51 protein-coding genes, 1 riboswitch and 1 other annotated feature (1 of these 53 running past the window's edge) are annotated in these 57671 nt (G+C 42.3%); of the genes, 33 read left to right on the top strand and 18 right to left on the bottom strand.

Annotated features, from left to right (window positions below; genetic code table 11):
• A protein-coding gene (locus CVD28_RS25440) for an aminopeptidase (protein WP_101597470.1) crosses the window boundary here: on the bottom strand, nucleotides 1-564 show its 5' portion. It extends 552 nt beyond the left edge of the window; only the first 564 of its 1116 coding nucleotides appear in the window; the start codon lies at nucleotides 562-564; the stop codon falls past the left edge of the window.
• A 249-nt stretch (nucleotides 565-813) separates the two neighbouring features.
• Between CVD28_RS25440 and CVD28_RS25435 the strand changes: the two genes are divergently transcribed.
• The 3 genes from CVD28_RS25435 (at nucleotide 814) to ytxJ (ending at nucleotide 2620) form a co-directional block, all read left to right on the top strand.
• Entirely contained in the window at nucleotides 814-1332 is a 519-nt protein-coding gene (locus tag CVD28_RS25435; protein WP_101597469.1) for a DUF948 domain-containing protein, read from the top strand.
• A 20-nt stretch (nucleotides 1333-1352) separates the two neighbouring features.
• Entirely contained in the window at nucleotides 1353-2054 is a 702-nt protein-coding gene (locus CVD28_RS25430) for a YtxH domain-containing protein (protein ID WP_101597468.1), read from the top strand.
• Nucleotides 2055-2293: 239 nt separating this feature from the next.
• Entirely contained in the window at nucleotides 2294-2620 is a 327-nt protein-coding gene (gene ytxJ / locus CVD28_RS25425) for a bacillithiol system redox-active protein YtxJ (RefSeq protein ID WP_257985980.1), read from the top strand.
• 109 nt (nucleotides 2621-2729) lie between these two features.
• On the opposite strand, the gene CVD28_RS25420 is transcribed toward ytxJ, so the two are convergent.
• Entirely contained in the window at nucleotides 2730-4889 is a 2160-nt protein-coding gene (locus CVD28_RS25420; protein WP_101597466.1) for a cell division FtsA domain-containing protein, read from the bottom strand.
• A gap of 256 nt (nucleotides 4890-5145) precedes the next feature.
• Here CVD28_RS25420 and CVD28_RS25415 point away from each other — a divergent pair, with 256 nt between their 5' ends.
• Together CVD28_RS25415 and ccpA are read left to right on the top strand one after the other, a co-directional pair.
• The gene (locus tag CVD28_RS25415) at nucleotides 5146-6222 is read left to right on the top strand and encodes a bifunctional 3-deoxy-7-phosphoheptulonate synthase/chorismate mutase (protein WP_101597568.1); all 1077 of its coding nucleotides are present in this window, start codon (nucleotides 5146-5148) and stop codon (nucleotides 6220-6222) included.
• A gap of 420 nt (nucleotides 6223-6642) precedes the next feature.
• Nucleotides 6643-7644: a catabolite control protein A gene (gene ccpA / locus CVD28_RS25410; protein ID WP_101597465.1), complete on the top strand. Its 1002-nt coding sequence runs from the start codon at nucleotides 6643-6645 to the stop codon at nucleotides 7642-7644.
• A 194-nt stretch (nucleotides 7645-7838) separates the two neighbouring features.
• Here the strand turns inward: ccpA and CVD28_RS25405 are convergent, their stop codons facing one another.
• The 3 genes from CVD28_RS25405 to CVD28_RS25395 are packed head-to-tail and all read right to left on the bottom strand — an operon-like array spanning nucleotide 7839 to nucleotide 10309.
• Nucleotides 7839-9014 (bottom strand): acetoin utilization protein AcuC, encoded by a 1176-nt coding sequence (locus CVD28_RS25405; protein WP_101597464.1) that lies wholly within the window; start codon nucleotides 9012-9014, stop codon nucleotides 7839-7841.
• Nucleotides 9011-9658, bottom strand: a complete 648-nt coding sequence (locus tag CVD28_RS25400) for an acetoin utilization AcuB family protein (protein ID WP_101597463.1) — start codon at nucleotides 9656-9658, stop codon at nucleotides 9011-9013. The genes CVD28_RS25405 and CVD28_RS25400 overlap by 4 nt, the downstream gene beginning before the upstream one ends.
• Before the next feature lie 18 nt (nucleotides 9659-9676).
• Complete coding sequence (locus CVD28_RS25395; RefSeq protein WP_101597462.1) at nucleotides 9677-10309, bottom strand: GNAT family N-acetyltransferase; 633 nt, start codon at nucleotides 10307-10309, stop codon at nucleotides 9677-9679.
• Between the two features lie 176 nt (nucleotides 10310-10485).
• On the opposite strand from CVD28_RS25395, the gene acsA reads away from it, so the two are divergent.
• Nucleotides 10486-12204 (top strand): acetate--CoA ligase, encoded by a 1719-nt coding sequence (gene acsA, locus CVD28_RS25390; RefSeq protein WP_101597461.1) that lies wholly within the window; start codon nucleotides 10486-10488, stop codon nucleotides 12202-12204.
• Nucleotides 12205-12335: 131 nt separating this feature from the next.
• Here acsA and CVD28_RS25385 read toward each other — a convergent pair whose 3' ends face one another.
• The gene (locus CVD28_RS25385; RefSeq protein ID WP_219621211.1) at nucleotides 12336-15266 is read right to left on the bottom strand and encodes a transglycosylase domain-containing protein; all 2931 of its coding nucleotides are present in this window, start codon (nucleotides 15264-15266) and stop codon (nucleotides 12336-12338) included.
• 138 nt (nucleotides 15267-15404) lie between these two features.
• Nucleotides 15405-15660: a binding site (T-box leader), on the top strand.
• A 47-nt stretch (nucleotides 15661-15707) separates the two neighbouring features.
• Here CVD28_RS25385 and tyrS point away from each other — a divergent pair.
• Nucleotides 15708-16964, top strand: a complete 1257-nt coding sequence (tyrS, locus tag CVD28_RS25380; protein WP_101597459.1) for a tyrosine--tRNA ligase — start codon at nucleotides 15708-15710, stop codon at nucleotides 16962-16964.
• A gap of 205 nt (nucleotides 16965-17169) precedes the next feature.
• Here tyrS and rpsD read toward each other — a convergent pair whose 3' ends face one another.
• Entirely contained in the window at nucleotides 17170-17772 is a 603-nt protein-coding gene (gene rpsD, locus CVD28_RS25375; RefSeq protein WP_101597458.1) for a 30S ribosomal protein S4, read from the bottom strand.
• Nucleotides 17773-18343: 571 nt separating this feature from the next.
• Between rpsD and CVD28_RS25370 the strand changes: the two genes are divergently transcribed.
• Complete coding sequence (locus tag CVD28_RS25370; RefSeq protein WP_257985979.1) at nucleotides 18344-20203, top strand: sensor domain-containing diguanylate cyclase; 1860 nt, start codon at nucleotides 18344-18346, stop codon at nucleotides 20201-20203.
• Between the two features lie 382 nt (nucleotides 20204-20585).
• Here the strand turns inward: CVD28_RS25370 and CVD28_RS25365 are convergent, their stop codons facing one another.
• On the bottom strand, nucleotides 20586-21065 hold the full coding sequence (locus CVD28_RS25365; RefSeq protein ID WP_101597457.1) for a GAF domain-containing protein: 480 nt from the start codon (nucleotides 21063-21065) through the stop codon (nucleotides 20586-20588).
• Nucleotides 21066-21198: 133 nt separating this feature from the next.
• On the opposite strand from CVD28_RS25365, the gene refZ reads away from it, so the two are divergent.
• Entirely contained in the window at nucleotides 21199-21852 is a 654-nt protein-coding gene (gene refZ, locus CVD28_RS25360; protein ID WP_101597456.1) for a forespore capture DNA-binding protein RefZ, read from the top strand.
• A gap of 51 nt (nucleotides 21853-21903) precedes the next feature.
• Here the strand turns inward: refZ and hisJ are convergent, their stop codons facing one another.
• Complete coding sequence (gene hisJ, locus CVD28_RS25355) at nucleotides 21904-22725, bottom strand: histidinol-phosphatase HisJ (protein WP_101597455.1); 822 nt, start codon at nucleotides 22723-22725, stop codon at nucleotides 21904-21906.
• Between the two features lie 164 nt (nucleotides 22726-22889).
• Between hisJ and ezrA the strand changes: the two genes are divergently transcribed.
• The 7 genes from ezrA (at nucleotide 22890) to rarD (ending at nucleotide 32202) form a co-directional block, all read left to right on the top strand.
• Nucleotides 22890-24584 (top strand): septation ring formation regulator EzrA, encoded by a 1695-nt coding sequence (gene ezrA, locus CVD28_RS25350; protein WP_101597454.1) that lies wholly within the window; start codon nucleotides 22890-22892, stop codon nucleotides 24582-24584.
• A 191-nt stretch (nucleotides 24585-24775) separates the two neighbouring features.
• Entirely contained in the window at nucleotides 24776-25915 is a 1140-nt protein-coding gene (locus tag CVD28_RS25345; protein WP_101597453.1) for a cysteine desulfurase family protein, read from the top strand.
• A gap of 7 nt (nucleotides 25916-25922) precedes the next feature.
• Nucleotides 25923-27125 (top strand): tRNA uracil 4-sulfurtransferase ThiI, encoded by a 1203-nt coding sequence (gene thiI, locus CVD28_RS25340; RefSeq protein WP_101597452.1) that lies wholly within the window; start codon nucleotides 25923-25925, stop codon nucleotides 27123-27125.
• Between the two features lie 209 nt (nucleotides 27126-27334).
• Nucleotides 27335-27538, top strand: coding sequence for an alpha/beta-type small acid-soluble spore protein (locus CVD28_RS25335; RefSeq protein ID WP_101597451.1), 204 nt, complete (start codon nucleotides 27335-27337; stop codon nucleotides 27536-27538).
• Between the two features lie 190 nt (nucleotides 27539-27728).
• Nucleotides 27729-29312, top strand: a complete 1584-nt coding sequence (gene mbcS, locus CVD28_RS25330; RefSeq protein ID WP_101597450.1) for an acyl-CoA synthetase MbcS — start codon at nucleotides 27729-27731, stop codon at nucleotides 29310-29312.
• Between the two features lie 195 nt (nucleotides 29313-29507).
• On the top strand, nucleotides 29508-31139 hold the full coding sequence (locus CVD28_RS25325) for an amidohydrolase (RefSeq protein ID WP_101597449.1): 1632 nt from the start codon (nucleotides 29508-29510) through the stop codon (nucleotides 31137-31139).
• 133 nt (nucleotides 31140-31272) lie between these two features.
• Complete coding sequence (gene rarD / locus CVD28_RS25320; RefSeq protein WP_101597448.1) at nucleotides 31273-32202, top strand: EamA family transporter RarD; 930 nt, start codon at nucleotides 31273-31275, stop codon at nucleotides 32200-32202.
• Nucleotides 32203-32301: 99 nt separating this feature from the next.
• Here rarD and CVD28_RS25315 read toward each other — a convergent pair whose 3' ends face one another.
• A complete protein-coding gene (locus CVD28_RS25315) occupies nucleotides 32302-33102 on the bottom strand; it encodes an NAD kinase (RefSeq protein ID WP_101597447.1) in 801 nt (266 codons plus the stop codon).
• A gap of 153 nt (nucleotides 33103-33255) precedes the next feature.
• Between CVD28_RS25315 and sppA the strand changes: the two genes are divergently transcribed.
• From sppA to CVD28_RS28375, 8 genes are all read left to right on the top strand, one after another.
• A complete protein-coding gene (gene sppA, locus CVD28_RS25310) occupies nucleotides 33256-34263 on the top strand; it encodes a signal peptide peptidase SppA (RefSeq protein WP_101597446.1) in 1008 nt (335 codons plus the stop codon).
• Nucleotides 34264-34367: 104 nt separating this feature from the next.
• Entirely contained in the window at nucleotides 34368-34856 is a 489-nt protein-coding gene (locus CVD28_RS25305) for an RDD family protein (RefSeq protein WP_101597566.1), read from the top strand.
• Nucleotides 34857-35189: 333 nt separating this feature from the next.
• Entirely contained in the window at nucleotides 35190-35846 is a 657-nt protein-coding gene (locus CVD28_RS25300) for a DUF2953 domain-containing protein (RefSeq protein WP_101597445.1), read from the top strand.
• 26 nt (nucleotides 35847-35872) lie between these two features.
• Nucleotides 35873-36421 carry a GerW family sporulation protein gene (gene ytfJ / locus CVD28_RS25295; protein WP_101597444.1) on the top strand — a complete coding sequence of 183 codons (549 nt, stop codon included), beginning with the start codon at nucleotides 35873-35875 and terminating at the stop codon, nucleotides 36419-36421.
• A gap of 259 nt (nucleotides 36422-36680) precedes the next feature.
• The gene (tpx, locus tag CVD28_RS25290) at nucleotides 36681-37181 is read left to right on the top strand and encodes a thiol peroxidase (RefSeq protein ID WP_101597443.1); all 501 of its coding nucleotides are present in this window, start codon (nucleotides 36681-36683) and stop codon (nucleotides 37179-37181) included.
• Between the two features lie 315 nt (nucleotides 37182-37496).
• Nucleotides 37497-38483 carry a class I SAM-dependent methyltransferase gene (locus tag CVD28_RS25285; RefSeq protein ID WP_101597565.1) on the top strand — a complete coding sequence of 329 codons (987 nt, stop codon included), beginning with the start codon at nucleotides 37497-37499 and terminating at the stop codon, nucleotides 38481-38483.
• Nucleotides 38484-38676: 193 nt separating this feature from the next.
• Nucleotides 38677-39867: an acetate kinase gene (locus tag CVD28_RS25280; RefSeq protein WP_101597442.1), complete on the top strand. Its 1191-nt coding sequence runs from the start codon at nucleotides 38677-38679 to the stop codon at nucleotides 39865-39867.
• A 184-nt stretch (nucleotides 39868-40051) separates the two neighbouring features.
• Complete coding sequence (locus CVD28_RS28375) at nucleotides 40052-40198, top strand: hypothetical protein (protein WP_180954312.1); 147 nt, start codon at nucleotides 40052-40054, stop codon at nucleotides 40196-40198.
• A 152-nt stretch (nucleotides 40199-40350) separates the two neighbouring features.
• Here CVD28_RS28375 and CVD28_RS25275 read toward each other — a convergent pair whose 3' ends face one another.
• Nucleotides 40351-40560 (bottom strand): hypothetical protein, encoded by a 210-nt coding sequence (locus CVD28_RS25275; RefSeq protein ID WP_101597441.1) that lies wholly within the window; start codon nucleotides 40558-40560, stop codon nucleotides 40351-40353.
• 159 nt (nucleotides 40561-40719) lie between these two features.
• Between CVD28_RS25275 and CVD28_RS25270 the strand changes: the two genes are divergently transcribed.
• Nucleotides 40720-41559 carry an EcsC family protein gene (locus CVD28_RS25270; protein WP_101597440.1) on the top strand — a complete coding sequence of 280 codons (840 nt, stop codon included), beginning with the start codon at nucleotides 40720-40722 and terminating at the stop codon, nucleotides 41557-41559.
• A complete protein-coding gene (locus CVD28_RS25265; RefSeq protein WP_101597439.1) occupies nucleotides 41559-42074 on the top strand; it encodes a MogA/MoaB family molybdenum cofactor biosynthesis protein in 516 nt (171 codons plus the stop codon). The genes CVD28_RS25270 and CVD28_RS25265 overlap by 1 nt, the downstream gene beginning before the upstream one ends.
• A gap of 280 nt (nucleotides 42075-42354) precedes the next feature.
• On the opposite strand, the gene metC is transcribed toward CVD28_RS25265, so the two are convergent.
• The 3 genes from metC to CVD28_RS25250 all read right to left on the bottom strand — a co-directional run bounded on the left by metC (nucleotide 42355) and on the right by CVD28_RS25250 (nucleotide 45237).
• Nucleotides 42355-43530, bottom strand: a complete 1176-nt coding sequence (gene metC, locus CVD28_RS25260; RefSeq protein ID WP_101597438.1) for a cystathionine beta-lyase — start codon at nucleotides 43528-43530, stop codon at nucleotides 42355-42357.
• Nucleotides 43520-44638, bottom strand: a complete 1119-nt coding sequence (locus tag CVD28_RS25255) for a methionine biosynthesis PLP-dependent protein (RefSeq protein WP_101597437.1) — start codon at nucleotides 44636-44638, stop codon at nucleotides 43520-43522. The genes metC and CVD28_RS25255 overlap by 11 nt, the downstream gene beginning before the upstream one ends.
• A gap of 78 nt (nucleotides 44639-44716) precedes the next feature.
• Nucleotides 44717-44834: riboswitch (SAM riboswitch) on the bottom strand.
• An 88-nt stretch (nucleotides 44835-44922) separates the two neighbouring features.
• Nucleotides 44923-45237: a hypothetical protein gene (locus CVD28_RS25250; RefSeq protein ID WP_101597436.1), complete on the bottom strand. Its 315-nt coding sequence runs from the start codon at nucleotides 45235-45237 to the stop codon at nucleotides 44923-44925.
• Nucleotides 45238-45524: 287 nt separating this feature from the next.
• On the opposite strand from CVD28_RS25250, the gene CVD28_RS25245 reads away from it, so the two are divergent.
• Nucleotides 45525-46730 carry an argininosuccinate synthase gene (locus tag CVD28_RS25245; protein ID WP_101597435.1) on the top strand — a complete coding sequence of 402 codons (1206 nt, stop codon included), beginning with the start codon at nucleotides 45525-45527 and terminating at the stop codon, nucleotides 46728-46730.
• Nucleotides 46727-48118, top strand: coding sequence for an argininosuccinate lyase (gene argH / locus CVD28_RS25240; RefSeq protein ID WP_101597434.1), 1392 nt, complete (start codon nucleotides 46727-46729; stop codon nucleotides 48116-48118). The genes CVD28_RS25245 and argH overlap by 4 nt, the downstream gene beginning before the upstream one ends.
• A 311-nt stretch (nucleotides 48119-48429) precedes the next feature.
• Here the strand turns inward: argH and CVD28_RS25235 are convergent, their stop codons facing one another.
• The 3 genes from CVD28_RS25235 to CVD28_RS25225 all read right to left on the bottom strand — a co-directional run bounded on the left by CVD28_RS25235 (nucleotide 48430) and on the right by CVD28_RS25225 (nucleotide 51348).
• Nucleotides 48430-48879: a universal stress protein gene (locus CVD28_RS25235; protein ID WP_101597433.1), complete on the bottom strand. Its 450-nt coding sequence runs from the start codon at nucleotides 48877-48879 to the stop codon at nucleotides 48430-48432.
• A gap of 197 nt (nucleotides 48880-49076) precedes the next feature.
• Entirely contained in the window at nucleotides 49077-49280 is a 204-nt protein-coding gene (locus tag CVD28_RS25230; RefSeq protein WP_101597432.1) for a YbdD/YjiX family protein, read from the bottom strand.
• A complete protein-coding gene (locus tag CVD28_RS25225) occupies nucleotides 49273-51348 on the bottom strand; it encodes a carbon starvation CstA family protein (RefSeq protein WP_101597431.1) in 2076 nt (691 codons plus the stop codon). The genes CVD28_RS25230 and CVD28_RS25225 overlap by 8 nt, the downstream gene beginning before the upstream one ends.
• 151 nt (nucleotides 51349-51499) lie before the next feature.
• On the opposite strand from CVD28_RS25225, the gene CVD28_RS28370 reads away from it, so the two are divergent.
• From CVD28_RS28370 to ald, 3 genes are all read left to right on the top strand, one after another.
• On the top strand, nucleotides 51500-51658 hold the full coding sequence (locus tag CVD28_RS28370; RefSeq protein WP_180954311.1) for a hypothetical protein: 159 nt from the start codon (nucleotides 51500-51502) through the stop codon (nucleotides 51656-51658).
• 238 nt (nucleotides 51659-51896) lie between these two features.
• Nucleotides 51897-53621, top strand: coding sequence for a WG repeat-containing protein (locus CVD28_RS25220; protein WP_101597430.1), 1725 nt, complete (start codon nucleotides 51897-51899; stop codon nucleotides 53619-53621).
• A 293-nt stretch (nucleotides 53622-53914) separates the two neighbouring features.
• Complete coding sequence (gene ald, locus CVD28_RS25215; RefSeq protein WP_101597429.1) at nucleotides 53915-55036, top strand: alanine dehydrogenase; 1122 nt, start codon at nucleotides 53915-53917, stop codon at nucleotides 55034-55036.
• 203 nt (nucleotides 55037-55239) lie between these two features.
• Here ald and CVD28_RS25210 read toward each other — a convergent pair whose 3' ends face one another.
• Nucleotides 55240-56337, bottom strand: coding sequence for a M24 family metallopeptidase (locus CVD28_RS25210; RefSeq protein WP_101597428.1), 1098 nt, complete (start codon nucleotides 56335-56337; stop codon nucleotides 55240-55242).
• Nucleotides 56338-56488: 151 nt separating this feature from the next.
• On the opposite strand from CVD28_RS25210, the gene CVD28_RS25205 reads away from it, so the two are divergent.
• Together CVD28_RS25205 and CVD28_RS25200 are read left to right on the top strand one after the other, a co-directional pair.
• Nucleotides 56489-57169: a metal-dependent hydrolase gene (locus CVD28_RS25205; protein WP_101597427.1), complete on the top strand. Its 681-nt coding sequence runs from the start codon at nucleotides 56489-56491 to the stop codon at nucleotides 57167-57169.
• A gap of 98 nt (nucleotides 57170-57267) precedes the next feature.
• Nucleotides 57268-57606, top strand: coding sequence for a hypothetical protein (locus CVD28_RS25200; RefSeq protein ID WP_101597426.1), 339 nt, complete (start codon nucleotides 57268-57270; stop codon nucleotides 57604-57606).
• Nucleotides 57607-57671: the final 65 nt, after the last annotated feature.

Genomic DNA, 57671 nt, shown 5'->3' with positions numbered 1-57671 from the left:
GATGCGAACCTTATCTGTCCGGTCCATCAGTTCGACAAGACTGTCCATAGCTTCGCTCATTTTGCCGTAATCCAGGTTGCAGACGTCAAAGTAAAAATCTTCAAAAGCCTCTGTGCTCATTTTAGCCAATTGCGCCATTGAAGAAGTCGGATAACGAAGCACAACCCATTTCGTTTTTGGAACCCTGATTTCTCTATGTACTTTTCTCATAATCGTATTGCCGTGTATGGCCATTTTATCTGCAGGGACATCCGCCTGTTCATTAATATTATCACCTGACCGCAATCCGATATAAGCATCCATTTTGCTCATTACTTGAGCTTCAAAGTCTGCTATCATATTGAATTGCTCTTCCTGGGCACCAAGGAGTAAAGAACGATCCACCTGGGCATCCTTCAAGGAAACAAAAGGATAGCCTCCTGCTGCGTATGCTTCTTTAACGAGGGCATTTACAAGCTCCCTTTGCAGGCCAAAGTTTTCAATTAAAACCTTTTCACCCTTTTGAAGTTTAACGGAATAGTTAATCAAATTTTTTGCAAGCTGAGAAATTCTTGAATCTTTCATGTTTCTTTCCTCCGTATCTTAAAATTCATACCCCTTTATTGTAACCGAATTCAGTAAAAGTGGTTACTTTTTTATTTCGAGAACAGAAATAGTTATTTGAAAAAAAACGTTACTTTTGTAAAAATAAAAGAAGGAATTTATAAAGATTATATTGAAAAAATTAAATACGTTTATAATAGAAGATGACGGGTATTTAAAAATTAAAGCATAAAGGTACAATTAGTACTGGAAATCATACGGAGGTGTCAAATGGAGATCATTTTATATTTGAGTGCTGCGGTTGCGGCCGTTGCGTTCCTCATTTTGGTGATTTATTTATCAAAAACATTGAAATCTCTACAAACTACACTGGACAGTGTGGCCCATACCCTTACTGGCCTTGAAAAGCAAATGCAGGGAGTGTCGCTAGAAACAACGCAGCTGCTTCATAAAACCAATTCACTTGCTGAAGACCTGCAAAAGAAGTCTGAAAACCTCAATACAGTAGTATATGCAGTTAAGGATGTTGGTACATCCATCCAGAAATTCAACAGCTCAATCCAGAAGGTATCTAACAGGGTGTTGACTGAGGTTGACAACAATAAAGAAAAGATTTCTCAGGTTGTTCAATGGAGCAATGTGCTCATGGAATTGCGTGACAAGTGGAAAACAAGAAAATCAGTAAACAATGCACCGGTGTTTCCCCCCCAAACGACACCGGGAGCAGGACTAGCAGTAGACGAAACAGATAACCTGCCCAAGAAACGATTTTTACGTTCCCGCAGTTAAAAATTGAGAGGAGATAAATTATGACTACAAATTCAAAGGATCGTGGAAGAGACTATCAAAGCCCAAATACGACTGATTTTTCAAGGGAATATCAAAGCACGAATACAAATGATTTTGCAAGAGAATATCAAACTCCACCTCAAAGAGATTATGCAAGAGAGTACCAAAGAGAGTATCAGAATGCCTATCAGGACGAACAGGAAAATATCAATTCAAAGGATTTTCTCATTGGGGCATTAATCGGTGGAATTGTCGGTGCAGCAGCAGCTCTATTCATGGCTCCGAAATCTGGACGCGAGCTTAGGGAAAACATAAATGGGCTGCGGCAGACTGCAATGGAAAAGGGAAATGGCTTTGCTGAAGCGGCCAGGTCAAAAACCAGCGCTGTAACAGAAGCGGTTACTAGTAAATCCTCCGGGTTAATGAATAAAGTGAAAGGCATGGCTCCTTTTGGAGACACTAGTAACTCAGCACCATTCCAAGATGAAACTAACGCTATTGAGGGCAGCGGCGGATTGAATGAACAAGAGGGATCGCTTTCAGGTTCTTCGACATCCTGGACACCTGGTTCCAGTGCAGCAGCGGCAGGCGGCCCGGCTAATCTTATACCGGATGGGCAAGCTGAGAACAAAGGAGCTCAAGCCAATAGTACCGCACAGCTAAAGCTGGAGGAAACGAAAAAGGCATTTGAGGAAACGGAAAATCGTTATAACAATCAATAAATTTGTTTAAAAGTGTGGTGAAGTGATAATATAGCTTCACCACCTTTTTTGTATGGAAGGGGCGAAGCTGCGTTAATAGATGAGGATTAGAAAATTGAAAATTTTTCGTTTTGCTTCGCTCACACCCCTTTATGTGTTAGCATTTGCTTACAACCAATTCTTATTTCCATTCAGGGTTGCAAGTTTAAACACTCATTGTTTTAATGGTATTAGTACAAATTGGAAGGAGATGCAGAACATTGTCCACAGTGAAAATTCAAACGAAAGAACAGTTTGACGAACTTGTTAAACAAGAATCTTTTCTTATTCTTAAGCATAGCTTAACGTGTCCGGTAAGCCAGGAAGCCTTTGATGAATATCAAAGCTTTGTTCAGGATCATCAGGAGATTAACACAGCGTATCTGGCAGTTCAAGAAGCAAGACCACTGTCAAATGAGATAGCAGAAAACTATGAAATTAAGCATGAGTCACCTCAGGCTATATTATTTAAAGACGGTAGGCCAGTCTGGAATGCTTCACATTGGAAGATTACTTATGATTCCCTCTCAAAGGCCATAAAGAATTAAGTAACGTTTGGGACATTCAATTGCAGGGAAATGTTTAATGAAAAATAAAAAGCATACATCAGCGGGTTTCTTACCTTGCGGATGTATGCTTTATTTTTTATTTATTGGCTTATTTTTGCCACTTTGCCATAGTAGGCCAAATGATTCTTAACTCGTCTCCAGGACTAATGATGTCATGGAAGCTGGTTTCCTCATTATTTTTAACTAATACAAAATGGCCATTTGCCGGTTGGGGCAAGTCGATATCCACATGTCGGAATATATCCTGAAAAATAAATGGCTCGTATTTATGCTGAATCAGGGTTATGTGTTCCCCGACCTCCAATTCATCATCTTCACTAAGGACATCATCTCCTCTGGTGAATTCTGAAATCCTCTTGGTAACCAGAATTCTTTTTCCGTTGAATGAAACAGGGATGGAATAAGACAGCTGTAAATTGAGGGAAGCTGCCAGGTCAGCCAGTTTAGGGCTGGACGGTGATTCAATTATTATATTATCGCTATCTGCAAAGCTTGAGCCAAGTTTTACCTCTACACTATTTTTCAAAATCCGGCCGGCATGCTTATCAAGCGAAACTTCTTTCCCATTAATGAATACAGTAAATGGCTTCAGCCGATTAAGATAATAGTTTAGGTTCAGGGCTTCCAGAAGCCCTTGTATCGTCTCTGGAAGTCTGCATTCAATTGTGTCTCTGTCGTGAAGACTATCCTCAGCAAAAGCGATGGAGCCGTTTTTCTTAATCACAGCCTCGACAGCGTATTTTGTCCTGTTAATAGTAATTTCTTTCCGAGGTATATCATCGATCAAATCCCTAATCTTCAGCACGGGCTGCGTTCCATCCGTCCCTTTTTCGACAATAATCCTGTCGTTGTTATGAACCATATCATCAAGAGACGCAGCTATTCCATTTAACAGGAGAGTTGGCTTGCTCCCATGGATTCCAGGGATCGTAATCATTTGTCCGTTCAGACTAATAATGATCGCCATACCGGGTTTCCCGTACAGCTTATTTATTTTTATCCCGGCTGAGAGCAAGCAGTCACCAACGGTAAGCTGCTTCATATCGAAGAGGCGTACTGTTTGGTCATTGACCGAAACATTCAGATATTGAATTGGGTTATTTTGGGCAGCTATTGCAATTCCGATGGGTGTGACTAGCTCTGGACCCTTTTGAAGATGACCGGAAAAAGTCAGCTTTTGAATGGCATCAATTCCCCTTATTGCGACCCTGTTAATTGGGAGGCCCATCTTTTCAGATAAGAGTTTGGGCAGCTCTGGTGTCAGGCTTCCTCCACCTACCAGCATGATTGCCTTTGGCGGCTTTGCATTGTTGAGCTGCAGGATTTCATTGGAAATTGCATCTGCTAGCCTATTTAATGACGGAGATATTTGCTGGATAATTTCAGTTCTGGAAATGGTTGATTCAAAACCAAGTATATCATGGATTACTATTGAATCCTGTCCGGTTAACTCCCTTTTTGCAGTTTCAGCAAGCGGGAAGTCGAGCAGCAGCTGCGAGCTTATTGCCTCAGTAATTTCATCTCCGGCAATCGGAACCATTCCATAAGCAATGACTGTTCCCATATCAGTAAGAGCAATATCAGATGTACCTGCTCCAATGTCGACCAGTGCTACATTCAGCCTTCTCATGGATGGGGGAATTAAGACATTTATCGCGGCAATTGGTTCCAGAGTAAGGGCCTGCATTTCCAGTTCTGCTCTTTTTAATGCAGCTAGCAGTGATTCAACAACAACTTTTGGAAGAAAAGTGGCGATGATTTCAACAGATGCCTCTTCCCCGTTTTGATCGATTAAGCTTCCGATTTCCTGCCCATCCAGCCTGTAATAGAGTACCGAGTAACCAACGCAGTAATAATGGTAAGCGCGGCTGTCAGAACTGTTCTCAGCAACAATAGATTGTGCCTTCTGAACCGCACTTAGCTCAAGATGGAGGATATCATCCCGCTGAATCAGCGGCTTATCTTTAATATCAGCGGTGATGAGGGCTCTTTCTGTTTTCAGTGCCCGTCCAGCGGCTGCTACACAAACGCGCTCAAGCTTACCATGCTTGCTTTCCAGTTCTGTTTTAATCTCAGTTATTACTTTTGAAACGGCGATTACATCATGTATTTGGCCATCCATCATAGCTCTTTCCTGATGTTCTTTAGTCAAAATATCGGCGACGTGAAAAGAATCCTTCTGTTTCTCAAGGATAATTCCGACGACAGATCTGGTACCTATATCGAGAGCAAATATTTTTTCCTGCAACTGAAGCACCCTCTTTTTTTAAAATTAAACACTTTAACGCATAAAAGCGTTTAATTATTAAAGAATTTTTCGTGACTTTTTATTTTATTTGTTTTATAATAATCTCTAAATATATAAAAAATGTACCATATTTTTCTGCATCATGTAAGTTGCCGGAAGGAAATACCCTTCTATTATTTCTGAGTAATTATGCTTTGGCATTTACGCAGGGGATGGGCCGGTTAAAAATATTAGACGGATGAAAGGGTGGAAAACAGTGAGCAACAAAGATCTTAATGAATTACGTGATCAGCTCGATGACATTAATCTTCAATTATTACATCTTATTAATAATCGGGCTAAAGTTGTACAGGAAATTGGAAAAGTTAAAGAGAAGCAAGGTGTTAACCGCTACGATCCAGTCCGTGAACGAAAGATGCTTGATTTAATTGAATCGAATAACGAGGGACCCCTTGACGTTGCTTCAGTAAAGCATTTGTTCAAGGAAATTTTTAAAGCTGGCCTTGATCTTCAGGAGGATGACCATAAAAAGGCACTTCTTGTATCAAGAAAGAAAAAGTCCGAAGATACTGTTATCGACCTGAAAGGCGAGCTTGTCGGAAATGGCATCCCAAGCTTTGTTTTTGGCCCGTGTGCTGTTGAATCCTATGAGCAGGTTGCCAAGGTTGCCGAATCTATCAGGAACAAGGGGCTAAAGCTGATGCGCGGAGGTGCATATAAGCCGCGTACTTCACCATACGATTTCCAGGGTCTTGGCCTTGAAGGTCTGAAAATTTTGAAAAGAGTTGCAGATGAATACGGACTGGCTGTTATCAGTGAGATCGTGAACCCTGCTGATATTGAAACAGCAGTTGAGTACATTGACGTTATTCAAATCGGCGCCAGAAACATGCAGAACTTTGAATTGCTGAAGGCTGCAGGAGCCGTAGACAAGCCGGTGCTGCTAAAGCGCGGACTTGCAGCAACAATTGATGAATTCATTAATGCCGCTGAATACATTATGGCTCAGGGAAATGGCAACATCATCCTTTGTGAGCGGGGAATCCGGACATATGAACGCGCCACCCGCAACACACTCGACATTTCTGCTGTGCCTATTTTAAAACAAGAGACACATTTGCCTGTAATGGTTGATGTAACACACTCTACTGGAAGAAAAGACCTGCTGCTCCCGACTGCCAAAGCGGCGCTTGCCATCGGAGCGGATGGGGTAATGGCAGAAGTGCATCCAGATCCAGCTGTAGCACTGTCTGATTCTGCCCAGCAAATGGACCTTAAGCAATTCGATGAATTCTACAGTGAACTTCAAAAGTTGAATTGGGTTACGGTTTAATTTAAGAAAATTCTTCATAAGCCCTGCCAGCGGATATCCCCTGGCAGGGTTTTTTATTTGCGATTGAGGCGGGATACCTTTGGTAAGGAGTTAAAAAAATTTTGCAGATCGGATAAAAAAACAAATGAATTTGGCAGGCATTCTTTAAAAAGTTTACGAAATCAGTGGACATGCTTGCAGGAAGTTTTCTCCTGTCGTATGATAAGTAGCATAGGAAAAATTTGATCTCACAGGACAGAATATTTACTTTATTTCTCTGATAGCCATTGCTCATTTGTGAACATAAAAGATTAATAAAGTAAATTTAAATATGACGGATAGAGTAAGTATAAGAAAATGCTTTGAGAGCGGAAATAGTGGGAAAAACTGAAATAAACGTCCAATTTGAGGGAAAAATGAAATTATGAAGGAGTGGGTTAAATGAACAATGTAACGATTTATGATGTTGCCAGGGAAGCGAATGTTTCTATGGCGACAGTTTCAAGGGTAGTCAATGGCAACCCAAATGTTAAACCGGCAACCCGAAAAAAGGTTGTAGAAGTAATAGACCGATTAGGTTACCGGCCTAATGCTGTTGCTAGAGGGCTTGCAAGCAAAAAAACAACTACAGTCGGCGTGATTATTCCGGATATATCCAACATTTTTTATGCTGAGCTGGCACGGGGCATTGAGGATATCGCAACGATGTATAAATACAATATTATTTTAAGCAATTCTGATGAAAATGAGGAAAAAGAACTGCGCCTTCTAAACACGATGCTTGGAAAACAAGTGGACGGCATTGTGTTCATGGGTTCTCATATTACAGAAAATCATGTTGAGGAATTTAAAAAGTCTCCTGTACCAATTGTTTTGGCAGGATCCATTGAAGAAACAGGACAAATTCCTTCTGTAAATATTGAGTATGAAACTGCTGCGTATGATGCTGCTAAAGCTTTTATTGAGCAAGGACACAAAAAGATTGCAATTGTCACCGGGCATAAGCACGAGCCGATTAATCTGAAGAAATTAGCAGGATATAAGAGGGCATTAGCGGAAGCTAATCTTGAATTCTCCGAGAGTTTCGTTTTTGAAGGTGACTATACATATGATTCTGGACTGGAATCATTTGAAAAGCTTATTGAAAATGGTGAAAGACCTACCGCAGTTATTGCCGGAGCGGATGAAATGGCACTTGGAATTGTGCATGCGGCCCAGGATAGAGGATATCAGGTTCCTTCCGATGTAGAAGTTATCTCATTTGATAATACAAGATTAACGCTGATGGTTCGGCCCCAAATCACGACTATTGTCCAGCCTTTATATGATATAGGAGCTGTTTCCATGCGCTTGTTGACCAAGCTTATGAATAAAGAGCAAGCGGATGAGCAAACGGTTGTTCTTCCACATAGAATTGAGAAGCGCCAATCAACGAAAGAGTAAAGGCCCTTACTATCTTTGAGGATTTCACCACAATAAAAAAGACATAAAAAACCATCTTTTAATTGATTGCAGGGAAATTCTTGGTTTCTTTTATGAACAGAAGTAAAGCGCAGGCTGTCCTGAAAAAGGACAGCTGCGCTTTTTTTATAATACAATGCTTAAGGCTTTTCAGCAGTTTTGTTTTAAAAGTTACGTTATATGCCTGTCGGAGTTTTCCTGCTGGAACGGATCGGATAGAGAGCTTTTTCCAACGTCTGGGCATTCTTCTCGGTGATTTCCGATTTGCGGGGAATCGGCTGGTAAAGTCCATCAGGATCATCCCAATTAAACGGAAGCTGTACCGGGGATTCCGGCTGCCAGAAATCTAACCATTCCGGTGGCAAACCGCCTGTATTGTTCAAGTTTTCAGTCATTTCCATCCAGATTAATGACCATGCCCGCGGAACAACCCTCCAGATGTCATAACCGCCTCCGCCGACAGCTATCCAGCGCCCTTCGCAATATTCATGTGCCAGTTCATGGGCAAGTCTTGGGATTTCCTTATATACTTTCATAGTGGCTGACAAATGAGTCAAAGGATCAAGGCAATGTGAGTCCGCACCATTTTGTGTAAGAATCACGTCAGGCTTAAAATATTCAATTATTTCCCTGAACGCAGTTGTATATGAATGCAGCCAGGACTCATCCTCAGTAAATGCATCTAGGGGAATATTAAATGAAAAGCCATATCCGCTTCCTTGGCCTCTTTCATTTACATTGCCTGTACCGGGAAAAAGATATCTGCCTGTTTCATGGATAGATAAAGTACAGACATTTGGATCATCATAAAACGACCATTGAACCCCATCTCCATGATGGGCATCCGTATCAACATAAAGCACCCGCGCATTATATTTTTGCTGTAAATATTTGATGGCTACCGAACTGTCATTATAAATACAAAATCCCGAAGCTTTTCCTCTAAAGCCATGATGAAGGCCCCCACCCAGATTGAGAGCATGCTCCGCCTGGCCGGTCATAACCTGATCTACCGCTGTGAGCGTGCCGCCTACCAAAAAGGCGCTGGCTTCATGCATGTTTTGGAAAATGGGTGTATCTTCTGTGCCGAGTCCATAATTCTCTGCTTTTTCTTCAGATAATTTTCCTGCCCCGGCCAATTTGACAGCGTTTACATATTCCGGATCGTGAATTAGCTGCAGCTCTTCGTCTGTTGCCATTCTTGGCGGAACAATATCATCAGGGTGAATTGCATTGTGCTTTTCCAATAAATCCAGTGTCAGCTTTAATCTTCTTTGGTTAAAGGGATGCTGATCGTTGAATTTATAAGTCAGCTGTTCATCGGAATAAACAAACACAGCTTTCTTTTTCATGATGAAATCCCCGGAAGGTTTGGCCAAAGGACCGTATACCCTTCTTTTTTTAAGTCATCGGCAACCTGGAATGGATTCATTGTGCTGACACGAATGACAAGAATTTTATATGAAGAATCATTTTTATCCGGATAGACGAGCACACTCTGGATATTTGCATTGCGTTTCTTAATGATAACTGAGATATCAAGAAGTTTGCCCGATTTATTTGGAACCTTTACTTCTATTTGGGAGCCGGGCTGATTGGCTCCAGTCAGTTCTACAAAGGTGTGCAGCAAATCGGTCTCGGTAATGATTCCGACCAGCTTATGATCCTTTATTACTGGGAGGCAGCTTATATTATGTTCATAAAAAAGAACGGCCGTTTCCTCCACGAAATCCAGCGGGTGGCCGGTAATTAAATCGGTTTTCATAATCGTGCTAACTGGCCTTTCAAGATCTTCGGGATGATAGTCAGCCCTGAAAATGGAAGGAGCTGCGTCCCGCAAATCACGGTCAGAAACCAGGCCTACTAAATTATTTGAATCATTAACAATCGGGATATGCCTGATTTTCTTCTCATTTATCGTTGCAAATGCCGTTTGTATTGAATCGTTTTCTGAGAGAGTATACATGTTTCTTTTCATGATCTCTTCTAAAATCATTCTCTCAACCTCCTCTGCTTAGTACATGAAACGATTCATGAACCTAAGCTGGTCAAATTTTTGAATAGATTCAGTCGGGACTCTTTTCCCGATTCTCGCCATTAAACAATTTGCCGGATGTGAGCTGATTTCTGGATCATCTGTAGCGTAATACTCGAGCCCCCCTGCATTCATCATCTTCTCCATGATTTTCCGGTAATCCCAAATGTTTACACCAGTGCCCTTCAGATCCCAATGCCAATAATATTCAGTTGTAATGACAATGAAATCTTCCATTGCGTCATCCATCATGGAAACCCGGAGAAGCTCTTTTCCAACTCCGCCGCCGCGGAATGCAGGAATGACTTCGATTGCACCAAGCTCTATCAGATCTTCCATTTTTATTTCGGACCAGCGCTCAAGAGGATCCGGATAAAGGTAGGTTACATAGCCTACAATCGTATCGCGATGACGGGCAATGAGGATGCGTCCTTCGGGAAGTTCGGATATTTCAATGAGTGCCTTATGCTGCTGCGCCGGCGGGCGGAAAGCCACCAGACCTTGATGAAACTCGTAAGCCTTTAAATGCTCGGTTAACACCGGCCCTTCAATAATAAGGGTTCCGGCGGCTGTTTTCAGTTCCTTCGCATTATACGTCTTCACATGCTCCATTCATTCACCACCTATTAGGAATCTTCTTTTCTATTATACATAAAATAATATTGCAAATTTTAAAATTTTCATGTCTTTCAAAAGTATATTTAGAGAAACAAAATTTTAAAAATTGAGAATAAATTAAATTTAAGCTATACTTAGTTTGTAATTTTGTACAAGGGGGATGTGGATACATGAAAGTGGAAGCGCTATCAGTAATAATGGGCAACCATAATCTTGAAAGCTACGAAAAAATGTACAAGCAATTTGATTGGTCGGAAACAGAAGCGCAATTTACCTGGTCCGAGACCGGGAAGGTCAACATGGCGTATGAGGCAATAGACCGCCATGCCCAAACCCATCGTAAGAATAAAGTTGCGTTATATTATAAAGACGCAACTCGGAATGAAAAGTACACCTTTAAAGACATGAAGGAATATTCAAATAAGGCAGGGAATGTATTAAAGACCTATGGCGATGTGGAAAAAGGAGACAGGGTTTTTATTTTCATGCCGCGTTCTCCGGAGCTTTACTTCGCGACACTTGGTGCCATTAAGCTTGGTGCAATTGTAGGCCCGCTTTTTGAGGCCTTTATGGAAGGGGCAGTCCGTGACCGTTTGGAGGACAGCGAAGCAAAAGTGCTGATTACAACACCTGAATTGCTTGAGCGGGTACCAGTCGAACAGCTTCCGTCCCTAAAGCATATATTCCTGGTTGGAGAAAATATTGAAGAAAAAGACAATTTCTATGATTTTAATAAAAAGCTCAAAGAAGCCAATAAAAGCCTGCAGATTGAATGGGTAGAACGGACTGATGGTTTAATTCTGCATTATACATCCGGCTCAACAGGCAAGCCTAAAGGGGTTCTTCATGTACATAATGCTATGATACAGCATTACCAGACAGCCAAATGGGTGCTCGACCTGAAGGATGATGATGTTTATTGGTGCACGGCTGATCCGGGCTGGGTTACTGGTACATCATACGGAATCTTTGGTCCTTGGCTTACAGGGACTTCAAATGTCATTGTAGGTGGCAGGTTCAGTCCTGAAGCATGGTATAAGACGATTGAAGATTTTGGCGTTACAGTCTGGTACAGTGCTCCAACAGCATTCAGGATGTTAATGGGAGCAGGAGATGAAGTTGTGAAGAGATTTGATCTCTCATCACTCCGCCACATCTTAAGTGTAGGAGAGCCTTTAAATCCTGAGGTTGTACGGTGGGGTATGAAGGTATTCAACCTGCGCATCCACGATACATGGTGGATGACGGAAACTGGGGCGCAGGTGATCTGTAACTATCCTAGCATGGAAATTAAGCCAGGATCCATGGGCAAGCCAATTCCGGGGGTACAGGCAGCGATCGTTGATGATCAGGGGAATGAACTTCCTCCTTACAGAATGGGCAACCTCGCCATTAAAAAAGGATGGCCTTCAATGATGCATACCATCTGGAATAACCCGCAAAAATTTGAGTCCTATTTTATGCCTGGTGATTGGTATGTATCAGGCGATTCGGCTTATATGGACAAAGATGGCTATTTCTGGTTCCAAGGCCGTGTGGATGATGTTATTATGACCGCAGGAGAACGGGTTGGCCCGTTTGAAGTGGAGAGCAAGCTTGTTGAGCATCCGGCTGTTGCCGAGGCAGGTGTTATCGGAAAGCCGGACCCGATCCGCGGTGAGATCATCAAAGCCTTCATAGCACTCAGGGACGGCTATGAAGCAAATGACGAATTAATCGAAGAAATCCGCCAATTCGTTAAAAAAGGCCTGGCAGCACACGCAGCTCCTCGTGAAATAGAGTTCCGCGATAAGCTTCCAAAAACTCGAAGCGGTAAGATCATGCGCCGTGTACTGAAAGCCTGGGAGCTTGAATTGCCAACAGGTGACTTATCGACAATGGAAGATTAGAAGTTTTATAGAATTAGAAAGCCCGCTGAAGCTTTTATGCTTCAGCGGGCTTTTCAATTGTCTTGTTTGAAGGCAAAAATTTAGCCTGCGACATGTTTCGCCGCAGGCTTATCTTTTAAGCAAACTTTGAATTAATTTGTGCCTTCATTCGGTTCTGCGGGTGCTGGATCCGCTGGTTTTGGTTCTGCCGGCTTAGGATCAGCAGGTATTGGATCGGCAGGCTTCGGCTCTGCTGGTTTAGGGTCAGCAGGCTTTGGCTTGGTTGGCTTTGGAGCCGGTTTGGAAGTTCCTGGTTTAGGTGCAGTTTCCGGCTTCGGCTGTGCTGGTGTGCTCACTGGATCTGCAGCCTTTCCAATAACTATTTGGTTAGATGGAGCTGATTCTCTTCCCGCAATATCAACGGCAGTCACGTAATAGGTTCCGTTTCCACCCTTGAATGTCAGTGAAGCTCCGGCCTTAATGCTTGCCACCCGTTTCCCGCCGCTGTACACGCGGTAACCAATTACATCTCCTTCAGGATGGGTACCCCATGAAATGGCAGTTCCAGATGAACCGACTGAAGGTGATGAAGGGGTTTTTCCATTATCATTTAATTTAGCTCCTGGAACCATCAGCCCGCCTAAGCCCAGTTTACCTGAATCTTTCATATATTTGCTGCCAATTTGCTCAAGGAATTCAGGACTGACCATAAAGCCGACGCTAGCAAACTCATCAGGTGTGGATGGAAGCGCCTGATATTTTTTGCCCCCAATCTCAACATATCTGCTGCTGGTAAAGCTGTCATCCATTTTATTAGGCGTAAACTTCGCGATGAACAGGTCAGTTTCCACCAGTCCGGCTTTAAAGCAGGCATCTGTAGGTACCGCCCCAGAAATGGAACAGTATGAACGCCTTACAATCCCGCCGGGCATTTCAAATCTTTGTTTTGGATCTACTAAATTAGGCTTTACTTTATAGGCAGCATTCACTAAATCAGCCCAGATATATAGATTCCGTTTATTGTATTCAAGACCCTTATAGGTTCCTTTCAGGGATTTAGGTGTATCATAGCCGATCCACGTACCAAATGTTACATTTGGATTGGTTGCGACGAACCAGGCATCCTGATACTTGTTTCCTGTTCCGGTCTTACCTGCCCAGTCGGATTGGAACTTAAGCCTGTTTCTCAAAGAAACTGCTGTACCGCTGGAAAGTACATCCCTCATCATATCAATAGTCAGGTAGGAGGCCTGAGGTGAGAAAACAGGAACCGGGGTACTTTTATGTTCAAAAATAACTTCCCCATCTTTTGTTTCTATTTTTTCAATCATATAAGCATCAATAAACTTGCCGCCGTTGGCGAATGTTGCATAGGCATTGACGTTCTCCTCAACCGTTACTCCCTTTTCCATTGCCCCCAGCGACATAGACGGGTTGGAATAGTCTCCTTTAGTCAGGGAGGAGAAACCCATCTTCTCCAGGTACTTAACCGGATTCTGGTTAATGATGTCCATATAAAACTTAACTGCAGGAACATTGTAGGATTTCGCAAGTGCTTTTCTTGCAGTAGTCAGGCCACTGAAGCTTTCACCGTAGTTTCCAGGGCTCCACATTTTCCCGCCTGCAGGGACACTGATAGGAAGGTCCGCCACGATTGAACCCGGTGCGGCTTTGCCCAATTCAATTGCCGGTGCATATACAAGCAGCGGCTTCATCGTTGATCCGTTGGGACGCAGTGAACTTGTTGCATGGTTGGTCTGTTCCCGTTCATGGTCGCGTCCGCCGACAAAGCTGATAATTCTGCCTGTCTTGTTTTCAATCATCATGGCACCAAGCTCAACTGGCTCCTGGACAATCTTTTTCTGATTTGTTTCCGGATCAATCACTTCTTCAGATTTTGATGGACCGTAATATTGATAGTCATCTTTTGCTTTTTGCATTTCGTCGTAAATCTTCTGATCAATCGTTGTGTAAATTTTGTAGCCATTTTGCCGTAAATTTTTATGGGCCAAAGCCAAGTATTGATCATTAAGACCGCTATCCTTTGTTAAATCACTTACTTCATACCCATCTTGTTCGGCCAATTTTTTAGATAGAATATCAATTGAACGTTTTTCCACCTCAAAGGTTAGCCATGGGTATTTTTCAACAGCAACTTCTTTAGGAGGAATAAAGTCTTTTACTATATTATACTTTAAAGCTTCCTCATATTCTGCTTTTGTAATGTAGGAGCCCTGATACATCCGGTTTAATACTGTCTTCATTCGTGTAAGCCCGGGTTCAAGATTCTTCTTAATCGTTTTTTCTTTTGTAAAAGGCGTGTATCCAAACGGGCTTTGCGGCAAACCCGCGATGAAAGCAGATTGAGGCAGGTTGAGATCCTTGGCATCCTTGCCGAAAATACCCTGAGCAGCTGATTGTACACCTGCGATATTATGTCCGGATGAATTTCGGCCAAATGTAGAAACGTTCAAGTATGCCTCAAGTATTTCTTCTTTCTCAAAAAACTTCTCAACTCTTAGGGCCAGGAGAATTTCCTTTGCTTTTCTTGAGAATGATACCTCATTCGTCAAAACCTGGTTTTTCAGCAATTGCTGTGTAAGCGTACTTCCGCCTGATGCATTCGACGAATTGGTCATTTCCTGGAACAATGCCCGCAATATAGCTTTCGGCACAATTCCATCATGCTCATAAAAATACTCGTCTTCCGTGGCAATAACGGCATTGGTTAAGTGCTTGGAAACTTGATCAAGCGTAATTTCATCACGTTCAAGATCTGATTGAAGCTTCCCTAAGAACATGTTATCGGCGAAATATATTTCAGAGGTTTCCTCATAGTTGTAAATATCCTTTTTTAGATCGCTTTGAGAACGAATCGGCTCGTCTTTGACAAGCGAAGCAAAATAGCCTGCTCCGACACCGCCGGCAAATGAAACGCCAACTATAGCTATTACAATAACTAACAGAGTCAGGTTCCAAAATACCCCATAAGTTATCCTGGCGAATCTTCTTGTTTTTACATCTTTAATGGAATCCTTCAATCTCCTCCAAATGCTTTGAAGCTCTTTATCACTATTTTTCATAGATTCATACCCTCCTGAAATCACATACATTATAGCATATAACCTATATTTGTAAGCCAGTTTCTTCACTTTTCGGTAATTGGCACTATTTCTGTTTGACAAAGGTATGGGGTTTATGATAAAAATTCAGTATCTTAATAATAAGCAATGACAGGATCCAGTAGTCGTTCTATCACTGTTACAGAGAGCCGGTGGAAGGTGCAAACCGGTACATATAGAAAGATGAATTACTTCCTTGAGCATTTGCTGTGAAAGACCGATTATCTTTTTTCGGCAGGAGGGAACAATTTATGTTCCTTAGTAGCAGCAAACGGCAGACGTCCGTTATCGTCTTAAGGCGGAGGATATTTTATCCTCAAGTTGGGTGGTACCGCGAATTACATTCGTCCCTTCAATTATGAAGGGGCGTTTTTTATTTGGCTAATTTAAGGAGGATTATCAATGGAATTACTGAACGATCTCAAATGGCGGGGCATTGTTTACCAGCAGACAGATGAACAGGGGCTTGAGAGCCTGCTGAATACAGAGAGTATTTCCCTGTACTGTGGTGTGGACCCGACAGCTGACAGCATGCATATCGGGCATTTGCTTCCATTCCTGACACTTCGCCGTTTTCAGCAGCATGGCCACCGGCCGATCGTCCTTGTGGGCGGGGCAACGGGTCTTATAGGTGACCCAAGCGGTAAAAGCGAGGAACGTAAGCTTCAGACACTCGAAGCAGTCGAGCATAACGTTAATGGGCTTAAAGGCCAGCTTGGAAGCATTTTTGAATTTGAAGGTGACAATGGAGCCATCATGGTAAACAACTATGATTGGATAGGTTCTATTGATATGGTAACGTTCCTGCGTGATTTCGGAAAACACTTCGGTATTAACTACTTGCTCGCAAAGGATACGATTGCCTCAAGGCTTGAAACGGGAATTTCATTCACGGAATTCACTTACACAATCCTTCAGGCGATGGACTTTAACCATCTGTATGGCCAGTTTGGCTGTAAGCTTCAGATCGGCGGAAGCGACCAGTGGGGCAATATTACAACTGGCCTTGAACTTATACGAAAAACAAATGGAGAAGGCGCTAAAGCGTTTGGCCTAACGATTCCCCTGGTAACAAAGGCTGATGGGACAAAGTTTGGGAAATCGGAAAGCGGAACTGTCTGGCTCGATCCTGAGAAAACTACTCCTTATGAATTCTACCAATTCTGGATCAACACCGCTGATGCGGATGTGGTAAAATACCTGAAATACTTTACTTTCCTGTCACACGAGGAAATTGATGCACTGGCTGAAGCAGTAGAGAGTGAGCCGCATTTGCGAAAAGCCCAAAAGGCTCTTGCTGAAGAGATGACGCGCCTTATTCATGGAGAAGAAGCTCTAAGCCAGGCGATCAAAATCACGGCTGCCTTGTTTAGCGGAGATGTAAAGAATTTGACTGCTGAGGAAATCAAAGTTGGTTTTAAGGACGTTCCAAGCTTTGAACGCAGCAGCAGCAAGCCTGCCTCTCTTGTCGACCTGCTGGTGGAAGCAAAGATCTCTCCATCCAAACGCCAGGCGAGGGAAGACATTCAAAACGGAGCCATCTCCATTAATGGCGACAAAGTAACCGATCTTGAATTTACACTATCAGAAAGTGACATGATTGAAGGGCAATTTGCTTTGGTTCGCCGAGGCAAGAAGAAATATACACTTATTAAATAATAAAAGTAGCCGTCCGTAATGGGCGGCTCATTTTTACTGTACTGATAGCAGATATGATTCTTTGGTTTTACTTAATCCAGAGAATCATTGCTTCAATATCTCTATTTTTCAGCTGGATTTCTAATGGGAAATGCGAATTACTTTACTATTACTTCATAATTAATGCAAAATAAAAACCCCCATCCGAAGATGAGGGTTCCTATTATTAACGAGAGTAGAATTCAACGATAAGAGCTTCGTTGATTTCAGCAGGCAATTCAGAGCGTTCTGGTAAACGAGTGAAAGTACCTTCTAATTTGTCAGCGTCAAAAGTCAAGTAGTCAGGAACGAAGTTGTTTACTTCGATAGCTTCCTTGATTACATCAAGGTTGCGTGACTTTTCACGAACACTGATTGTTTGTCCAGGCTGTACGCGGAATGATGGGATATCAACGCGGCTGCCGTTTACAGTAACGTGACCGTGGTTTACAAGTTGACGAGCTCCGCGGCGAGTGCGCGCTAAACCAAGACGGTAAACTACGTTATCAAGGCGGGACTCAAGAAGAACCATAAAGTTCTCACCGTGTTTACCTTGAAGCTTACCAGCTTTATCGAAAAGAGTACGGAATTGGCGCTCATTTACACCATACATATGACGAAGCTTTTGCTTCTCTTGTAATTGAGTTCCGTATTCAGAAATCTTTTTGCGTTGGTTTGGACCATGTTGTCCAGGAGCGTAAGGACGCTTTTCTAATTCTTTACCAGTTCCGCTTAGGGAAATTCCAAGACGACGGGATAATTTCCAGCTTGGGCCAGTATAACGAGCCATGAATGACTCCTCCTTCAAATGTTTTTATTTTGGTAAAATAAAAACCGTTGTGATATCACAATCATGCACATTTTGTTTTCATGCACCTTCGCCCTAGCAGCAGAGGGTTACGAGATGCACCTCCCTACGAAAAACACACACGCCTTTTGTCAGGCGCTGGGATCTAGATATTAAGAACTTTAATATTAGAAATTAGCAGAGGAACAAAATGAAAACACAAAAGCCTTCACATAGGCTGCAATATTTTACACAAAGAACATTATATAACGCAGTTGGAGCAGAGTCAAGGCAAAATGTGCTTGAAATAAAGGTTCTTTGCTGTATAGTAAAATCAAGTATGATTCAAAATTCTATTTTGACGGTGTGAAAATAAAGAAAATTTCGTCAATAGATGCTAAATCGACAAAATTATAACAGGAAATGTCAGTAAAATCGGTTTATAATAATAATATAAAAAGGTTAAAATGAGCGAATGGTTAAAAAACATTGTGATGTTAACGCTTCTATTCTTAAGTGTTAAGCTTTTTCTCGTATATAAAGATAAGCAAGATTTCTAGTAGGGATGATGGGTATGGAGCTTCCAGCAGTAAAATGGATAAATGAATTAAAGAGTTTGTTCTTCAATCAGATGTATGAGACTAACGGGCATATGGTATATGAGGAAGTTGTGGGAAACCTGCTCTCAGAGATCAAAGCTCTCTTTGGGCTTGAAGAGGTTACGCTTTATAGGTGGAACGATTGGAAACAACAGTTGTATGCTGAAGTTTCAACGAATCACGGATATAAGGATTCATTTGAAGATTCGTACGTCTTGTGCATGAATTTTGAAGCATTATTGCACAAAAGAGTTTTTTACAGCGATTTTCCAATGAAGGAGTTTAAAAAGTACAGCCTAATCCTTCCCATGAGAGATCACAGACAGGCACTGGGTCTTCTTGCGATTTTGGAAAAGGAAGGGACGAATCTCCCGGCATATGGATCTGGCTACTGGGAAGAGGTTGCTTCTGAATGTCTAAAGCTCATTCAAGCTGCATCCAGTGTTTCCAAGATTGTTGCGGAAGAAAAAAGATACAAACAGCTTTTTCGGGTTACGGAAAAGTTTCATTCATCCATGAGCATGGATGCGGTCCTCGGAGAGATTATATCAACCCTTAAGGAAGTATATCCTTCTTTTACATATTATTTGCTCCTCTCCCATGATAATAACCATGAGAATCTGCCCATTAAGGATTTGGAATATGACAGTGAGAACGTGGCAGCAATGCAAGCCTATGTAGCAGGCAACATCCAGTTTGAAGATTCTCTTGCCGAACGGAAATCAGTGCTTTATGCGCCACTCAAAGGAAAGCAGGGAGTTTATGGGGTACTGCAGGTCATTGCACAGGATACTCTGGTATTTCCGAAGAACGAAGTGGAATTCATCACTCTTTTAGCTAATACCGCAGGCAGCGCCCTGGAAAATGCTCAGCTTTACCAGCAATCGAAACGGTTAATTTCGGATCTTCAGCTGATCAACGAAACTTCTCATCGACTAAATTCCAACTTGCGTCTGAGCGAGACGATGAATTATATGAAAGAGCAAATCCGCAAATCGTTCAAAGCCGAAGAAATCGGTTTTGTAATGATCACCAATGCTGAAACGGAAACGGCAGTGCTGGGCAGCACAGACTTTTTTCAAACAGCTGGCGCGCGTGAATACGTCACATACGTAAGGCAAAAAATAAGCAAGGAAAAGGACTCGCTTTTTATCGGCGATTTGCGTTTGCAGTGCCCGGAAAAAGAAATAAAGTACAGGTCTATCATGGCTGTTCCTATGGTTCAAAGCGACGATTTAAGAGGATTTGCTCTTGTTATGCACCGTGAACCCTATTATTTTTCATTCGAAATGTTTAAACTGCTCCAATCCTTAATTCATCATTCCACGCTTGCCCTGGCAAATTCAATGCTTCGGGAAGAGCTTGAAAAAATGGTGATAACAGATCATCTTACTGGCCTTTACTCCCGAAGCTACCTGGATGAGCGGCTGCAGGAGTCGATGAAAATTGATGAAGAAGGAACCTTTATTCTTATTGACATTGATAACTTTAAGATCGTTAATGATACATATGGCCATCAGACGGGGGATGATGTCATAATACAGGTGGCAAACCTGATAAAGTCCAATATCAGGGATACGGATGTAGGAGCCCGGTGGGGTGGGGAGGAGCTTGCCATCTATCTGCCAAGGGTAAGTCTGGAGATAGGTGTCTCAATAGCAGAACGGCTGCTGTTTAAGGTAGCAAGTATGGCTGAACCCAAGGTAACGATTTCTTGTGGAGTATCATACTGGAAGAATTCTAGGGTGGATTCTGCAAAGGAATTATTCAGAAGAGCAGATGAGGCATTGTATCGTGCCAAAAATTCCGGAAAGAATAAGGTGCTGGTTCAATAAGCACCCGCTTGTGATAGAAAATTTATTAAGGGAAATTACAAGGCGAGAAAGCTGGCGATTTTAATATTAGAAGTAAGAAACCCCGGATCGCTTAATCCGGGGTTTCTTTTATGTGAGATAGAGTATTTTTTAACAAGTACATATGTCTAGCTCCAGCGCCCAGGCCCGACGCACAGGACAAGGAAAGCTACGGCAGCGATACATCGCACGAAAACAAAGCGTTTAGCTTTGTGAGGACGTGCTAGTGCCGACGTTGCCACAGGACCAAGGTTGTAACATGGTTTTAGTTACAACACTGGCGACCTTAGCTGTTCTTCCTCTGTAAGAAGGTGCTGGCAGACCTTAGTCGATGTTCCTTTTACCCGGGCGCTTACGCATTACTTTAAAGATACTTAGCAAGTTCAGCAGTAAATTGTTCCAGCATATGCTGGTCGATTTCATTAAACCTTCCCTTTATTGGGCTATCAATATCAAGCACACCGATTAAGTTTCCATCTTTGATCAGAGGTATGACGATTTCGGATTGGGAGGCCGCATCGCAGGCAATATGCCCCGGGAATTGGTGAACATCTTCTACGCGCATCGTTTTTCGTTCAGCAGCAGAGGTACCGCAAACTCCTTTTCCAAATGGAATACGAACACAGGCTGGAAGACCCTGGAAAGGGCCGAGCACCAATTCTTCCCTATCCACAAGATAAAATCCAACCCAGTTGATTTCGTCAAGAAATTGATTAAGCAGGGCAGCTGCATTGCTTAGATTTGCAATTGAATTGCTTTCATCCTCAATCAGGGCTACTAACTGCTTTTGCACCATTCGATAATTTTCTTCTTTTTTACCTTTATATGATTCGACTTTAAACATTATTAATCACCTAACCTCCGCAAAAAATTACAAACACGATAATAAATTGTCGAGAACTTCTTAAAGGATTCCTGCTATAAGAGAAGAATGTAGACCAAGAGGTGTATCCATCTCAGAAAGCGAGGGAATTCGCATGAAAAATAGTACATCCACAAAAGAATCCATTATTGAGGCCGCTCTTTACCTATTCCACCTAAAAGGGTTTCATGCAGCATCCATCCGGGATATCGCCGGAAGGGCAGGTGTAAATCCGGCTAATATTTCATATTATTTCAAAAACAAACATGGTTTACTAGAATATTGTATTGTTACGTATATGGAAGAATACACTGCACTGATGAACGAAACTGTTGCCAGAGCAGAAAACATTGGATCGGCAGCCTGTATGTTTGAAATGGTGCATAATATCCTTCACTTCCAGCGCAGGCATTTTTTATCGGCTCGTTTCATTTTTGGAGAATTCTCACTGGATTCAAACTTAAACCGAGAAATATTATCGACATATCTTGCCAAGGAACGATACTATTTTGAAGCCTTAATCGAACACGGGATTAAAACGAAGGCATTCCGGCCTGTCTCGGTCCCTTCTTTTATCCTTCAATTAAAGGGCCTTTTGTCAGCACCGCTTATCCATGCATCATACGCTGCCGAGCTGCTTCATATTTTCTCGCAGGAAGCTTATTATACAGATCAATACGCTAAGCAGGTGAACAGCTTCCTAAAAAGCAGCCTTATGATCGAAACAGCTGCTAAAACAACTTTAATGGAAATAAAGGCCTTAGCATAACTAATAAACAAAAACCATCTAAACCGACTCTTGATAATTACCCGCATTATTTCACATATGGTTCGTGTGCTTCTCCCTAAATTCCCGCAGCAGCTGACCATAGCCTTGCCCTAGATCCTTTGCTTGGTGTGCGTCCGATCCGAATACGAGCGGAACTCCAAGCTCCATTGCATACCGGGCAAATCGTTCAGGAGGATAAGGCTCCCGGCAAAGCGGTTTAACAAATCCGGCACCATTGTAATCCAGGGAAAGTTTACGGCTGTAAATTTTATCAATAAGCCGGAAGACTAAAGGGTCAAAGTTCCGCGAAACAGGATATGCCTTTTGAAATTTGTGGATCAGCGTCAAATGACCAATCCTTTTTGGTTTGTAAAGGCCAAGATCCTCTTCCACAGCTAGTTCCACTGTATCATAGTATCGTTGATAAACCGCCTCTGCAGACCCGTAAGAAGACACAATCCCGCCAAACATATCGGCGCTATAATCAATGCAATGCCAGGACGAGCCGTCTCTTATAAAATGTACAGAAAGGATGCTGTCATCAAGATAGGGTCCTGTTTCATCAAGCAGTTCCTTCGTTTCCTTTTCAAATCCTTCGATAAAATCAACTTCAAGGCCGATGCGAACTGCTAAGGCGGTTTTATAATAATCCTTAACGCGTGCAGCTTCTTTTAAATAAAGAGGCAAATTGCCCGGTTTCATCCCGCTGTCTTTTTCTGGTATTGGCTCAGGGAAGCTGACTGGGAGGGGGGCATGCTCAGTAAATGTGATCTCCTTGATCCCCAGTTCGAAGGCTCTTTCAATGTAATCCTCAAACCTATCCTTTGTTCCGTGCGGACAAAAAGGGCTGTGCACATGCTTGTCAGCAATCAACAATATCCCTCCTTAAAAGGTAAATTTAATGCATTATTTCATAAAAAAAATCATTTTTCTAGTCAAAAATTGTCGTTTACATGGTATCATAAAAGCATTGTAATCGAACATTTCTAAAATTTGATATATATGGTTTTGTTTTGTTGTAGAACAGGGGGCTTAAGATGGAATACATAATAGGTGCAATAATCGTCATTTTGACGTTGATGATATGGGGCTATGTTTTAAAAAAGAAGCATTTCAAAGAAATTGACCGGCTTGAGAGCTGGAAAATAGATGTGATGAACCGTCCAGTCCTTGATGAATTATCCAAGGTAAAACAGCTGAATATGACCGGAGAAACAGAAGAAATGTTTGAAAGATGGAGAAATGAATGGGATTCCATCATCACCGTGTATCTCCCGGATGTCGAAGAGCTGCTGTTTGATGCAGATGAATATGCAGATAAATATCGCTTTAAGCGTTCAAGCCAAGTTCAAAAACAAATAGAAACGAAATTAGAGGAAATTGAAGAGGGCATTCAAAAAATCCTCCATGAATTAAACGAGCTGGTCGGCAGCGAGGAGAAGAATCGGACAGAGATTGAGGATCTAAAGGAAGTATACCGTACTAGTAAAAAGGCGCTCCTGGCCCACCGCCACACTTATGGAAAAGCGGCATCCAGGCTGGAGACACTCCTTGATGAGGTTTTGGAAGTACTGAAGGAGTATGAGGAATCTACTCAAAACGGAAACTACCTTAAGGCCAGGGAACTTGTCCTGACAATCAAATCCATGCTTGACAGCTTAGCAGCAAAAATGAAGCTTATCCCTCAGCTTTTGATAGAAATTCAGACTGCTATCCCGTCCCAGCTGGAAGAGCTAAAAGAAGGATATCAGGAAATGAACGCACAGGGATACAGCCTGGGCCATATTTCATTTGAAAAAGAGGTAGCCTTTCTGGAAGAAAAACTTCAGACGTATGAAGAATATACAGAAAATGCTGAGGTAGGGGAAGTAGAAAAGGGTATTGAAGAAATACTTGAGAGTATAAACGTGCTTTACGATCTTCTTGAAAAAGAAGTGCTGGCCCGACAGTATATTCAAACAAGTGAATCACAACTCAAGGAAGAGATCTCAAACCTAGAATATGAAAGTGATAAGCTAAAAATGGAAACCGGGTTGGTCCAGCAGAATTACCACCTGACAGAAAGTGAAATTGAAGCACAGCGTAAAATAGAAAAACAGGTAGCGCAGTTATCAAAGCGGTTCCAGCTGCTTGAGCTAAAGCTAAAAGAAGGCTCTTTGGCCCATTCGGTTCTCAGCGATGATATGAAAGAGGTTGAGTCCATTGTCAGTGAGATGAAGGAGCAGCAGCAATCGTATTCTGATAAGCTTCATGCCCTGCGAAAAGATGAGCTGGATGCCAGAGGTACGTTAACTGAACTAAAAAAGAAAATGGCAGAGATCGGCAGGTTAGTTTCAAAGAGCAATGTCCCCGGGGTGCCTGAGCAATATAAGGCCTACATAGCAGAAGCAAAGGAAAGCCTTGATGATGCGGGAGTCAAGCTTGAGGAAAGTCCGCTGGATATGGCTTCTGTCCATATTTATCTTGAAAAGGCTGTCACTACGGTAACAAGGCTTAATGAATTTACCAGAGAAATTATCGAGCAAATGTACCTGGCAGAAAAGCTGATCCAATATGGAAACAGGTATCGCAGCCGTTATCCTGCTGTAGCCGAAGCCCTGCGGGGAGCTGAGGAAAAGTTTCGGAATTTTGAGTATGAGGCTGCCCTTGAAGAAGCAGGTACTGCTATTGAAAAAGTTGAGCCCGGTACGCTAAAAAGGCTTGAAGCCGGACAGGCGGAAGTTTTTTCTTAAATTAAGCACAGTTCGGATTGTCATAACTTTTATAGTCAAAAACCTTACAGCCCCCTCCTGGGAATAGGAGGGGGTTTATATTAGGGATTAGAATAAATAGTCGGGACTATGTTATAGTTAATGGATGCGGGTAATCGCCCAAGACATTAGGTTTTACTAATAAGCTGAAAGAATAATGGAGGGGGAAGCCCTTGATTTATTTTGATAATAGTGCCACAACTAAACCATTTCAGGAAGTGATTGAGTCTTTCGTTAAAGTTTCGAATGAATTTTTTGGAAACCCATCTTCGCTGCATGGCATGGGTGCAAATGCTGAAAAATTGCTGTCACAGGCCCGGAAGCAGATCGCAGGGATTTTGCAGGTGAAGGAATCTGAAGTGTTTTTTACTTCGGGAGGAACGGAAGGAAATAATATCGCTATAAAAGGTGCTGCGCTTTCACGCAGCGGCAGAGGCAAGCACATTATTACAACTGAAATTGAACACGCTTCAGTGAGGGCTGCATGTGAGCAGCTTGAAGCAGAGTTTGGTTTTGAAATTACCTATCTTAAGCCTGGCCGGGAAGGCAAAGTATCACTCACTGATCTAAAACAGGCAGTAAGGGAAGACACAATTCTTGTTTCTATCATGCATGTTAATAATGAAGTAGGCTCCATACAGCCAATTGAAGAAATTGGGGCAATACTAAAGGAGTATCCAAACGCATTATTCCATGTAGACCATGTGCAAGGTGCAGGGAAAATCCCTTTGCATTTTAAAAATACTGATATCGATTTATGTACGCTGTCGGCTCATAAATTTCATGGATTAAAAGGAACTGGTGTTTTATTTATCAAAGAAGGGCTCCGACTTTTTCCGCTGTTTTCCGGCGGAAGCCAGGAATCTGGCATCAGAAGCGGAACAGAAAATGTCGCAGGTGCAGTCTCGGTTGCCAAAGCGCTTAGACTGGTGAACGAAAACAGGGAATCAAGCCGCCAAATAAAAGAAGTGAATACTTATTTAAGGGAATGTCTTGCCCAAATTAATGGAATTGAGATAAATAGCCCGGAAGATGCGGTCTCCCATATTCTGAATTTTTCGTTGCCCGGGATTAAATCAGAAGTTTTCGTCCATGCGCTTGAAGAAAGAAATATCTTTGTATCGACGACAAGTGCCTGTTCTTCCCGGAAAAAGTCGGTAAGTAAGACGGTTTATAGCATGTTTGCGAGTGAAGAACGGGCTGAGAGTACGGTAAGAATATCATTGTCGTTTCAGAATACCATGCAGGAAGCACAAGCTGTTGTTCAGGCGATAACAGAAACAGTAAGTAAATTAAAAAGTATAATGAGGTAATGACATCATGAAATATGATCATATATTAATCCGATATGGTGAGATTTCTACAAAAAAAAGAAATCGAAAAGGCTTTGTGGATAAGCTGAAAAGCCATATAAAAAGGGCCCTTCAGGATTTTGAGGCGATACATGTAGAGGCGGACCGGGATAGAATGTACATCCATTTAAATGGAACCGGCCATGAGGAAATTGTAAAAAGAATTAAAGGAATCTTTGGTATTCAGTCCTTCAGCCCTGCCTTGAAAATTGAAAAAAATGAAGAAGCCATGAAAGAAAATATCCTTCGTTATGCGGAATCGTTAAAAGGCAGATTTACAACGTTTAAAATTTCAGCAAGGCGGGCAGACAAGGAATTTCCTTTTAATACTGACGAAATTAACCATATGCTCGGGGGACATTTGCTTCGCAATCTTGATGGCATTAAGGTAGATGTCAAAAACCCTGACTTAAATATCAGAGTTGAGGTGCGCAAAGAAGCTGTATTTGTAACAGGGGAAGTTATTCCTGGAGCTGGCGGCCTTCCGGTTGGTTCAGCCGGTCGGGCTATGTTAATGCTATCCGGTGGAATCGATAGCCCGGTGGCAGGCTTTTTAGCACTGAAAAGAGGAATTGAACTGGAATGCATTCATTTCCACAGCCCTCCATTTACAAGTGAGCGCTCAAAGCAAAAAGTAGTTGATTTGACGGAAAAGCTTTCAAAGGTATGCGGAAGCATTAAACTTCATGTTGTGCCATTTACAAGAATCCAGGAATTGATACAAAAGCAAATTCCGGAAAATTACACAATGACAAGTACAAGAAGGCTGATGCTGATGGTTGCGGATAAAATCCGTGAACATAACGATGGATTGGCAATAATTACCGGTGAAAGCCTGGGCCAGGTTGCCAGCCAGACTCTTAATAGTATGTATGCGATTAATGAAGTGACAGCCACTCCTATCCTTAGACCGCTTATTGCGATGGATAAAACCGAAATTATGGAAATTGCCAGGGAAATTGATACCCTCGAAATATCGAACAGGCCATATGAGGATTGCTGTACCGTGTTTACACCTTCCAACCCTAAAACAAAACCAAAGAGAGAAAAAGTTAATTTTTATGAAAGCTTTGTTGATTTCGAGCCATTGATCGAGGAGGCCGTAAGCAATATTGAAGTATTGATGCTCAGTGAGGCCAGGGCAGCACAGGACGAAAACGGGCTTTTTTAATGCCGGAGTCCAAGTGAAGTAAAATGCCTTTCATTTATTCATCTGAATGGAGCAGTTTCAGCCGGAAATTTTTATTTCATCCATAAGTACCAGATTTATTGGCTATCCACAGCCTTTAGCTCGGAATTATTGTGAACAATTACCAGTTAAGATAGGAATTATGTCATGTGTGGTTACACATTCTATGTTCACAAGGAGGTGAATAACACATGGCAAGAAACAACGCTTCAAGACAGTTATTAGTTCCTGGAGTTCAACAGGCAATTGATCAAATGAAATTTGAAATTGCTTCAGAATTTGGAGTGCAATTAGGTGCAGACACTGCATCCCGCGCTAACGGTTCTGTTGGTGGAGAAATTACAAAGCGTTTAGTTCAAATGGCTGAACAGCAATTAGGCGGATTCCAAAGATAATTTTATACTGATGGCTGCAGGAAGCGGACTGATGTCCACTTCCTTTCTTTGTTTTAAATCCATTAAGTTCGGCAGTTCAATTAATGGACAAACATTAGCTAAGTATTCTATAAATAATTATTTTCAATTTTAAATATTTTATTAATTTTGTATAATAAGGGAGTGGTAAGACCAATGGGGGGGATTAGGAATGAAACGTGAAGATTTACTAGCTCCGAATGATTACAATTTAGTTAGTGAGGTTGACCGATTTTCGAAAGATCCCAATAAAGTTGCCCTGAAATGGGAAAGTGAACTTGGAGATAAAAAAGAAATTACATATGCCCGGCTTATGGATGGCGCAAACAGAATTGGAAGCGTTTTCCTGGATTCCGGACTGCAAAAAGGGGATACAGTTTTAATCATCATTCCGCGGCTCATTGAAGCCTACCAAGTTTATTTGGGAGCGCTTAAAGCTGGATTGGTTGTCATCCCAAGCTCTGAAATGCTCAGGGCCAAGGACCTGCAATACCGGATTACCCATGGTGAAGTAAAGGCCATCGTCAGTTATTATCCATACGTGGACCAATTTGCCGAAGTAAAGGAGGCGGCACCGCTTCAAAAATTCGTAGTCGGCAGCAGTGCAGACAATTGGCTAAATTTAAATGAAATGATGAAACATGCGCCTAATGTACTGGTGGCAGCAGAAACAAAAAGCAATGATATGGCATTCCTTTCCTATACTTCTGGGACTACAGGCAATCCTAAAGGCGTAGTACACACGCACGGATGGGCATATGCCCACTTAAAAACAGCGGCAGCGAAATGGCTTTGTATTAAAGAAAATGACACCGTATGGGCGACAGCTGGCCCTGGATGGCAGAAATGGATCTGGAGCCCATTTTTATCTGTGCTAGGTTCAGGCGCGGCCGGACTCGTATATATGGGCAAATTCGACCCGCAAAAATATTTTCAGCTCCTTAGCGATTACAATGTTAACGTTTTATGCTGTACGCCGACGGAATATCGCCTGATGGCAAAGGAGGACAATCTTTCAGATTACAGCTTCCCGAACCTCCATAGTGCGGTTTCGGCCGGGGAGCCTTTAAACAGGGAAGTTATTGATACATTTAAAAAGTATTTTGATGTGGAAGTGCGGGATGGCTATGGCCAAACGGAAAATACGCTTCTTGTCGGAATTACAAAAGGCATGGAAATAAAACCAGGCTCAATGGGTAAGCCGACCCCGGGCAACAATGTCCAAATCATCAATGATAATGGCGAGCCATGCGCTGCAGGCGAAGTAGGCGACATTGCTGTCCATAAAGAAACGCCTGCATTATTTAAAAATTATTTTAAAGATCCAGAGCGAACTGCCATGCAGTTTAGAGGAGACTACTATATCACCGGCGACAAAGCAAAAATGGATGAAGACGGCTATTTTTGGTTTGAAGGACGCGGAGACGATATTATTATCAGCTCAGGCTACACGATTGGGCCTTTTGAGGTAGAGGACGCACTTGTCAAGCATCCATATGTTAAAGAATGTGCGGTGGTGGCTAGCCCTGATGAAATTCGCGGAAGCATTGTAAAAGCCTTTATCGTTCTCAGAGAAGATGTTGATGCAGGAAACCCTGACCTTATTCAATCATTGCAGGATCATGTGAAAACAACGACAGCACCTTATAAGTATCCTCGAAAAATAGAATTTGTTGACGAGCTGCCAAAGACGACATCAGGAAAAATCCGCCGAATTGAATTGCGCCAGCGGGAGCAGCAAGCTTTAAAACTATGATCCTATACTTTCTGGAAAGCAGTGCTGGACATTCTGGCACTGCTTTCTACTGATATCAGTGATACCAGAAAAAGCATGCCAGTGATTTTACGCAATCCACAGACATTGCTATTTTAGCAGGAGCCGTTGGCATTTCAAATTTTCGTTAAAAAAATAGAATTGTTTACTACTTTTTAGTCAGAGAGGTTCTAACATATGGGCACATTATGGTTCGGCGGAAAGATTTATACAATGGAGGCTGAAAATACAGAAGTGGAGGCTGTATACACCGATTCGGGCAGGATACTTAAAGCAGGATCACTGATGGAAATTCGAAAAGTCTTTCATTCAGCTATTACAGACGAAATACATCTTAATGGAAATACGATGCTTCCTGGACTAGTTGATAGCCATATGCACCTAATTGGTCACGGTGAGAGATTAATGAGGCTGGATTTATCATCTTTAAAAAGCAGGCAGGCGGTATTGGAGGCTGTGAAGGATAAGTGCAGCCAAACAGAAAAAGGGGAATGGATTATTGGTGAAGGCTGGAATGAGAATGAATGGGATAGCCAAGAACTTATTCACCTAGATGATCTTGATAAAATATCGGATGAACATCCTATTTTGTTAAAACGCGTCTGCCGTCACGCGCTTGTTGTAAATTCATTTGCCATGAGGCTGGCAAATATAACAGAACAGACAAAAAATCCTGCTGGTGGTGTGATAGGCCGTAATCAAGACGGCAGGATTAATGGTCTGTTAAAGGATCAGGCACAGGAGCTCCTGCTTTCCTGCCTTCCGGATATTTCTGGTGATTACCTGACTAAAGCACTGAGAACAGCTATATCCGATTGCTATCAATTGGGGTTAACAGGCGTACATTCGGAGGATTTACATTACTATAATGGTTTTTCGTCAACTTATGAGGCTATTTATAAGGTTATCCAAGAGGAAGAGATGAAGTTCCGTACAAATCTTCTTGTGCATTATGAGGTTGTGGAAGACATGGCCGAGTCAGGACTTAAAGAAGAAAGCGGATCCCAATTTATTGAGCTTGGAGCAATGAAAATATTTGCAGACGGCTCCCTTGGGGGAAGGACAGCGCTGTTAAGCCATCCATATGCAGATGACCCAGAGACCAATGGAGTTGCCATCCATTCACGAGAAGAACTGGCCCTGCTAACAGCAAAGGCACGGAGGTTTGGTATGCCTGTTGCGATTCATGCAATCGGAGATTTGGCGTTTGAATATGCCTTGCATGCAATCGAAACACATCCGCCTTTAAAAGGACAAAGGGATAGGCTTATTCATGCTCAGGTGTTGAACAGAGAATTAATAGAAAAAGCAAAAAGTCTCCCCGTTATATTTGATATTCAGCCTATTTTTGTAGCTGCGGATTTTCCATGGGTCATAGAAAAAATCGGCCAGGAGTTTATGAAATACGCTTATGCTTGGAAGACCCTCATAAATCAAGGGATAGTTTGTGCTGGGGGATCAGATGCCCCTGTTGAAAATGCCAATCCGCTGCTGGGTATTCATGCAGCCGTAACAAGGTCAAAGCCGGGTAAGGAGAAAAGAGAAGTGTTTGCGGAAGAACAATGCCTCTCAATGTATGAAGCTGTCAGTTTATTTACGAAGGGGAGCGCTTATGCAGCGGGGAGAGAGCATGAAAGCGGCCAAATTAAAGAAGGTTTCTTGGCTGACTTTACAGTTTTGGATAAGGACATTTTTAAAATTGATCCAGATGAATTGCTTGATATAAAAGCGGTAATGACTGTGGTGGATGGGGAAGCAGTTTTCACTTCATCTAAACTTAACAGAAAAAAAGATAGCAATAATTCATAACACCCCTTATAATAAAAGTTATTTCGAGAGTAGAAATATTTTTTTCAAGAAGCGTAGATTCTATTAAAATGTGTAAACATTTTGATATGTTGCCTCATCCAGGGTGATACGCTGTTATTAATAGGAGGTCCTTATGAAGCTATCAAACGAGAAGGAAGGGGCGTTTTATGCTGCCCTATCCTATCTGCTGTGGGGGATAATTCCAATTTATTGGAAGTGGCTAGACCATGTATCAGCAGGTGAAATATTGGCCCACCGTGTGTTCTGGTCTTTTGTATTTATGATAGGCCTGCTTTTATTCACAAAAAAATGGCCGCAATTTAGGTTGTATCTGAAGGAAATTAAGCAAAACAAAAAGAAATTCTGGGCCTTATTAATTGCTTCGCTTCTAGTGACCGGAAACTGGGGAATTTTTATATGGGCAGTCAATTCAAACCATATTCTTGAAACCAGTCTTGGGTATTATATTAATCCTTTGGTAAGTGTGCTTCTTGGTGTTGTTGTTTTAAAGGAGAAATTAAGCGGTGCACAGATATTTGCCTTTTCCCTTGCCGGGATTGGAGTGCTAATTTTAACAGTCCACTTTGGCACATTTCCCTGGGTTGCACTCAGTCTGGCGATTACCTTTGCTCTTTATGGGCTGGCGAAAAAGCTGATCAATGCTGATTCATCAATTGGCCTGACACTTGAAACAATGATGGTGACACCTCTCGCCCTTGGGTACATTATTTATATTTTATTCACGGGAAGCTCCATGTTCGTCGGGACCATTTCCACCAGCCTTCTGATGGTGGGCGGCGGTATCGTAACAGCCCTGCCGCTGCTTTACTTCGCTAAGGGCGCTCAGAAGATTCCGCTGTCCATGCTTGGCCTGCTGCAATATATCGCCCCGACCCTGCAGCTGACAGTCGGAGTATTCTTGTTTCATGAATCATTTACAAAGGTTCATTTATTGGCATTTTTATTTATTTGGAGCGCCCTGGCGGTATATTCCCTTTCACGGATAAAGTGGTTCGGGAAGGGAACTGCCAAGCTGAAAAGAAAAAGCAGAATTGGTGCATAAAATATAATCAAAAACTCGCACTGCAGTATATATGGCAGGCGAGTTTTATTTTTGTGCAGTAAAAGATCGAAAATTGACTTCTAATTTTATATTAGTTTTCTATAAAAACGTCCGCTTAACCTTTTCCCAGAAAGAGTTATCCTTTAGTTTAACAGTTTTAATGATTTTGCCGCTCAGTTTTGCCTGGATACTCTCTATATGGCGCATGCTCATGGCTTCGTTATCCATTCCGATTGTAGGGAAGTTATTTCCGTCCTGGACCACTTTTAGGGTAAGCACCCTGTCACTTCCAAGGATGAAAGGAGAACCAAGGGTCCGGTAGGTATTGTTATTTAATGAACCAAGCTCACTGACCTGAAAGCATGGCAGCGTCGGATCGACAACGGCACCATTTACGGATTTATTGTAAGCTGTGCTTCCTGTTGGAGTAGAAATAACCATTCCATCCCCGCGGAAGGTTTCAAAATGAATATTATCAATAAAAACTTCAAGTACAAAGGTTTTAATAATGGAAGAGCGAATGCTCAGTTCATTTAAAGCATAAAACGATGGTGTATTATCAAGGGTAATTTCAATGGTCGGATACCGGCGGACCTCAATTTGTTCCCGGGTCATTGCTTCAATCATTTTTGAGGTATCATTTAAGTGGAAATCGCAGTACATATTTAAATTTCCGGTAGTGGAAATGCCAGCATACAGGCAGTCGTCACGGAACCCTGTTTTTCTTACAGCCTGAAGGAAAGTCCCATCACCGCCAATGCTCACAATCACATTTGCCTGACGGAAATCGCTTACAATTTGGAAGGAATACCGCTCGGCTATTTCGGATAAATGCTGGACCTTTTCTAGCATTTCAGAGGATTTATTGTGGTAAAAGTAAACGTTTCTCCGGTTTGGCATTATTGCATTCCTCCCTTAAAAATGAATTTCTTTTCCAAAAGATGTATTGTTTGCTACAATATTGGAATGTGTACATAGTGTATCATGTTTTGAAACATTTTAATATTTCAAACGTATAGGATATGTACTTTAAGTGACAGGGAGGATAGGTACATGAACGGTAAACGCTGGGCAGCGCTTGGTATTGCTGCCGTATTATTTGTTGTTTCAATTGTCATGAGTGTTGCAACTTCTTTTTTCTTTACAGACTCAGAAAGCGCAATCGCAGAATTCTTTTCTTCTGAGACTCCTTATCTGGAGGAAGTAATCGAAGAAGGAGACGAATTTAATAAAATTGCTGTATTGACTGTCGATGGAGTGATTCAGGATACTGGGGAGGCCCCATCCTTTATGGGAGGCGGCGGATACAGCCATCGCTCGTTTATGGAAAAACTTGAGCTTGTAAAAGAGGATGATGCTATAAAAGGCCTAATCCTCCAGGTTAATTCGCCAGGTGGAGGCGTAGTTGAGAGCGCAGAAATACATGATAAAATTCTCGAAATTAAAAAGGAGACAAAAAAACCTGTCTATGTCTCGATGGGTTCAATGGCGGCTTCCGGAGGCTACTATATTTCCGCACCGGCTGACAGGATTTATGCCAGTCCGGAAACGCTGACAGGTTCTCTTGGGGTTATTATGCAGAGCATGAACTATGGAAAGCTAGCGGAAAAATATGGGGTTGAGTTTGTCACCATCAAGAGCGGTCCATTTAAGGATATTATGAGCCCTACCCGTGAGATGACGGAGCCAGAAAGAAAGATTCTGCAGGACATGATCAATAATTCCTACCAGCAATTCGTATCCATTATCGCCGAGGGCAGGAATATGCCGGAAGCTGAAGTAAGAAGGCTGGCTGACGGCAGGATTTATGACGGCAGACAGGCAAAGGAAGTAAATTTAATTGATGATTTCGGTTATCTTGAAGATGTTACGGATGCCATTCGAAAGGATTTAAAGCTGAAGGATGCCCAGGTTGTCCGCTATACTGATGAAATGGGATTTGAGTCACTATTTTCAATGGCTGCCAATAAGCTGGGTGGAGAGAATGCGGAAATGGCCGGAATCATGAAACTGTTATCAAAATCGAATTCTCCCCGTTTGATGTATTTATACTCGGAATAGGGGGAGAGAAGATGACGGAAAACAATCATACCTGGACAGATGGCAGCCAGCCAGAGCAGGAAATAAAAACGGAAAACAAAACAGCTCCTCTCCAAAATCCTTTGATGCAAAACTCTGCTGAAGAGGAGGAGCGGATAGGGATAAATGAAAGTACACCTCAGGAACCTCAAAACAGCAGTCTCTTATTTGCGGGTTTCTGGATGCGTTTTTGGGCTTATGTACTTGACCTGATTATAGTGGGCAGCATAGACAGGCTTATATTCAAGCCGCTTTTAAAGGCTTCTGGAATGAATCACTTTGATACAGCTATTTTTTCACCGGTGACAATCGCTTCTGCAGTGGTTTTCTATTTGTATTTTGTATTGATGACAAAGTATCTTGGCCAAACGCTTGGCAAAATGGTATTTGGTCTCAAAGTTGTTGGTCTGAAGGGAAATAGGCTATCCTGGGGAACAGTGCTATTCAGGGAATTGATCGGAAGATTTATCTCAAAGACTACCTTTATTGGTTATATAATTGTTGGTTTTTTACCGAAAAAACAGGGATTGCATGACATTTTTGCTGATACAGCTGTGGTTTTGGAAAAACGGTAGCCCTGCCAACAATCGGAATAGATGAACCTGCTGGTCCTACAGCAGGTTTATTTTTTTTTGTTTAGACGATAATGAATGGATGAAAATCTCCGGAGACGGAAGTGCCGTATAAGTGGATCATAGCTGCAGAATGCTGGCAGGGTTTGGATAAGCTAGAACAGTTGCTGCCATAGGAAATGTTGCAAGTTCCAGCAAGGATATAAGGCTGAAGCTATGGGAGAACAGATTCAAATCAAAAGCCAAACTATTCATCTGTATCCTGTTTTTTGCGGATAAGAATGAAATTTTTTATGGGTTTTTATACTTTCCTTTCCAATAAAGGTGGTGAAGCTATTGATTTGGCTGCTGCTGATTCCAGCCATATTGTTAGTGCTGTTTGGATTCATTCTTTTAGTTAAAGTGAAAATTGAAATTAAATATAGTCACAGGGAAAAGCAGGACCGATGTATTATTGTCCTGAAGGCATTATTTGGAATCATAAGATATAAATTATACGCTCCAGTGATGGACAAAGACTCTTTAACAAAAAAAATAAAAAGCGGAGACCGAAAAGCAGAGGAAGTCGGCAGCAAACGTTTCTCCTTGGAGGGGATGATCAAAGCATTGGATGATGAATCACCGGAGGATTTGTCATCCATGTTATCCATTATCCAGAATTTCATTGCTGCCGTGCGAATCAGGAAATTTCAGTGGCACTCGCAAATTGGAACTGGAGATCCTGTCCAGGCAGCTGTGCTTGCCGGAACGTTCCTTCCCCTGAAGGGAATTCTGCTTGGGATTATAAGCAGGTTTTTTCGCATTAGCTGTGTACCTTCTTTTTCTGTTACCCCAGAATTTAACCGTCCTTTTCTGGAAGTTAACTTTATTTGTATAGTCCAATTCCGAATCGGGCAGGCTATTCGAGCAGGAATTATGCTCTATAAGCTAAATAACAGCGGTCAAGCTGAAGCAAAAACAAAAGCTTTTTCCGCGGTTGATGCCGCTGATTGAGAGTCTAGTATGCTGGAGGAATGAATATGTCGAATCACCCTATTGAAGGTTTAATGACAACAGCGATGGAAAACCTAAAGGAAATGATAGATGTCAATACAATCGTCGGGGATCCTGTTGAAACGCCAGATGGAAGTGTTATCCTAACCGTTTCAAAAGTAGGGTTTGGTTTTGCAGCGGGAGGAAGCGAATTCAAAATGGACAGCCGCGGCGGAGGTTCCCAGGAAAACCAGCCGTTCGGCGGAGGAAGTGGCGGAGGGGTATCCATCACCCCAATCGCGTTTTTAATTGTCGGATCAAAGGGAGTTAAACTGCTGCATTTAGATCAGAGCACTCATTTACTGGATAAAATACTGGATGTGGCCCCCGCGGCCATCGAAAAAATTCAATCCATGCTATCGAAAAATGGACAAAGGCAAGATGGAAATTCCCAATCTTCTAAAAAAGAAAGGGTATCCTCCGATAACGGTAAGGGTAATAAAGACAAATCGGAAAATGGTTCTAAAGATGAAAATAGTAAAAAGAAAAAATCTGAAAGTGATTCAGATGATGAATCAACTGATTATGATTTTTAGGTAGCATGATTTCTGAACAGCTACTGATAATGCAAATCCTCCTGCGGCAAAATTTGCCGAGGGGATTTTTTGCATTTATTTAAAGGGTTTGAATGAAAAATGAAGAATATATGCTATGCAGACAGAAATGAGCAATCCATGGGGAGCATGTTTTTGGCTCAGTGCAGCATGGGAGAGAAATAAGGTATTTTCATTGCAAAAAGATGGTATACCGAATATCATTGACACTGTACATAGGTTAAAAGGGAGGAATTTTAATATGGCATCCATTACATTTAAGAACAACCCGGTTACACTTTTAGGAAATGAAGTAAAGGTTGGGGACCAGGCACCAAATTTCACTGTATTGGCAAATGATATGTCAGAGGTTACTTTAAATGATACGAAAGGGTCAGTAAGAGTAATTTCTGTCGTTCCTTCTATCGATACAGGTGTATGTGACGCTCAAACAAGACGCTTTAATGAAGAAGCATCCAATCTTGGCGACGTAAAAATCCTGACAATCAGCGTAGACCTTCCATTTGCTCAAAAGCGCTGGTGTGCAGCTGCAGGAATTGAGAACGTGCAAACTCTTTCCGATCACCGCGATCTATCATTTGGAGAAGCATACGGTGTACATATTCAGGAGCTTCGTTTGCTGGCTCGTGCTATTTTTGTTATTGATAGCAGCGACAAGGTGACTTACGTAGAATATGTAAGCGAAGCAACTAACCACCCAGACTATGAAGCAGCAATTGAAGCAGCAAAAGAAGCTAAATAATTGAAATGACGCAATGAAAAGACAGAGTCCCCGCCGGAATTTGGCGGGGATTTTCTTTGGTAATTAATTATCATTTAGTACTGCCGCCTAAACATGTGCTGCTGTTTCGGCAGCAGTCGGGATGGATCCCAAACTTGCGCTGTATTTTACTTTACTGCTTAATCATTTTGCAGAGCCTCTATAGAATTTGGAAATCAGCAACAGGTAGTTAGACAAGGGGAAGAAGCCGACTTTTTACTGCAAAAGCCATACAGCTTGTGTCCAGGTTCCCCGAAAGCTACAATAGAAAAAGAAAAAATAGAGGAGGAAAAGCCGGTGAATTTTACCCCGATTGAAGAATTGTTTCGCGTATTTGACGAAACTGCAAATATATTACAAGAAGAATTGGATTGCACCTATCTGGAAGCACTAGCCGAAACTGGGGAGAATATTTTCCACGGTGATGTAATTCAGGATGAAATCAGTGAACTGAATCGTAAGCATCTGCAAAAGCATTACGGAGAAATTAAGATAGAGAAATTTAGCAAGGAAGAAATACGCAAAAGCTTTCAGCTTGCTATTTTAAAGGGAATGCAGCAAAATATCCAGCCAAATCATCAAATGACTCCAGATGCTGTAGGAATGTTTGTGAGTTATTTAGCGGGGAAATTTATGAGTAAAATTGCTGCCTTTACTCTTCTTGATCCTGCCGTTGGTACTGGGAATCTGCTATTCACTGTGATGAATCACTTGTCCGATAAAGATGTTCATGCGGTTGGATCTGATGTGGACGAAACCCTGATCAGGCTATCATACGTCGGAGCGAACCTGCAGGAGCAGTCTGTCCAGTTTTTCAATCAGGACAGTTTGGATCCGCTTTTTGTAGACCCGGTGGATGTGGTGGTCAGTGATTTGCCAGTCGGATATTATCCGAATGATGTGCGGGCCGCAGATTACGAAATGCAGGCTGATAAAGGGCACTCGTACGCCCATCATTTATTTATTGAGCAAAGTGTCCGGCATATAAAGGAGGGTGGATATTTATTTTTCATTGTCCCCAACAGCCTTTTTGAATCGGAGCAAGCCCCTAAACTAAACAGTTTTGTAAAAGAATACACCTTCATTCAGGGAATGGTCCAGCTCCCAATATCCCTATTTAAAAATGAAGCAGCTGCTAAAAGCATTTTAATACTCCAAAAGAAAAAGGAAGGTCTCCAGGCTCCGAAAAAAGCAATGCTTGTAAGTTTGCCAAAGATGTCTAATCGCGGAGCAATGCAAACAGTAATGAATGATATGGATATCTGGTTTAAGGAAGAAAAATAATATTTTTTAAAAAGGGCTTGAACTTTCTGAATATAATTACTTTCTTATGAAAGCGATAACATGTTTGCCGGGTTCTTGATAAAAAACAGCTTCAATGTTTAAATGATTACTTGAAGTGGAAATTTTGTGCGTTAATACACAAGCTATTAAGATGCTGTATCGGATTATATGCACAATTCAAAGGAGCGGTGTCATGTCAAAAATCATAGCCATTAATGCAGGAAGTTCTTCTTTAAAGTTCCAGCTTTTCGAAATGCCAAGCGAGGGAGTCATTACAAAAGGGCTTGTTGAACGAATCGGTTTAAATGATGCGGTTTTTACCATCTCCGTTGGGGATGAAAAAATAAAAGAAGTTACTTATATTCCTAATCATGAAGTTGCTGTTAAGCTATTGCTTGAAAAGCTGACAAAGCATGGCATCATTCAATCATTTGATGAAATTGATGGGGTTGGCCACAGGGTGGTCCATGGCGGTGAAATCTTTACTGATTCTGCGCTGATTACAGATGAAGTACTGGAACAAATCGAAAATCTTTCTGATTTAGCCCCTCTTCATAATCCTGCGAATATTACCGGCATTAAAGCATTCCAGCAAATTTTAGGGAACGTTCCAGCCGTAGCGGTCTTTGACACGGCATTCCACCAAACAATGCCTGGAAGCTCTTATTTATACAGCCTTCCATACGAATACTATAAAAATTACGGAATCCGTAAATATGGTTTCCATGGAACTTCACATAAATATGTTTCGCAGCGTGCAGCTGAAATGCTTGGACGCCCACTTGAACAGCTGCGGCTGATTTCATGCCATCTGGGCAACGGAGCCAGTATCGCTGCAATTGAAGGCGGAAAGTCGATCGATACTTCGATGGGCTTTACACCACTAGCAGGAGTGACAATGGGTACCCGTTCTGGAAACATTGACCCAGCTCTGATCCCATTTATTATGGAGAAGACAGGAAAGACGGCTGATGAAGTGCTAGATGTCCTTAATAAGGAAAGCGGCATGCTTGCTGTTTCCGGTTTCTCAAGTGATCTTCGCGATATCGAAATAGAGGCTGAAAAAGGCAATGAGCGAGCAGAGCTGGCTTTGGAAGTATTCGCCGGACGTATCCATAAGTACATCGGGTCTTATGCAGCAAGAATGAGCGGAGTAGATGCTGTTATTTTTACAGCAGGAATTGGTGAAAACAGTGAAACAATCCGTGCAAAAATTCTTCGTGGCCTTGAGTTTATGGGTATCTATTGGGATCCTGCACTTAACAGAACCCGAGGCGAGGAAGCATTTATCAGTTATCCTCACTCACCTGTTAAAGTTATGGTTATCCCGACAAATGAAGAAGTTATGATTGCCCGGGATGTTTTAAGAAAATCCGGAATTTAATCCCAACTTATAATCAATCAAAAAACACAACCTTCTGTCATGTTCTCAGACATTTTAGAAGGTTGTGTTTTTTTACCAAATAAATTATATAAATCAATGGGTAAATTTTACTTGGTAAACATGTATGAATATTTTTTCTCGCCTCTAAAACTATTTAGTCTTATGAGGAAATGAGGGTGGTGAAATGGAAAATAAGCAAACGAGTCAGCCAAAAGATACAGGTAAATTAACCGATTTCCACTATGGAACATATAAGGATAGAGCTTCTGAAATAATGGCTTCTGAAGAGGCAAACGAAATGAAAACCACAAATAGTATGAAGCAGGAGTAAGGGGCTATAAAGCCTCTTTTTTAGGAAACATTACGAAGCCAAAAGATCATGCCGCTCTCAATTGCTGGATTAAAAACCTTCTTGATGATCTCAAAGCAAGTTGGAGGTTATTTAAAAGTTAAACAAAAAACGCCAAAAATGGCGTTTTTGTATTATCTGCGATTCTGCTGATTACCCATTGCATTGCTTACACTATTGGTTGTTTGATCAATGACGTCTGCAGTTTTATCTACAGCAGTCATGGCAATGTCTTCGGTAGCCTGAATAGAATTTTTGGCAGCGTCAAATGCTACATCTGCACCATCTTTTACCCTTTCAGCTACATTGCGTGCAGCACCGTTTCCATTTTTTTGATTGTTCATGTTTTTTCACCTCCCCAAAGACTATGATGTACAGTTCAAATTGAAACTATCCTGGTTTTTAAAGTATGGTTTGGTGTGCACTGTAAATGAAAGACCGGAAAAGCTCTATTATGCTATACTACAGGTAGAATCAGCCAATTGGTTTTGGGGGGATTGGATATGGCGTTAACTGAACGTGAAACATTGATTTGGAATGAAATCAGCGGCTGGGAAGAGAAGCTGTTTCAATATGAACCAACAGATTTGGAAATTCTTTATGAAAAATGGCTGGAGCAAACTTTTTTACTCTTACCGGAAGAGATAAGGGCACAATTTTTTGCAAAGCTCGACAGCTGGCTGTTTCACTTGCATGCCATGGTGCAGAGCTCACAGATCCAGTTGGATGCGAGAGAACGGTTATTGTCTTCAGCAAGGGTATTCAGCCCGGAGGTTATTTCTATTGATGATATGAGGGAGCTGTCGATTGACCAATTAAAATACATAGCAGACCAGCAAATTGCTCGTCATCGCCTGTATTCCTTTGCACAGGGCGGAATCAGCGGAACAGGCGGAGTAGTCCTGCTCGGCAGCGACATCCCTGCCATGACCGTTATTAATCTTAGGGCAGTACAGCTGGTTGCCATGACATATGGAGTCGAGGTAAACACGCCATTTGAGATGACTATGGCTCTAAAGGTGTTCAGGGCCGGAGCAATGCCAAGACGTTTGCAGGGATACGGCTGGGAGGAATTGATTCAAGAGACAAACAAAGCTGATGATTATTATTTTTACGAAGGAAAAGAAGAATTGACGGATGCCTCGTGGCTGGAGCAGCCGTTAAAGCAAATTTTGAAGGCTGCGGCTATTACAATTCTGCGGAAAAAGCTTTTTCAGGGAGTGCCTCTTTTAAGTGTTGCAATAGGAGCCGGCTCGAATTACCGAATGACACGCGGAATAACAGAGTTTGCCCATAAATATTACCAATACCGCTATTTACTAAAGAAAAGAGGGGACAATTAATGAGCGTTAGCCAGCATAAAAATGATGCACCGAAACAGATTAATTGTATGGTAATAACGGTCAGCGATACGAGGACATCGGATACAGACAAAAGCGGCAGGCTCATGATCGAAATGCTAGAGAAGGCCGGCCATGCTGTAAAGCTATATGAAATTGTCAAGGATGACAGTGCTGAAATTGAAACTGCGATACAACGGGGCTGTGAAAATGAGGAAGTGGAAGTTATTCTTACGAACGGCGGAACAGGAATAGCCAAACGCGACGTAACAATTGAAACGGTGCAAAATGTACTTCAAAAAGAAATACCAGGTTTTGGCGAGCTGTTCAGAATGCTCAGCTACACAGAGGATATAGGATCGGCTGCACTTCTTTCCAGGGCCGTTGCCGGAGTCGCAGCAAACCGGGCTATTTTTGCAGCGCCTGGCTCAACTGGTGCCGTTCGGCTTGCAATGGAAAAGCTGATTTTGCCTGAATTAGGCCATGTGGTGGAAGAAATTCAGAAAGATTTAGACTAGACCTTTAAGGCTTGCTCCAATTAGAAGGATTCAAGGTTAGCGAATATAATCTGTCGCGTAATTATTAATTAGTTTCGCCTAATTAATGAGATTTTGCCTTAAATAATTTTAACGAGTAATGCCACTGAACCTGCCTGACTTTTTAGCAGGATTTCTCAATATCCTTTTTAAGAATATAATTTAATACAATTCGTACAGAAAAATAAAAGCAACAGCGGCCTCTTTCCGGTCATATTGGAAAAGAGCCGCTGTTTTGTTTTTAAGTGCGATGTAAACTCAATTAGACGGTAATTCCTTTTTTACATTTTTCCAAAGCTTGGGCAAAGTCCTGCACCATGTCATCGGCATTTTCCAGCCCTGCCGATAAACGAAGCAGGCTGCTGCTTATTCCCCTGCTCTCTCTTTCCTCTGCCGGCATGGCAGCATGTGACATTTTAGCCGGATACGATAAAATGGATTCCACCGCACCAAGGCTCACCGCGAAAACAGGTAATTTAACATGTTCAATAAAGGAACGAAGAACACTCTCATTTTCCAATTCAAATGACAGAACGGCCCCAGCACTTGTTGCTTGCTCCTGCTGCACTGCATACTGCGGATGATCCTTCAGGCCGGGATAATAGACATTTCTGACCAGGTCATGCGTTTGTAAAAAATGAGCTAATTTATCAGCGGAAGCCACAGAATGAGCGAGACGAACATGAAGGGTTTTAATTCCTCTCATGACAAGCCATGCATCCTGTACACCGAGAACGGCGCCAAATGAATTTTGCAAAAATCCAAGCTTATCTGCCAAAGCAGGATCCTTAACTACAGCAAGTCCTGCTACAGTATCGCTATGGCCAGACAAAAACTTTGTGGCGCTATGAAGGACAACGTCTGCACCGAGCTCAAGAGGTTTTTGCAGAGCTGGTGTTAAAAAGGTATTATCAACAAATGTAAGTGCCCCGTGCTCCTTTGCGATTTTGCTTATTTCCTTAATATCCGTCACTTTAAGCAATGGATTAGAAGGCGTCTCTACGTAAAATAACTTTGTATTTGGCTTTATGGTACGCTGGACAGACTCAATATCGGTCATGTCTGCAAAAGAATGAGAAATCCCAAATCGGGTAAGAACCTGGGTGATCATTCTGAACGTTCCACCATAAACATCATCCGTAATAACGACATGGTCACCGGAAGAAAGGAGCAGGAAAGCTGTAGAAATGGCGGCCATTCCTGAAGAAAAAGCAAAACCTCTCGTTCCGCCTTCCATTTCAGCTATCAAATCCTCCAATGCTTCCCGTGTCGGATTTCCGCTCCGGCTATAATCATATTTGCCAAAGCTGTCGATATCATATTGATGGAAGGTAGATGCATGGTGAATTGGAACGCTTACCGCACCGGTCACCGGATCAATTTTATGGCTGTTATGGAGAATGCTGGTTTCAAATGAAAACTCTTTTTCAGTGGGCATCTGCAGTTTCCTTTCTAACGTTAATAAAAGCCTGTTCAAGGTCGCTGATTAAATCGTCTGCATCTTCAATTCCGACAGAAAAACGGAGCAGCCTGTTACAGACTCCTGTCTTCAGCCGGACTTCCAAAGGGATATCGGCATGTGTCTGGGTAGCAGGGTAGGTGATAAAACTTTCTGTTCCGCCTAGGCTCTCTGCAAAAGTAATAAGTGATAAACCCTGCAAAAATGGGTTTACATCAGCTTCATCTCGAACCCGGAATGAAATCATTCCGCCCCTGCCTGGGTAAAGAACATCCTCAACCAGACTATGGTCTGCCAAATAATCAACTAGAATTTTCGCATTTTTCTCATGCTTCTCCATTCTCAGTCCGAGTGTTTTCATACCTCTCATGACAAGCCATGAATCAAACGGGCTTAATACGGCTCCAGTACCGTTATGGTGAAATGCCAGTGAATCGCATAATTCCTTTCCTTTAGCCACAACCAGGCCTGCAAGGACGTCATTATGGCCTCCGAGATACTTCGTAGCACTGTGAATGACGATATCGGCACCAAGCTCAATTGGCTTCTGCAGCAGCGGGGTGTAGAAGGTATTATCCACTATGAGCAGGATTTTGTGCTGTTTGGCAATTTTAGCAATGTCTGCAATGTCAGCCTGTTCCATGAGCGGATTTGTCGGTGTTTCCAGAAAGATAGCTTTCGTTTGCGGCGTAATAGCGTTTTCCACTTCATCAGGATATTTTGGGTTTACATATTTGCTCTCAAGGCCCCATTTCTTAAAGCCCTGTTCTAAAATCCGATATGTCCCTCCGTAAAGGTCGCTGCTGACAATCCACTCATCGCCAGATTTAAAATGAGACAGAACTGTAAGGATGGCGGCCATTCCTGAACTGCAGGCAAACCCTTCATCCCCGCCTTCCAGATCGGCAATAGCCCGCTCCAAAATCTGCCTTGTCGGGTTCCCTGTCCGAATATAATCATAGCCGGTTGACTGTCCGATACCTTCATGCCGGTATGCCGTCGAAAAGTATACTGGCGGATTGACCGTTCCTGTCTCCTTATCGCTCCGATTGCCAATTTGCGCTAGCTTTGTATGTATATTTACCATTCATTCCACTCCCTAAATAAAATAAAAAAAGTCTTCTTAAGAAGAAGACTTTTGAATAAACATGGAACCGAAGCCATCTTCTTATCTCCCAAGTTTTTTAAAACTTGCTGGAATTAGCACCTTTTCACTGATCAAACCGAGCGTGAAGGTTGCTGAGGTGTCATCGGGCCAGACCCTAAACCTCTCTGGATAAGAAAAACAAATATTCAATTTCTTTAGAATTTACTACAGTAAAGAGTGCGTGTCAAGGAATACTGCAAATGGCTAAGCTTATTTTTTGAAAATTAAGTATGCATCTTTCCGCTAACTGTTTGATTGACACGGTACCAGAGCCATAATTCGTTGATGGTGGATGCATGCTCGGCGATTTCTGTATTGAGCCGGCAGGATATCTCAAAATTGCCTTCATTGGAAAGGAGGGACTGCTTTTCGTTAATAATACGTTCAAGATCCTTGATCCTGTCAGGAATTGTTCCGCGGATCTTCTCCCATTTGATCAATATGTTCTGCTGAGTATCCTTGCTATATTCACCCCATTCTCTATCAAAAACAGGAACAGCAATCCCGAGCCGATCATTAAAGCTGAATATTTCTTCCATCTCTTCGCCTCCTCATAAGCTCCATCCGGTTTGACAGGAATGCATTCCCGTTTCCACCTCTGCCTATATAGCGGAGGCTGCCGGTTAGTTTTCTATTAGTTTACAGTAATTAATTCGCAAGTCATATATTTTTTCAACTTTTCTACCAGAATATGCAACTATAATTTTATGTAAAATTTAAGGAAAACTATTGCAAACTATAATCAAAACTGGTAAGGTTTATACAGATAAATTGAATAAAAATAATATATAGTGAATTTTTATTCATAACAGGAGGATAAAAAGATATGGCAAATCCTAAAATAGTTTTAGCATATTCCGGAGGTTTGGATACTTCCGTTGCAATTAAATGGCTGCAAGAACAAAATTATGATGTGGTAGCATGCTGCCTGGATGTCGGTGAAGGAAAAGATTTAGATTTTATTAAGAACAAGGCGCTGACTGTTGGCGCTGTTAAATCATATGTAATTGATGCAAAGGAAGAGTATGCCAATGAGTATGCGTTAGCAGCTCTTCAGGCCCATACTTTGTATGAAGGCAAATATCCGCTGGTATCAGCTCTTTCCCGCCCGTTGATTGCCAAGAAACTTGTCGAAGTTGCGGAGCTTGAAAACGCGGTAGCTGTAGCGCATGGCTGCACAGGCAAAGGGAATGACCAGGTGCGTTTTGAGGTTTCGATTCAGGCATTGAACCCGGAATTAAAGGTAATCGCCCCCGTTCGTGAATGGAAATGGTCACGTGAAGAGGAAATCAAGTATGCCCAGGACAACAACATTCCAATTCCGATCAACTTAGACAGCCCTTTTTCCATCGACCAAAACCTCTGGGGACGCAGCAACGAGTGCGGGATTCTTGAAGATCCGTGGGCAGCTCCGCCAGAAGAAGCATATGAGCTGACTGCAAGTCTTGAAAAAACGCCTGATACACCGGACATCATTGAAATTGGTTTTGAACAGGGTGTTCCTGTATCGCTTAATGGCACAGCTTATACACTGGCAAATTTGATTCTTGAACTAAACCAGATTGCCGGCAAGCATGGTGTTGGACGTATCGACCATGTTGAAAATCGCCTGGTAGGTATTAAGTCCCGTGAAGTTTACGAATGCCCGGGAGCAATCACGCTAATTAAAGCTCATAAAGAGCTTGAGGATATTACGCTTGTAAAAGAAGTTGCACACTTCAAGCCGGTTATTGAAAAGAAGCTGACTGAGCTGATTTATGAAGGTTTATGGTTCTCTCCGCTTAAGGATGCTTTGCTGGCGTTTTTAAAAGAAACACAGACTACCGTTACCGGTACGGTACGCGTTAAGCTGTTCAAAGGACACGCAATTATTGAAGGAAGAAAATCTGATTACTCGCTTTACGATGAAAAGCTGGCAACTTATACGTCAGACGATGAATTTGACCATACGGCTGCAGTTGGTTTCATCAATCTTTGGGGACTTCCGACAAAGGTTAACAGTATCGTAAAAAATAAGAAGGTGACAGTGTGAGCAAGCTGTGGGGCGGAAGATTTACCAAATCCGCTGAAGAATGGGTAGATGAATTTGGGGCGTCTATCTCTTTTGACAAAGAGCTTGTTCTCGAAGATATTGAAGGCAGTCTTGCTCATGTTGCCATGCTTGGCGAAACGGGCATACTTCCGGAATCCGATGTACATCAGATCCGGGATGGACTGAAGATATTAGAGGCAAAAGCTAAAGCGGGCGAGTTATCCTTTTCCGTTAAAGCGGAAGATATTCATTTAAATTTAGAAAGCATGCTGATTGAAGAAATTGGACCTGTCGGGGGGAAGCTGCATACAGGCAGAAGCCGTAATGACCAGGTTGCGACAGATATGCATTTATATTTAAGAAGGCAGACAGAAGACGTCCTGCAGCTGATAAACGGGCTGCAGGAAGCAGTCTTAGCCAAAGCTGAGCAGCATGTAGAAACGCTGATCCCTGGATACACCCATCTTCAGCGTGCACAACCGGTTTCCTTCGCCCATCACCTGATGGCGTATTTCTGGATGCTGGAACGGGATAAACAGCGTTTTTCCGAAAGCCTCAATAGAATAAATGTATCACCGCTTGGAGCGGGTGCGCTGGCTGGAACTACTTTCCCAATCGACAGGGCTTACAGCGCGGAACAGCTCGGATTTGCTTCCATCTATGAAAACAGCATGGATGCAGTGAGCGACAGAGATTTTATTTTGGAATTTTTAAGCAATAGTTCGACCTTAATGATGCATCTTTCCCGCTTCAGTGAAGAAATCATCCTGTGGTCAAGCCAGGAATTCCAATTCATTGAACTAGACGATGCATTTGCGACAGGAAGCAGTATTATGCCTCAGAAGAAAAATCCGGATATGGCAGAGCTAATCCGCGGAAAAACAGGCAGGGTGTATGGCAACCTTATGGGTCTGCTTACCGTGTTAAAAGGACTGCCGCTCGCCTACAATAAAGACATGCAGGAGGATAAAGAGGGAATGTTCGATACGGTTAAAACCGTGATTGGATCTCTTAAGATATTCGAAGGCATGATTTCTACCATGAATGTCCGCACCGAAAAAATGGAGCAGGCTACCAAATCAGATTTCTCAAATGCTACTGAGCTTGCTGACTATCTTGCTTCAAAAGGAATGCCATTTAGGGAAGCGCATGAAGTAGTAGGGAAGCTTGTTCTGGACTGCATCAGTAAAGGCTGCTACTTAGCTGATCTGGAAATTTCAGATTTCAAAGCAGCATCCGATTTATTTCAAGAAGATATCTATACTGCGCTGAATCCGTATGAAGCTGTTAAGCGAAGAAACAGTGCGGGCGGAACAGGCTTTAAACAGGTTTCCCTGGCGATTGAAAAAGGGAAGAGCCTGCTAACTGAATTCCAAAATCAAAATTAAGGCTTCATAAAGAAACCCTTGCCGGCGGCAAGGGTTTCTTTATAGGGTAAGAGAGTATAATTTTTCTAATCTGTACAGATGTCTAGCTCCAGCGCCCAGCAACTTTTTTCTGCAGGAAAATAAAGTAAAGCCCTGACGCATAGGAAAAGGAATGCTTCGGCAGCGATAAATCGCACTTAATCAAAGCGGCAGCTTTGTGAGGACGTGTTAGTGCCGAAGTAGCTGCAGGACGAAGGCTGTAACATGGTTTTAGTTACAGCACTTGCGATATTAAGCCGATCTACCTCTGGTACAGGCCGTTTTCACTATTCTTATGCATCCTTTTGTGTTCGAACAACAAGCACATCACATGGTGCTGAACGTGTTATATGCTCGGAAACGCTGCCTATTAACAGCCTTTCTACGGTGTTTAATCCAGTGGCACCGCAAATGATCAAATCTGCATCGTACTTTATCGCAAGATCTTTTGGTATTTTTACTTTCGGAGATCCGTAGTCTACGGCTATTTCTATGTCTGTAATTCCAGAAGCAGTAGCCTCTTGCCTGTATCTATCCGTTAATTCAGAAGCAAAAGCTTCTGCACGGTCACTTATTGTCATATTGTATGCTTCCATTGCGGCAAAACTTCTTGTATCGATTACATGTGCAAGTATAATCTTCGCGTTATTGCGCTTTGTAATTTCAATGGCTTTTTTAAATGCCCATTCAGCTTCCTTTGAACCATCTACTGCCACAAGTATTTTTTTATACGTTAGCCCCATGTAAATCCTCTCCTTTGTCTTTATTATAGCATTACTGATGTAAAGCTTTTTAAGAGAGATGTAACAAAATGGCGAACTTCTCCTGATAGACTTAGGATAAAAAAAGCGGCTGAAAGAAACAATCTGTTTCTCCAGCCGTATTGATTTTCCATTAGCATTCCATGAATAATGTTTTATCCAGTTTTATGTTATTCAGTTTAACAGCATCTGGAGATTTTTCCGCCCTTGGCATTAAAACGGGCTTCTTGTGCCTCACAGAAAAATTCCTTTCTCGATTTCATTTGCTGCTGCGGATGGTGAGTTTGCATATGCTCCACGTATTTTTCATAGCTGGGAACGCCAACAAGCAAGCTAATGAATTGTTTTCTGTACTTTAAAATTGTCTGAATCTTGCTAAGCATAGTTTTTCATGTCTCCTTCTTCGCGCGGTACATACGGTTCTTCATGCAGCTGTAGCTTCTTATTGTTCAACACCTGATACCAGATCCGCAATGCCGAAATAAATACAGTAATAACGACTATCATGAAGAAGGCACAAAGGGCTGCATCCACATAGTCATTGACGAGAACCTGTTTCATCTGGGCGGCGTTTGCGGCTGGTGCTAAAACTTTTCCTTCATCAAGCGCCTCTTTAAATACTTTGGCATGTGACAAAAAGCCGATTCTTGGATTTTCGTGGAACAGCTTTTGCCAACCAGCTGACATGGTCACGATTAAAATCCAGGTCGTTGGGATAAGAGTGACCCACACATATGCCTTTTTGCCCATTTTAAGTAAAACAGTCGTCCCAAACAGCAAGGCGATTCCCGCCAGCATTTGGTTGGCGATGCCAAACAGCGGCCATAATGTATTAATTCCGCCAAGTGGATCAATTACCCCTTGGTATAAAAAGTAACCCCAAAAAAGAACACATAGTGCAGTGGCGATGATATTTGGGATAATCGCCTCTGTTCTGGCAAAAGGTTTGTAAGCGGTTCCAATTATATCCTGGATCATAAAGCGTCCAACGCGTGTTCCGGCGTCAATCGTTGTTAAAATGAATAAAGCTTCAAATAGTATTGCGAAATGGTACCAGAATGCCATCAAAGCTTTACCGCCAATTACTTTTGAAAAAATTACGGCCATTCCAATCGCAAGTGTCGGTGCTCCTCCTGTACGGGATAAGACTGTTTCTTCACCCACATCATCTGCAAGCTTTGTTATGTCTTCAGGTGTGATGGTAAAACCCCAGCTGGACACAGTTTGGGCAGCCTGGATGGCATCCGTCCCAATGACGGCTGGCGGGCTATTGATTGCAAAATAAATTCCCGGAGTGAGCACGCAGGCAGCAATCATGGCCATTACAGCAACAAATGACTCGGTAAGCATCGCTCCATAGCCAATTGGACGTGCATGGGACTCCCGCTCAATCATTTTAGGAGTAGTTCCGGAAGAAATCAGGGAATGGAAACCTGATACTGCACCACAAGCTATTGTGATGAATAAGAAAGGAAACATGCTTCCAGAAAATACAGGTCCGGTTCCATCTACGAACTTAGTTACACCAGGCATTTCAAGATTAGGTGCGACAATAAGTATTCCCAATGCAAGGCCGACAATCGTTCCAACTTTCAAAAAGGTACTTAAGTAATCACGCGGAGCCAGGAGCATCCATACCGGCAAAACGGAAGCCACAAATCCGTAAATAATCATCATAATTGCAATTGCTTCTCCGCTGAAGGTAAACATGCTGGCCAATGTTGGATTTTCAGCAACATATTGTCCGCCTGTAATAGAAAGCAGCAATAGAATAACTCCAATTGCCGAGGCTTCTCCAACACGCCCAGGACGGATATAACGCATATAAACTCCCATAAAAATAGCAATCGGAATCGTGCATGCAATTGTAAACATTCCCCAAGGACTTCCTACAAGCGCTTTCACAACTACTAATGCCAAAACGGCTAATAAAATAATCATAATACCTAATATGCCTATCATTGCAATGAGGCCAGTTACCTTGCCCATCTCATCCTTAATCATTTCGCCAAGTGACTTTCCATTGCGGCGCATCGAACCAAATAAGATAATAAAATCCTGAACAGCACCGGCTAATACGACACCAACAACAATCCAGAGAGTACCTGGCAAATATCCCATTTGGGCTGCAAGGATTGGGCCAACCAGCGGACCTGCACCTGCAATTGCTGCAAAATGATGTCCGAACAGCACCCATTTGTTTGTCGGAACATAGTCTTTTCCATCGTTATGAATCTCGGCTGGTGTCTTACGTGTATCATCCAGATCAAACACTTTTCTTGCCATGAAACGGCTGTAGAACCTGTAGGCAATGGCATAGACACAGACAGCTGCCGTAACCAGCCAGATTGCATTCACGCTTTCTCCGCTGTTTAACGCCATAACTGCAAAACCTGTTGCTCCCAATGCCGAAACCAGGCCCCAGATAATAATGGATTTTAAGGCCTTCAAAAAAATCTCCCCTTTCTAATGAGTTACAATCATTATATTTCACTATTCTGAATTTTAGCAAAGTTTTAAGGTGAATGTTACAAATTTTTGTCATAGCATAGATGGACCCTAGATACAGAAACTAAAAGGAAGCGAAGGGAGGAATTTTGACATGAAGGATGAAACTCAGCCAAGGAAACTAATCTACGACGAAAACGGCCTGCATGAAACAACGAGGCAAATTTCGGAATCGTATATAAGCGGCTGCATGACAGGTGAGGACTGTGACATGGTTGATACATCACCATCGAATGACACGTATTCAGGCTAGGTGCAAAAAAAGCTTCACAACCTCCTTGGGAAAACCTAGAGCCCATTGTATGAAAAAGAAAATGCAAAATCTTTGGGGACCCTATTACTTTATAGGGTCTTTTTTGGATGTCCGAATCAGGGAAATGCCGAGAGCGAGAATTCCCTCTTTTGTAAACTGTTCAACTTTATCCTAAATACACTAATCCCCATTCCCTTCCATAAGATATCAGGATATATCTGCAGGGGAGACAGCAATTATGAAAAATTTAACAGGCAGGGCTCATTTATTTCCGGCTTCGGTTAAAACGGCAGCTGGGACTAAGTGGGGCTTTATAAATGATAGGGGGCAGTTTGTTCTCCCGCCTCAATATGAAAATGCCGGTGAATTTCAGAAAAATGGATTGGCGATTGTCCAAAGTGCCGGCCGCTCAGGTTTAATTGATCAAACAGGCCACTTTGTCGTTAAGCCACAATATAGTTCAATTTCTCCTTTTTCCGAAGAGCGTGCAGTTGTGCTGGAGAATGGGCAGGGATTCAAGGTGATTGATGAGACTGGAAACGTTTTAACAGATAAAGCGTATAGTTTTATCAGCTCATACAAAGAACAGCGCGCAGTTTTTCAAGAAAGTATAGAAGATAAAATTCTATATGGATATTTGGACTTGAGCGGCAAGGTTGCGATTCCGGCACAATATCAAAGTGCCAATGATTTCACAGGGGGGAAAGCTCTCGTAAAGTTTAAGGATCCCCTGTATGCACTAATCAGCTTGATTGGAGAACAGCAGCAAACCTTTCCTTATGAACAAATGGGCGGGTTAAGTGAAGGGTTAATTTCTTTTAAGAAAACCTATCAGGATAAAGCTGGCTATGTGAACGAATCAGGAGAAATAGTAATTCCTCCCCAATTTACATTTGCACTGCCTTTTCAGGATGGAAGAGCAGTGGTCAATATTTCCGAAGATTACAGCAATCAATACGGTTTAATCGATAAAACGGGCTCCTTTGTGATTCAGCCAAAATACAATGATATCAATCTATTGGGTGGAAACCGGATTGCTGCAGGAATTGCCATAGTTCAGGATAAACCGTATTTAGGTTCTGTATTTGCAATTTCAGATACAGTAACAGGCCAGTTTCTGACCGATTTTGTTTACGACAGTGTAAATGATTTTCAAGGTGATTACAGTTCAGTCACGAAAGGTTTAAAAACTTTTTTTATTAACAAAAGCGGAAAGCCTGCCACCGGATTTCCGATTCTCAGCGGCATAGGAATGCTTAGTCTGGAAGGAAATTTGATCAAAGCATTTGTGGATCAAAGGTTAAGTTACTATGATAGGTACGGCCGTATCGTATGGAAACAAAATACGATTATTCCTTTGTCTCAGAAATTTCAGATTCGGGAGGAGAAATACAGGCCAAACAAAGATTATTTGGTTTACTACCCGCAAATCGAGGGGATGAAGGACCTCAGCGCCCAGGAAAAGGTAAATCAGGTCTTGAAAAACGAGTCCCAAGTGAAACCCATACCTGAGAACGTTCAGCTGGATTATAGCTATACAGGAGACTTTTCCGTAACACTTTTTCAAAAGAGTTTACTTGTATTGGAGTTGAATGGTTATCATTATCCTTTTGGCGCAGCACATGGGATGCCTAGCAAAATAAATATTTCTATTGATTTGAATACCGGAAAAATTTATCAATTGAAAGATTTGTTTAAATCTGGAACCGATTATGTGAAGGTTTTAAGTGAGATCATTGAAAAGAAAATTCAAGAACAGCCCGACTTCTATTTTTTCCCTGATGCGTATAAAGGGATACAACCGTACCAGCCTTTTTATGTAACAAAAGATGCCTTGGCAATTTACTTTCTGCCATACGAAATTGCTGCCTTTGCAGCTGGATTCCCAACCTTTGAAATTCCTTTTGGGGAGATCATGAAGATTGTTGATACAGCAGGAGATTTTTGGCGTTCGTTTCATTAAGGCCTGAATAGAAACTTGTAAACAAAGGCGCAATAAAAACCGAGAAGTGTAATATTAATAAATAGGGGTAATGAAAATTCAAAGGGAAAAAGGTGGATTCCGCCTGCATATCTTGCGAGATAGCCGGCTGGAGACATGCGTAAAACGGGTTTGGCTAGGAAAACACGGATTTTGGCAGTAAATCCTTGAATTTGGCGAGCATTCCAGTTTCCGCGAGTAAATGGAGTAAGCTCTAGTTGATGCCTCCTTTATCTTTTCAGGTGTTGGAGGCTCGAAGGTAAAGGAGGCATTTTATGAGAATCGGCGTGCCAAAGGAAATAAAAAATAACGAAAATCGAGTCGCTATGACGCCGGCTGGAGTGGTTAACCTGGTCAGCTCAGGGCACGAGGTATTCATTGAAGCTGGAGCAGGTCAAGGTTCAGGCTTTCAGGATAAAGATTATATGGCTGCCGGGGCATCAATCGTCCCTGGCGCGAGAGAAGTATGGGCCATGGAAATGGTAATGAAGGTGAAGGAGCCCCTTCCAGAAGAATACGAATATTTTTATGAAGGCTTAATCTTGTTCACTTACCTTCATCTGGCGGCAGAACCGGGGCTGACAAAGGCACTCCTTGAAAAAAAGGTAACAGCGATCGCTTACGAAACAGTCCAGCTTCCCAATCGTTCTCTTCCCTTGCTGACACCAATGAGTGAGGTGGCGGGAAGAATGGCTCCGCAAATTGGAGCCCAGTTCCTGGAAAAGGTATATGGAGGAAAAGGAATTCTGCTCTCAGGTGTTCCAGGGGTTCGAAGAGGAAAGGTTACCATAATTGGAGGCGGAATCTCGGGTACCAATGCCGCAAAAATCGCGATTGGATTGGGAGCAGAAGTTACTATTTTAGATGTGAATCCGGACAGGCTGCGACAGCTCGATGATATTTTTGGCAAAGATATTTCAGCCCTTATGTCAAATCCGTATAATATAGCTGAATCTGTCAAAGGTTCAGACCTTGTCATCGGCGCTGTCCTCATTCCTGGAGCAAAAGCACCCAAGCTGGTGACGGACCGGATGGTAAGTGAAATGCAGCCAGGTTCTGTTATTGTTGATATTGCCATCGATCAGGGAGGAATTTTTGAAACAACTGACCGGATTACCACTCATGATAATCCAACCTATGTGAAGCATGGTGTAATCCATTATGCGGTTGCCAATATGCCGGGAGCTGTTGCACGAACCTCGACAATTGCCCTCACTAATGTGACCGTGCCGTATGCGCTGCAAATTGCCAGTAAAGGCTTAAGAGCGGCATGCTTGGCAAATGATGCACTGTTAAAAGGATGCAGCACTCTGAATGGACATGTCACATATGAGGCAGTTGCCCAGGCGCACGGGGTAGCGTTTGAGAATCCTTTGAAAATGCTGGATGCGTTTTAGGTTTAGGGTGTGATATTTAAAGCGGCAATGTCCGGTGATTTACGAAATTTACGATCATCAGCGAAATGCACCGCTTTAACCGACAAACTAATCATTAAGCGAAAATCGAGATAATAAGCGATACTTAATTTAACCGGAAATAGCATAAAACGAGGAACCTGGCACTGCTTCCGGTTCCTCATTTGTCTATGGGGCTATCCTTTTTACTCAATAATTTGCAATGTTTTTGGATACTTAGTTAAAACCTCAAACCCATTCGAGGTTACCAGAATATCATCTTCAATTCTTACTCCTGCAAGGTCAGGCACGTATATGCCCGGTTCAATTGTAAAAACCATTCCTTCCTGCAGATTTAAAGTATTCGTCTCTGTAAGGGATGGATATTCATGAACGCTGATTCCAAGTCCGTGCCCAAGCCGATGCGGGAAATATTCCCCATACCCTTGTTCAGTAATAATCCTTCGTGCAGTTAAATCAAGCTCGGAACAAGATACTCCAGGTTTAACGGCGGCCACTGCTGCTTCCTGGCCTTTTAAAACGGTTTGGTAAATTTCCGCCTGTTTATCGCTGACACCGCCAAAAGCCACTGTTCTTGTAATATCTGAGCAATATCCATTAAAAACAACACCAAGATCGAACAATACAAGATCGCCCTTTTTAATCTTTGTCATTCCTGGTGTTCCATGAGGAGAGGCTCCGTTTGCCCCGGCCAGTACCATCGTTGAAAAAGCCATTTCATTGATGCCCGTTTTTTTCAGTTCATACTCAATGGCAGCCAGTATCTCCATTTCCGTTTTGCCTTCGCTGATTTCAGCAACGCCGGCTTCGACAGCGAAATCAGCAATCCTGCATGCCTCTCGGATTAGATCAATTTCTTTCTCATTTTTCACCATCCGCAGCTGACGGATCTTTTCTTCAGCGGCGAAAAGCTGAGGGGACGCAAAGACTTCATTGACTTTTTCAAACCTTTCTACATTCAAATGCTCTTTTTCCACAGCCAGCTTTCGGATGGCAATGGAACGCTTATTTACTGAGCTATGTATGCTTTCCCATGGATTTTCAATATCTGTAAAGCCGATAACCTCAAAATTCCATCCTGCATTCTTTGCATCTTCCACTTCCATTTTAGGACAAACCAGAAGGGGTTCTGCTTCTTGAAACACCATTAATGCAAGCAAACGTTCATGCGGATTGGTGCGAAAGCCGGTCAAATAAAAAACCGTATCCGGTGAAGTGAGCATAGCTGCCTGAATATCCTGTTCTTTTAACCAGCTTTGGAGCTTGCTGATAGAATCGCTCATAAAGCATTACCTCCGTTTATTCTATAAAACGACCTTATCAATAAACTGTATTAATTGTAAACATTTATATTGTTTGAAAAAGGGTATAAGAAAAGTGTATATTTTTTTTAACTAATATTGCAAATTGTATTTGAAAGGGGAAGAATGCACTATGAAAGTTTCATTTCACGGTCATGCGGTGGTAAAGGTTGAAACAGGAGGCAAAACCATTCTAATCGATCCTTTTATTACAGGAAATGGGTTAACTGATTTAAAGGTGGAAGATGTTAAGGCTGATGTAATTATTCTGACCCACGGGCACAATGACCATGTTGGCGATACAGTTGAAATTGCCAAAAAGAACAACTCACTTGTTATTGCAACCGCTGAATTAGCTACATACTTAAGCTGGCAGGGTTTAAATACACATGGGATGCATATCGGGGGTTCCTTTGAGTTTGATTTCGGCAAAGTAAAATTGACCCCTGCCTTCCACGGGAGCGGTTTCACTACACAGGATAATGAAATTATCTATTGCGGCATGCCAGCAGGCCTACTTTTGATGGCAGAAGGAAAGACGATTTATCACGCTGGCGATACAGCTGTTTACTCTGATATGAAATTAATCGGCGAACGGAACTCAATCGATCTGGCATTTTTGCCGATTGGAGATAACTTTACGATGGGGCCGGAAGATGCGGCGTTAGCAGCAGAATTTCTCAGAGCGGCAAAAGTGGTGCCAATCCACTATAATACTTTCCCGCCAATTAAACAGGATCCAATTAAATTTATTGGGATGCTGAAAGAAGGTATTGGGCATGTGATGTCCCCGGGTGACGGGATGGAACTCTGAAAATATTTTAAAAAAATGCTAAAATGTGGCATAAACTAATTGGTTTTGATTCATCCTATCCATTGTATGAATGAAGATCAATGACAGGAGGAATTACAATGCCACAACGTATTCAGCAATCAGTTCAGATAGCTCAGCAAGCACTTCAGCAAATTCAGCAAATTGCCCAGCAGCTTCAAATGCAGGAGCAAAGGAATGCACAGCAGCTGCGCCAGCTCCAGGGCCAAGGCACTGGACAGTTTGGGCAGCAAATGATGGGCGCCAACAACATGCAAATGGGAATGGATGGCCAGCTTCAGCAACTGTCACAGGCAGAAGTAATGGCTGCCCAGCAGCTTCAGCAAATTCAGCAATTAGCACGCCAAATGGAACAGCAACAGCAATACGGCCAGGCTTACCAGCAGCAATATGGCCAAGCTTTTCAGCGGCAGTTTTAATATTCGCCAGAACATTACACGAAGCCGGGAACATAATGTTCCTGGTTTTTTGTTGTGCGCCCGGC

It is taken from the genome of Bacillus sp. M6-12, from assembly GCF_002860285.1.
GTDB lineage: Bacteria > Bacillota > Bacilli > Bacillales > DSM-1321 > Peribacillus.
Note: the sequence above shows the minus strand (reverse complement) of the source record. Positions and strands in the feature narration are given on the sequence as shown.

Bases quoted from the DNA above. Each gene is read 5' to 3' on its own strand.
- CVD28_RS25435 (WP_101597469.1), top strand. From the start codon at position 814: ATGGAGATCATTTTATATTTGAGTGCTGCGGTTGCGGCCGTTGCGTTC.
- CVD28_RS25430 (WP_101597468.1), top strand. From the start codon at position 1,353: ATGACTACAAATTCAAAGGATCGTGGAAGAGACTATCAAAGCCCAAAT.
- ccpA (WP_101597465.1), top strand. From the start codon at position 6,643: ATGAACAATGTAACGATTTATGATGTTGCCAGGGAAGCGAATGTTTCT.
- CVD28_RS25405 (WP_101597464.1), bottom strand. From the start codon at position 9,014: ATGAAAAAGAAAGCTGTGTTTGTTTATTCCGATGAACAGCTGACTTAT.
- CVD28_RS25400 (WP_101597463.1), bottom strand. From the start codon at position 9,658: ATGATTTTAGAAGAGATCATGAAAAGAAACATGTATACTCTCTCAGAA.
- CVD28_RS25395 (WP_101597462.1), bottom strand. From the start codon at position 10,309: ATGGAGCATGTGAAGACGTATAATGCGAAGGAACTGAAAACAGCCGCC.
- acsA (WP_101597461.1), top strand. From the start codon at position 10,486: ATGAAAGTGGAAGCGCTATCAGTAATAATGGGCAACCATAATCTTGAA.
- CVD28_RS25385 (WP_219621211.1), bottom strand. From the start codon at position 15,266: ATGAAAAATAGTGATAAAGAGCTTCAAAGCATTTGGAGGAGATTGAAG.
- tyrS (WP_101597459.1), top strand. From the start codon at position 15,708: ATGGAATTACTGAACGATCTCAAATGGCGGGGCATTGTTTACCAGCAG.
- rpsD (WP_101597458.1), bottom strand. From the start codon at position 17,772: ATGGCTCGTTATACTGGCCCAAGCTGGAAATTATCCCGTCGTCTTGGA.
- CVD28_RS25370 (WP_257985979.1), top strand. From the start codon at position 18,344: ATGGAGCTTCCAGCAGTAAAATGGATAAATGAATTAAAGAGTTTGTTC.
- CVD28_RS25365 (WP_101597457.1), bottom strand. From the start codon at position 21,065: ATGTTTAAAGTCGAATCATATAAAGGTAAAAAAGAAGAAAATTATCGA.
- refZ (WP_101597456.1), top strand. From the start codon at position 21,199: ATGAAAAATAGTACATCCACAAAAGAATCCATTATTGAGGCCGCTCTT.
- ezrA (WP_101597454.1), top strand. From the start codon at position 22,890: ATGGAATACATAATAGGTGCAATAATCGTCATTTTGACGTTGATGATA.
- thiI (WP_101597452.1), top strand. From the start codon at position 25,923: ATGAAATATGATCATATATTAATCCGATATGGTGAGATTTCTACAAAA.
- CVD28_RS25335 (WP_101597451.1), top strand. From the start codon at position 27,335: ATGGCAAGAAACAACGCTTCAAGACAGTTATTAGTTCCTGGAGTTCAA.
- mbcS (WP_101597450.1), top strand. From the start codon at position 27,729: ATGAAACGTGAAGATTTACTAGCTCCGAATGATTACAATTTAGTTAGT.
- CVD28_RS25325 (WP_101597449.1), top strand. From the start codon at position 29,508: ATGGGCACATTATGGTTCGGCGGAAAGATTTATACAATGGAGGCTGAA.
- rarD (WP_101597448.1), top strand. From the start codon at position 31,273: ATGAAGCTATCAAACGAGAAGGAAGGGGCGTTTTATGCTGCCCTATCC.
- CVD28_RS25315 (WP_101597447.1), bottom strand. From the start codon at position 33,102: ATGCCAAACCGGAGAAACGTTTACTTTTACCACAATAAATCCTCTGAA.
- sppA (WP_101597446.1), top strand. From the start codon at position 33,256: ATGAACGGTAAACGCTGGGCAGCGCTTGGTATTGCTGCCGTATTATTT.
- CVD28_RS25305 (WP_101597566.1), top strand. From the start codon at position 34,368: ATGCAAAACTCTGCTGAAGAGGAGGAGCGGATAGGGATAAATGAAAGT.
- ytfJ (WP_101597444.1), top strand. From the start codon at position 35,873: ATGTCGAATCACCCTATTGAAGGTTTAATGACAACAGCGATGGAAAAC.
- tpx (WP_101597443.1), top strand. From the start codon at position 36,681: ATGGCATCCATTACATTTAAGAACAACCCGGTTACACTTTTAGGAAAT.
- CVD28_RS25280 (WP_101597442.1), top strand. From the start codon at position 38,677: ATGTCAAAAATCATAGCCATTAATGCAGGAAGTTCTTCTTTAAAGTTC.
- CVD28_RS28375 (WP_180954312.1), top strand. From the start codon at position 40,052: ATGGAAAATAAGCAAACGAGTCAGCCAAAAGATACAGGTAAATTAACC.
- CVD28_RS25275 (WP_101597441.1), bottom strand. From the start codon at position 40,560: ATGAACAATCAAAAAAATGGAAACGGTGCTGCACGCAATGTAGCTGAA.
- CVD28_RS25270 (WP_101597440.1), top strand. From the start codon at position 40,720: ATGGCGTTAACTGAACGTGAAACATTGATTTGGAATGAAATCAGCGGC.
- CVD28_RS25265 (WP_101597439.1), top strand. From the start codon at position 41,559: ATGAGCGTTAGCCAGCATAAAAATGATGCACCGAAACAGATTAATTGT.
- metC (WP_101597438.1), bottom strand. From the start codon at position 43,530: ATGCCCACTGAAAAAGAGTTTTCATTTGAAACCAGCATTCTCCATAAC.
- CVD28_RS25255 (WP_101597437.1), bottom strand. From the start codon at position 44,638: ATGGTAAATATACATACAAAGCTAGCGCAAATTGGCAATCGGAGCGAT.
- CVD28_RS25250 (WP_101597436.1), bottom strand. From the start codon at position 45,237: ATGGAAGAAATATTCAGCTTTAATGATCGGCTCGGGATTGCTGTTCCT.
- CVD28_RS25245 (WP_101597435.1), top strand. From the start codon at position 45,525: ATGGCAAATCCTAAAATAGTTTTAGCATATTCCGGAGGTTTGGATACT.
- CVD28_RS25235 (WP_101597433.1), bottom strand. From the start codon at position 48,879: ATGGGGCTAACGTATAAAAAAATACTTGTGGCAGTAGATGGTTCAAAG.
- CVD28_RS25230 (WP_101597432.1), bottom strand. From the start codon at position 49,280: ATGCTTAGCAAGATTCAGACAATTTTAAAGTACAGAAAACAATTCATT.
- CVD28_RS28370 (WP_180954311.1), top strand. From the start codon at position 51,500: ATGAAGGATGAAACTCAGCCAAGGAAACTAATCTACGACGAAAACGGC.
- CVD28_RS25220 (WP_101597430.1), top strand. From the start codon at position 51,897: ATGAAAAATTTAACAGGCAGGGCTCATTTATTTCCGGCTTCGGTTAAA.
- ald (WP_101597429.1), top strand. From the start codon at position 53,915: ATGAGAATCGGCGTGCCAAAGGAAATAAAAAATAACGAAAATCGAGTC.
- CVD28_RS25210 (WP_101597428.1), bottom strand. From the start codon at position 56,337: ATGAGCGATTCTATCAGCAAGCTCCAAAGCTGGTTAAAAGAACAGGAT.
- CVD28_RS25205 (WP_101597427.1), top strand. From the start codon at position 56,489: ATGAAAGTTTCATTTCACGGTCATGCGGTGGTAAAGGTTGAAACAGGA.
- CVD28_RS25200 (WP_101597426.1), top strand. From the start codon at position 57,268: ATGCCACAACGTATTCAGCAATCAGTTCAGATAGCTCAGCAAGCACTT.